Origin of the sequence: Pseudomonas morbosilactucae (assembly GCF_023241715.1) — a bacterium.
In the GTDB taxonomy this organism is placed as follows: domain Bacteria; phylum Pseudomonadota; class Gammaproteobacteria; order Pseudomonadales; family Pseudomonadaceae; genus Aquipseudomonas; species Aquipseudomonas morbosilactucae.
This window is the reverse complement of sequence record NZ_JALQCW010000079.1, coordinates 1-56,404: the sequence shown is the minus strand read 5'-3', so window position 1 is coordinate 56,404 and position 56,404 is coordinate 1. Positions and strand designations below refer to the sequence as shown.

Below are 56,404 nucleotides of genomic sequence, written 5' to 3'. Positions count from 1 at the left end.
GCAGGTCCTGGCCTATGGAAAAGTCGGCCATTCTAAACCTTCAACCGGCCAGTTGCTGCACCGGCGCCCGCTCCAGCAGCGCGTATTCGCCCTGGGCCTGGGCCGCGCAAACGTTGCTGAAGGTGTGAAAATCCAGGCTGTTGACCACCAGTTCCTGCACCAGCTCGGTAAAGACCGCCAAGGCCGGCGAGTTGAAGTAAGCCGTCATCGCCTGCTGGCTGCTCCAGAAACCCGAGACCAGCCACAACTCTGCGTCGCACTGGGAATGCTGCAGGGCAAAGTGCAGGCAGCCAGGGGTTTGCCGCGAAGGTTCGATCAGGCCGCTCAAGCGTGCGCCCAACTCCGCTGAACGCCCGGCGCGGGCACGAACGAAGGCCAGATGACTGACCGGAATAGGCATGGACATGTGTGACCCTCCCAGGGTGATGTCGAGGCAGCCATGGGACGGGCTGCGACAGGGTCAACGATAAGGGCCGGGAGGTCGCCGTCGTTAGTCGATTCCTGCCGGGGGTTTGCCCAATCCTGCGACGATGCAAGCGGTTAGGTGCTCGGAAGCAGGGATGGCGTCACACGCTCCACACAAGTGTTTCAAGCAAGTGACAGGCCCTGGCAAGGTTCCATGCTGTTCATCGCCCGCACGCGCGGCAGGATCAGGCAAGTTTTACGCAGGAATCGCCTACCCTCCTCCCTTGCACAAATTTAAGCTGTGCCGATCCCACAACCCCCGGAGGGTGCCCCATGCCGTCACTCGAAACCCCGTTAGCGCCCCTGGACGAGGAGATGGAAAAACAACGTGCGGAGCTGGCTGGGATCATTCGCCGCAATACCTCCGAGGACGGTAGCTACGCCACCGCCATCGATACCTTGATGGTCTCGCGCCACAGCAGCTCCCATCAGTTCGCCCCGGTACTGGCCCAGCCAGCGTTGTGCATCATGGCCCAGGGCCGCAAGGAAGTGCGCCTGGCCGACGAGACCTTCAATTACGACCCGCTGAATTACCTCGTGGTGTCGGTCTCGGTGCCCCTCAGTGGCAAGGTGGTGATTGTCTCTCCGGAGGAGCCCATCCTGGCCCTGCGCCTGGACATCGATCCCGCGGAAATCACCGCACTGATCGCTGACGCCGGCCCCCTCGGCGTACCGAGTCGGCCCACCGGACGCGGCCTGTATGTGGAGCGGCTGGACCCGCCGATGCTCGACGCGGTGCTGCGCCTGGCGCGCTTGCTGGACACGCCCAAGGACATCGCCATGCTCGCTCCGCTGGTGCGACGCGAGATTCTGTATCGGCTGTTGCGCAGCCGCCAGGGCCATCGGTTGTATGAAATTGCCATCGCCAATAGCCAGAGCCACCGGGTCAGCCAGGCGATCAAATGGCTCAACGGCCATTTTGAACAACCGTTGCGCATCGACGACCTGGCCCGGGAAGTGAACCTCAGTGTCTCGACCCTGCATCACCGCTTCAAGGCGATGACCGCCATGAGCCCCCTGCAGTACCAGAAACAGCTGCGCCTGCAGGAAGCCCGGCGCCTGATGCTGGCCGAAGGGCTGGAGGCCTCGGCGGCAGGTTACCGGGTGGGCTATGAAAGCCCGTCGCAGTTCAGCCGTGAATACAGCCGGCTGTTCGGCGCGCCGCCGTTGCGGGACATGGCGCGCCTGCGGATCAGTGTGTGAGCGGCCCATTGGGCCGCCCCGTACCTAGACCGCGCGGATCACGTGCTTGATCTCTTGAAACGCCTGTAAACCCCAGGGGCCCAGCTCGCGACCGATGCTGCTCTGTTTGTAGCCGCCCCAGGCGGTTTGCGGAAAGATCACCTGGGGCGCGTTGATCCACACCAAACCGGCCTGCAAGGCATTGGCGACCCGCTCGGCCCGCTCGCTGTCGCGGCTGACCACACTGGCCACCAGGCCGAACTCACTGTCATTGGCCAGGGCAATGGCTTCGGCTTCGCTGGCAAAACTGCGCACGCAGAGCACCGGCCCAAAGATTTCCTCGCGCCACAGGGCGCTGTCCAACGGGACTTCGGTGAACACCGTCGGCCGTATAAAGAAGCCACGGGGCAATTCCCGTGGGCGCTCGCCACCACAGACCAGTTTGGCCCCGGCACTCAGGCCGCGATCGATGTGCCCCAGTACGCGTTGGTACTGCGCCTGATTGACCAGGGCGCCCATCTCCACCGCCGGGTCAAAAGGGTCGGCCACGCGAATGGCCTCGGCCTGCTCTTTGAGGCGCGACAGAAACTCATCGGCCACTTCGTCGGCCACCAGTACCCGGCTAGTGGCCGAGCACATTTGCCCGGCATTGAAAAACCCGCCGCCACAGGCCAGTTCCACGGCCAGCTCAAGGTCGGCATCGGCCAACACCAGCAGCGAGGACTTGCCCCCCAGCTCCAGGCTCACGCCCTTGACGCTTTCCGCCGCACGCTGCATGACCTGCACCCCCACCGCGTTGCTGCCGGTAAAGGATATTTTCGCCACCCGCGGGTCTGCCGCCAGGGGTGCGCCCACCGCCAGGCCGGTGCCACAGACCAGGTTGAACACGCCGTTGGGCAGACCGCTGTCGGCAATGATCGCGGCCAGTTCCAACTCAGGCAGCGGCGTCACTTCCGAAGGCTTGAGCACCACGCTGCATCCGGCCGCCAGCGCCGGGGCGAGTTTCCAGGCCGTGGTGACCATGGGGAAGTTCCAGGGCACGATCAAACCGACCACGCCGCAGGGCTCGCGGCGCAGGCGTGCCTTGAAGTCTTCGCTGGGCAATGCCACGTCGCGGTCTTGCTGGACCTCCAGGCCTTCGGCCAGGCCCGCGTAGTACTCAAATGTGGCAATCACATCGTCGACGTCGATGGCCGCCTCGAACTGGGGTTTGCCGTTATTGCTCGACTGTAAGTACATCAAGCGCTCACGGCGCGCGGCCACCCCGGCGGCAATCTTGCGCAGCACCGCGCCACGCTCGGCAGCCGGGGTCTTGGACCAGCCAACGAAGCCCACCTGTGCCGCTTCGATGGCCTGCTCCAGCGCCTGCCGGTCACCCCCGCTGACAGTCGCCAAGGCTTCCTCGGCGGCCGGGTTGATCACCGCCAACAGCTCGCCACCGGCGCGCCACTGACCGTCGATGTACACCCCCTTCACGGTTGCTTCAGCGCTCATGCCTGCACCCCCTGCATCCAGTTGTTCTGGTCGATTTCAATCAGAGTCGGGCCAGTGCGCTCCGCTGCTGCGAACAAGGCATTGCGCAGTTGAGCAACCGTGCCGACCGCCTCGGCCTCGCAGCCCAGGGCCTTGGCCAAGGCAATGAAGTCCGGGGTGTAGATGTCCACGCCCACCGGTTCAATGGCGCGGTTGACCATGTACTTCTTGATCTCTTCATAGCCCTGGTTATTCCACAGCAGGACGATGATCGGCGTGCGCGCCTCGACCGCGCAGGCCAGCTCCGCCAGGGTGAATTGCAGGCCGCCATCACCGATCAGGCACGCCACCGGCCGGCGGTTGCCGCGCTCGGAGCCACCGCCAAGCCAGGCACCGATCGCTGCCGGCAAGGCATAACCCAGGGTTCCGTAGCCGGTGGACGAGTTGAACCAGCGTCGCGGCTGCTGGGGGTTGAAGGTCAGGTTGCCGGTGTAAACCGGCTGCGTGGAGTCGCCGACCAGTACCACTTCCGGCAAGGCCTGCACCACGGTGTCGAGAAACAGGGTCTGGGCCCGGGTCGGGGCGTCCCAGCCAAGCGCCAAGGCGTCGCGCAAAGCGGCGGCGCGGGCCTCGCCCCAGTCACTGCGGCGCTCGGCCAGCGGTTGTCGCTGCACCTGCGTCAACAGCGCCTGGGCAGCCACCTGGGCGTCGGCCACCAAGGCCACATGGGGCGGGTAGTTGCGCACCGTCTGGTCCGGGTCGATGTCGATGCGCAGCAAGGTCCCGGGGATTTCAAAACCGCCGGCAAAGGTCACGTCGTAGTCGGTTTCCGCCAACTCCGTGCCGATGGCCAACACCACATCGGCCTCCGCCACCAGGGCCCGGGTCGCCACCAGGGATTGGGTAGAGCCGATCAACAAGGGGTGCTCGCCGGGCAACATGCCCTTGGCATTGATGGTCAGGGCCACCGGCGCTTGCAGGTACTCGGCCAGTTGCGTCAGTTCGGCCGCCGCATCAATGGCGCCGCCACCGGCCAGGATCAACGGCCGCTGGGCCTGGCTCAGCCACTGGCTCATTTGCTCGATGGCTGCCGGCGCGGCACCGGCCCGGGCAATGTTCACTGGGCGACTGTCGAGCAAGTGATCAGCAGGCTGCACCAGCACGTCGAGGGGAATCTCGATGTGCACCGGGCGCGGCCGACCGGCCTGGAACAGGGCAAAGGCCCGGGCCAGCACGACGGGCAACTCGTCAGCGCACATCAGCGTATGGGAGAACGCCGCCACGCCACTGACCAGTGCGCTCTGGTTCGGCAGCTCATGCAGCTTGCCACGCCCCCCTCCCAACTGGCTGCGGGACTGCACGCTGGAAATCACCAGCATCGGGATCGAATCGGCATAGGCCTGGCCCATGGCGGTGGTGATGTTGGTCATCCCTGGGCCGGTGATGATGAAGCACACCCCCGGTTTGCCGCGGGTACGGGCGTAACCGTCGGCCATGAAACCCGCCCCCTGTTCGTGGCGGGGAGTGACATGCTTGATGCTCGAACCGGCCAGCCCACGGTACAGCTCGACGGTGTGCACCCCGGGAATGCCGAACACCTGCTCGACCCCGTAGCCTTCAAGTAACTTGACCAATACTTCGCCGCACGTCGCCATGTCATCGCCCTTCTTGTTCATTGGAATCAGGCCCCCGGACAGCGCGCAGCAGGCGCGTCAGAGGCACAGAGAGGGGCTTATTGGACGCCGGCCGGTAGCGGGAACAATGGATAAAAAGTCATACTAGCCATGTCATTTCGTCATGCCTTGGCGGCCCCATGAAACGCCTTCCTCCCCTGCCCGCGCTGCACACATTTCTGATCACCGCCCAGTGCTGCAACTTCACCCGGGCCGCCGAGCAGTTGCACATCACCCAGGGCGCGGTGAGCCGACAGATCGCCGGCTTGGAGCAGCACCTGGGGTATGCCCTGTTCCAGCGCCAGGCCCGGGGCTTGAGCCTGACCGCGCAAGGTCGGGCCTGGTTGCCGCAGATCGAGAAAGTCTTCGCCTTGATCCACGAGACGGTGGAGACGGTCGGCGCGGGCCACGAAACCCTGCAACTCAAGGCCCCGACCTGCGTCATGCGCTGGCTGCTACCGCGCCTGTTGCAGTGGCAGAAGGAGCGCCCCGACGTACCGGTGCAACTGACCACCACGGTGCAGCACGGCGTTGATTTCGCCCGGGAGCCGTTCGACGCCGCGGTGATGTACGGCGCACCGCCACCCGCGCAGTGGGCCTCGCGTCATCTGTTCGACGAGCAATTGACCCCGGTCTGTTCCCAGCCTCTGCTGGACGGCCCCATCGCCCTCAAGACCCCGGCCGACCTGCAACACCACCTGCTGCTGCACCCGACCCGGGACGAAGGGGACTGGAGCCGCTGGCTGCAAGCGGCGGGCACGCACGTGAACAACCTGGGCAAAGGGCAGCATTTCGAGACCTTGGACCTGGCCATGTCCATGGCTTCCCAAGGCACCGGGGTGGCGATCGGTGATTGGGCGTTGATTGGTGAAGACCTCAAGGCCGGGCGCCTGGTGATGCCGTTCGACCTGAAGGTGCCCACCGGCCAGGGTTATTACCTGGTGTACCCACGGCGGGGGGAGCCGGCGCCACGCCTGCAGGCACTGCTCGACTGGCTGGTGGAACAGGTACAGCAGCGCTGATCGCCGCCCTGCGCCATGTAAAAACGCCGACGTACCCGCGACAACGGCATCAAGGCCGTGGTCGCCGGTACGCCGGCGTTGGTAGCGCTCGACTCAGTAGCCGACAGTGAAACGCTGGCGAACGTGTTTCGGGCTTTCCACTTCATCGATCAGGGCGATGGCGTAGTCGGCGAAGCTGATCCAGCTCTTGCCTTCGGTGCTGACCAACAGATCGTCCTGGCCCAGACGGAAGGTCCCGGTCCGCTCACCCTCGACAAACTCTGCGGAGGGCGAAAGAAAGGTCCAGTCCAACACCGGCTCCTGGCGCAAGGTCTCAAGGTAAACACCGCCGGCGCTGGCTTCAGCCCGGTAGGCGTCCGGGAAGCCCGGGCTGTCGATGACTTTGCCCCCGCCCGGCAACAGCAGCGAACCGGCACCGCCCACCACCAGCAGACGCTTGACCCCGGCCTGTTTCACCGGATCGATAATGGCACGGGCGGGAATGGTGGAGAAATGCGCAGCGCTGATCACCACGTCGTGACCGGCCACCGCCGCTTGCAGCGCGGCGCTGTCGGTAACGTCAACATCCTTGGTCACCACCCCGGCACGCGCGCCGATCTTGGCGCTGTTACGGGCAATCGCGGTGACGCTGTGACCACGACGCAGGGCTTCTTCCAGCAGTTGGCTACCGGCACGGCCGGTGGCACCAATGATTGCAATCTTGCTCATGAATAACGCTCCCAAGGGGCTAGGTAAGGTGGCGGCTCAAGCGGTTTTCACCACTGCATTTCGCCTTTGGCAACCTTGGCGCTGAGCTCCAGGGAGCTTTCTTCGCCCAGGTCCGGGTAACGCTTTTTCATCGCGGCGATCAGCTCGGCGGAGTTCTTGGCCTTGGCGGTTTCCTCATCAAAGGCCTTGATGTAATCGGCGGTGAACTGCACAGCGGCCAGGGAGCGTTTGCTCTCTCCCAGGTAGTGGCCTGGAATCAGGGTTTTGGGTTTCAGGCCCTCGAGGGTGCTCAGGGTCGCCAACCAATCCTGATGGGATTGAGCGGTCTGGGTATCGGCCATCCACACGTGAATGTTCTCTGCGACCACCACACCGCCCACCACGGCCTTGATCGACGGGATCCAGACAAAGGTGCGATCCGGCTGCTTGCCGTCCAGGCCGATGATTTCCAGCTTCTGTCCTTCCAGGGTCAGGTTGTGGCCTTCCAGCACGCTGGGCACCAGGGTCTTGGCCGGGGCATCAGCTTCCATCTTCGGTCCCCAGAACGCGACTTTGCCGGCCACGGTGGCCTTGATGTGGTCGACGGTGGGCTGGGTGGCCACGACCTTGGCCTTGGGGAACGCCTGGGTCAGGGTGTCCAGGCCAAAGTAGTAGTCCGGGTCACCGTGGCTGATGTAGATGGTGGTCAGCTGCTTGCCACTGGCGCGGATTTTCTGCACCAGTTGCTCGGCCTGGGATTTGCCGAATTGAGCATCCACCAGAATGGCTTCTTTCTTGCCGCTGACCAGCACCGAGCTCACCGGAAAAATCGCTGCTGCTCCCGGGTTGTAGACATCCAGGGTCAGCGCCGGCTCCGCGGCGGCGGCATGGGCGACAAACCCCAGGGTAGCGGTGGCCAGTAACAGGCGTTTGAGGGAAGTGAGTCCGATCATGGGGCGCTCCAAATCTGTGGTCTTGGGTTGAGGTGCAAGGAGCTTAGTGGCCGCACAGGTTCCAAAAAATGCGATGCTTGAACATAGTTTGTTTCTGAAAGCGGGCAAATCATGGATCGTCTTCAAGCAATGCAGGTGTTTGTCAGCGTAGTGGAACTGGGCAGCCAATCGGCCGCAGCCGACCACCTGGATCTGTCACGCCCGGTGGTCTCGCGTTATCTGGCCGAGTTGGAAAATTGGGTCGGTGCGCGGTTGCTGCATCGCACCACGCGCAAACTCAGCCTGACGGCCGCGGGCACGGAAATCCTCCCGCGCTGCCGGCAGATGCTGGAGCTGTCGGGCGACCTGCAGGCGGCGGTCAGCGAACCGGACGAGGCGCCACGCGGGCTACTGCGCATCAGCGTCAGCACCTCATTCGGCCAATCCCAACTGGCGGATGCCATGGCCGCCTACGTCAAGCGCTTCCCCGGGGTCAGCGTTGACCTGCAAATGCTCGATCGCACGGTCAACCTGGTGGATGAACGCATCGACCTGGCGATCCGCACCAGCAATGACCTGGACCCGAACCTGATCGCCCGGCGCCTGACCGTGTGCCGCTCGGTGATCTGTGCCGCCCCGGCCTACCTCAAGGAACACCCGACACCGCAGCGGGTGGAAGACCTGAGCCAGCACAACTGCCTGACCCACTCCTACTTCGGCAAGAGCCTGTGGCACTTCGAACAGGACGGCGAACAGGTGTCGGTGCCGGTCCAGGGCAACATCAGCGCCAACGAAGCCAGCACCCTGCTGCGGGCGACCATGGCCGGCGCCGGCATCGCCATGCTGCCCAGCTACCAGGCCGGCGTGCACATTCACCAGGGTGAGTTGATCCGCCTGCTGCCTGGAGCCGAGCCCCGGCAAATGAACATGTACGCGGTGTATGCCTCGCGCAAGCACATGCCGACCGCCCTGCGCAGCATGCTGGACTTCCTGGTGCTGCGGTTTCCCGAGGAACCCGAGTGGGACAAGGGGTTGTAGGGCCTGAATCGACGTTTTTGCCTGGCGGCCATCAACCCGGTGAATGCCCGTTCAAACAGCGGACTTGGGGGCCTGGCAAGCCCTGAATGCTGACCTATGCTGATAACAGTGCCCCCCAAAACCACCGCGAGGGCATTCGTTCAGAGGTCCTGCCATGAACATCAAAACAAGAAGGTACCTGGCCATATTCGTGACCTGCGGCATCACCCTGGCGCTGTACGGCACCGCCGCCTACCGGGTCGAGCAGGCACGCCAACTGCCCAGGAGCTACGCCAGTTGCAACCTGGAGCAATGCCTCCCTCACAGCGCCACGCTAAACACCTTGAGATAAGCCGGCAAGCTACTCGGCGGCGTCCTGGTCGTTCTTCAAGCGATCACGGAAGGCCTTGGGCGAGACCCCGACACGACGCCGGAACAGACGGGTGAAGTTGGTGGGGTCGGAAAACCCCAGCGCGTCGGAAATTTCATAGATGGTCATGCCGGTGTAGGTCAGCAGGCGCTTGGCCTCCAGCAACTGCCGTTCGTGCATGATCTGCAACGCCGGCTGCCCCGCCAGCTCGCGGCACGTGCCGTTGAGGTGGGAGACCGAGATCCCCAGTTTGTGGGCCAGGTCCTCGACTTTCACATGCTCGCGATAATGGGCTTCGACCAGTTGGATAAAGCCATTGAAATACTCCCGGGCCCGCTGCGGACGCTGGTTGGCACTGCGCCGCTGCAACGCCTGGCGGCTGACCCAGACCACGATCGTGCTGACCAGGGCATGCATCAGCATTTCTCGCGCGGGCTGATGCCCTTGGTACTCGTTCTGCAAATCTGAAAACAGCCGATTGAGGTAGGCGCTGTCACCCCGGGCGGGGTAACTCTCGGACACCGCCAGGGCATTCACCGAGTGTCCCAGTTGACCTTGCAAATGGGCCACCAGCGGTGCCGCCAGGGTCACCACGAAGCCTTCGATGTCCTCGGAAAAACGAAAGCCATGCACCGACAGCGGCGGCAGGACCTGGATCGCCGACTCGCCCAGCACCGTGCGCTGGCTTTCCACTTGCAGCTCCGCCTGGCCCCGGTACACAAACAGCAACTGACACAAATCGGCATGGCGGTGGGGCTTGATTTCCCAGTGGTGCTCGCGGCTGCGCTTGGAAATGGTCTCGCAATGCAGCAGATCGGGCGTCGACCAGTCCAGGCTTTCGCCATAGAGCTTGAACACCGGAATGCTCGGAAGGGCAGGCTTGTTCATCACTGCAGTCCAGGCCTCTGAATGACGGGCGATAATCGCACCGATTGGCGAAATGAACAGGTATCGGCTCAGTTTTCCCCTTCAATTGACAGGGTCGCCCGTGAAAAATGCAAGCACTCGAAACATAAAAATAACCTTTCACCGAATCCATTCGCGTGAAGCTTGCGAGTCATAAAAACAATGAAAACCTTGAAAACTCAAGTCGCCATCATTGGCGCCGGCCCCTCGGGCCTGCTTCTCGGCCAACTCTTGGAGAAGGCCGGTATCGATACCCTGATCGTCGAACGCCAGAGCCCGGACTACGTCCTGAGCCGGATCCGTGCCGGGGTGTTGGAGCAGGGCATGGTCGATCTGTTGCGCCAGGCCGGAGTCAGCCAGCGCATGGACGCCGAAGGCCTGGTACACGACGGCTTCGAGCTGGCCTTGAACGGCCGCCAGGTAAAAATCGACCTGCATGCCCTGACCGGCCAGAACGTGATGATCTACGGCCAGACCGAAGTCACCCGGGACCTGATGCACGCCCGTGAAGCCATGGGCGCCACCACGCTCTACGAAGCCCGGGACGTGCGTCCCCATGACATGAAAACCTCCCAGCCTTACCTGACCTTTGAACATCAGGGCCAGCCCGTGCGTGTGGAGTGCGACTACATCGCCGGCTGCGACGGCTTCCACGGCATTGCCCGGCAGTCGATCCCTGCCGAGACCCTGAAGGTTTTCGAACGGGTGTACCCCTTTGGCTGGCTGGGCATTCTGGCCGACACGCCGCCGGTTCACGAGGAACTGGTGTACGCCCGCCACGAGCGCGGTTTCGCCCTGTGCAGCATGCGGTCCACCACCCGCACCCGGTATTACCTGCAGGTGCCGGCCGAGGAAAAGGTCGAGAACTGGTCCGATCAACGCTTCTGGGACGAGCTCAAGACCCGTCTGCCCCAGGCATTGGCCGAGCAATTGGTGACCGGCCCGTCGATCGAAAAAAGCATCGCGCCGCTGCGCAGTTTTGTGGTCGAACCCATGCAATACGGACGCATGTTCCTGGTCGGCGACGCTGCCCACATCGTTCCGCCCACCGGGGCCAAAGGTTTGAACCTGGCGGCCAGCGATGTCAGCACGCTGTTCAATATCCTGGTCAAGGTTTACCGCGAAGAGCGCACCGATCTGTTGGAGAAATACTCGGAAATCTGCCTGCGCCGAGTGTGGAAGGCCGAGCGCTTTTCCTGGTGGATGACTTCGATGCTGCATCAGTTTCCCGATGCCGACGCCTTCAGCCAGCGCATCAGCGAAGCGGAACTCGAGTACTTCGTCGGCTCTGAAGCCGGGCGCAAGACCATCGCAGAAAATTACGTCGGACTTCCTTACGAGGCTATCGAGTAGGAGCCTATCGAGTAAACTGGCGAGTATTCCCGCTCGCCTTGCCTCCTGCAGGTTCCTTTCGTGACCCATCTCCACACCCCTGGTCCTACCAAACCGGCCATTCGCAGCGTACTGATCGCACTGATGCTGGCGATTTTTCTCGGTGCCCTGGACCAGACCATCGTCGCCGTCTCCATGCCGGCCATTTCCGCCCAGTTCAAGGATGTCAGCCTGCTGGCCTGGGTCATCTCCGGCTACATGGTGGCCATGACCGTGGCGGTACCGATCTACGGCAAGCTGGGCGACCTCTATGGCCGGCGCAAACTGATGCTGTTCGGCATGGGCCTGTTCACCCTGGCCTCGTTGTTTTGCGGCCTGGCACAGAGCATGGAGCAACTGGTGCTGGCGCGGATCATCCAGGGCATCGGTGCCGGCGGGATGATTTCGGTCAGCCAGGCGATCATCGGCGACATCGTGGCGCCCCGGGAACGCGGGCGCTACCAGGGCTATTTCAGCAGCATGTACGCCGTGGCCAGCGTCGCCGGCCCGGTGCTGGGTGGCTACATGACCGAGTACCTGTCCTGGCGCTGGGTATTTTTGATCAACCTGCCCCTGGGCCTGGGCGCCTGGTGGGTGGCCCACCGTACCCTGGTGGGCCTGCCCGTGCCGCAGCGCGTGCCGATCATCGATTACCTGGGCACCGTGTTGCTGATCATCGGCCTGAGCGCGCTGCTGCTGGGGATCACCCAGTTCGGCCAGGGCCACGCCTGGCACAGCCAGGAAGTCCTCGGCCTGCTGGCCTGCGCGGTGGCCGCATTGGCCGTGTTTGTCTGGCACGAACGGCGTGCCCGGGAGCCCCTGCTGCCCATGCACCTGTTCGCCAACCGCAATGCACTGCTGTGCTGGTGCACGATATTTTTCACCAGTTTCCAGGCCATCTCGTTAATCGTGCTGATGCCCCTGCGCTTCCAGAGCGTCACCGGGGCCGGGGCCGACAGCGCCGCGCTGCACCTGCTGCCGCTGGCCATGGGCCTGCCCATCGGCGCCTACTGCGCCGGGCGCCTGACCTCGGTCACCGGGCGCTACAAACCGATGATCCTCGGCGGCGCCTTGCTGATGCCGGTGTCGATCCTCGGCATGGCCTTCGTACCGCCACAAGCCTTACTGCTCAGCAGCGCCTTCATGCTGCTGAGCGGGATCGCCGCCGGCATGCAGTTTCCGACCTCGTTGGTGGGCACCCAGAATTCGGTCGAACAGCGCGATATCGGCGTGGCCACCAGCACCACCAACCTGTTCCGTTCCCTGGGCGGCGCGGTGGGGGTGGCGCTGATGTCAGCGCTGTTGCTGGCGTTGCTGCAGGACTCAAGCCTGGCCCATCTGGGTGGGGCCTCGCTACTGGTCGAAGGCGGTTCGGGCAATGCCCTGCTGGACGGGCTGAATGCGGCCCCGGGCCCGGCCCAGGATGCCTTGCGGGCAGAGCTGTTGCTGACCTTCCGGCATTTGCTGATGGTCAGTGCGGCGGTGTCGTTGCTGGGCCTGGCGGCGGCCATCGCCATGCCCAACCGCGTGCTGCGTGGGCGGGAAGACAAGGCCGGTTGAGCGGGCAAGCCGGCAGCCGCTGAAACCTCAGCGGCTGCCGCACCGGACTTACGGGCTGTAGTAACCCACCGCCACCAGGAAATGCCCGACCTTGCGCAGGTAGGCATGCTTGTCTTCGACCTTGCCGGTCACCGGGTTCTTCCAGCGGTACTCATATTCCCCCTGGGGCTGCTGGGTAATCAGCGCCAGGATCGGCTCGCCCACCGGCTTGCCTTCAGGGTCCTTGACCTTGCCGAAGTCCGTGTTGATCAGCCGCAGATTGGTGCCGTGGGCGACGTAGCGCTGGGTATCGAGATCAACCACGAACACATACAGGTCATCCTGCAAGAAACCGCCCTTGAGGCTGTTGATCGCGGTGAGGGTGCCCTTCTCGTCACTGGCCAATTGGGTCGCCGCCTTGTCCAGCAACGCCTTGGCCTGATCCGCCGAGGCCCGGGGCAGGTAATAACCCACCGCCAGGATCCGCTCGCCAACGCGCTGAAAGTACACGTGCTTGCGTTCGATCTTGCCGTCGCTCCAGTTCTGCCAACGGTACTCGGCCTGCTGGATGCCATTGCCCTCGGGAATTTTCAGTGCGTCCTTGAAGGCCTTCTGCAGGTCTGGCCCCAGCACTTCGGACACATCACGGCCAATCAACGCTGAAGACGGCCCACCGCTGGCCAGCATCACGCCCCGGGTATCGACCACGAAGACATAGCGGTCCTTATCGACAAACTCGCCCTGGCGGCTGAACACCGCAAAGGCCTTGTCGCCCTGGTCGTGGTAGTACGCCAGGGCCTTTTCCAGCAGCGCCCTGGCGGCCGTGCCCTCGTCCGCCGGCGCGGCGGCGTGGGCCTGGCCCAGGCACAGCAGCAGCCAACCCAACCACGTGATTTTCAGCAAAAGCCTCATTGCCCGCCCCTCATTTTTATAGGTGTCTGAAGAGCGTAGACGGCTGCGCAAGATGAGCGAACATTCAGCAAACACAGGGGCATAGAGCCTTCCCACGGAGCTCGCGGGAAGGCTGGAGGGGCTCAGGGACGAGCGTCGAGTTGTTGTTGCAGGTTCTGGATCTGGCTTTGCAGGGTGTTGATGTTGCGGGTGACCTGGCCACGGAACGCATCGAACTCAGCAGTGCTGGCGCCATTCTGCGCAGCGGCGGCCGGACGATTGTCTTGCTCGCTCTTGAGCACAATCATGTCCTGCTCCAGGCGCTCGATGGCAGCGCTGGGGTTGCCCTGCTTCTTCAGGGTCGCCAGGTCGGCGCTCAGGCTCTTGAGCTGGGCATCGACTTTACTGCCATCGGTCTGGGCCCCTTTGAGTGCAGCCAGTTCCGTACCCAGGGCTTTGACCTGGGCCTGCAACTGAGCGTTGGCCGTCTGTTGCTCGGTGGTTTGCGCGCTCATTTGTGCCAGGCGCTTGTCCAAGTCCGTCGCCTGCCCGGCCACGCCCTGCTGTTGCTTGCTCTGGTCCTGCAGTTTGCTTTCCAGCTGTTTGATCTGCAGCTTGAGCGCCTCGCTGTCACTGGTGACGTTGCTCTGGCTGGCCACCACCTTGCCGGAAATGTCCTGCAGGCGCCCGGCGGCCTCTTCACTGATACGGGCAAAGCTTTCCTGGGTCGCCACCAGTTGCTGCTCCATCAGCGAGATCTGCTGGAAGCTCCACCAGGCCAAGCCGGCAAAGGCAAACACCAGCGCCCCGACCAGCGCCCACAGTGGGCCGGTGCTCGGGCCTTTTACCTTGACCACCGGCGTGCTGCGCGAATGCACCGTGGTGCGCTCACGGGCCGCGGGGGTGGTGGGAAAATCGTCATCATCATGGGGGTCGGCGCGCAGGCTGGGTACATCATCGAAGTCGTCGTGGGCATCATTACGCATGGGGCAACCTTTCTGAACCGCGTGGTGACTGAATGCGGCGAGTATAAACCGCTATTTCGCCGCACTCATCGACACTGCCGGGCAAACCCGGTTCAGTGTTTATTTTCAAAGCATGTCCTGGGCATTCCACCAGGCACAAAATTCATCGAGGGCCGTCCACAGGCTGACCTTGGGCTCATAGTCCAGGTAGTGCCGGGCACGGCTGATGTCCAGGGTGAAATTCTTGTTCATCACCTGCATGCCCAGGCGCGACAGGGTCGGCTCCGGGCGCCCGGGCCAAAGTTTGCAGAAGCCTTCGTTGAGCGCCGCAACACTGTAGGCCAGGCCATACGAGCGGTAGCGGGTGACTTGCGGCACCTGCATCTGGCGCATCACGTAATTGATCACGTCCCACACCGGCACCGGCGCCCCGTTGCTGATGTTGTAGGCCTTGCCCAGGGCCGAGCCGGTGGCCAGCAGGCTGCTGAGCAGCGCCTCGTTGAGGTTCTGCACGCTGGTGAAGTCCACCTTGTTCAGGCCATTGCCGACAATCGCCAGGCGTCCCTTGCGCTGCATCTTCAACAGCCGCGGAAAAATGCTCATGTCCCCCGCGCCGGTAACAAAGCGCGGGCGCAGGGCCAGGGTTTCCAGGCCGAACTCCTGGGCACCGAAAACCTTCTGCTCAGCCAGGTACTTGGTGGCTGCATAGGGGTGTTTGAAGCGCTTGGGCACCTGCTCTTCGGTCAGGTCCAGGTGGTCACGGCCGTCAAAGTAGATCGACGGCGAAGACAGGTGCACCAGGCGCCGAACCCGTTGCTTCAGGCAGGCTTCCACCACGTTTTCAGTGACCAGCACATTGCCTTGGTGAAAATCCTGATAACGCCCCCACAGACCCACGGCACCGGCGCAATGCACCACCGCCTCGACGTCGCGGCACAGTTCGCGTACCAGATCGGCGTCGCCCAAATCCCCCTGGATAAACTCGGCGCCACGCCGCACCAGGTGCTCTACACCTTCGGCACGGCGACCGTTGACCCGGACTTGCAGGCCTTGCTCAAGGGCAAAGCGAGCAAAACGCCCGCCTATAAAGCCGCTTGCGCCGGTGACCAGAATTTTCATGAGTTCTCCTAGAAATGCAGTGACTCGCGCCAGGCTGAAGGCGCCAGGTCAAAACGACCCGCAGACTCTTCATCGGCTGCATGCTGCTTGACGCTTATGGCTGCCCCCAGGGCACCAACCATTGCGCCGAGCAACGGGCCAGGTGCTCGGTCAACAACCCCAGCAGTTGACCGCCATTGCGCCAATGATGCCAGTACAGCGGCACATCGATCGGTTTATCCGGCAACAACTCCACCAGCCAGCCCCGTTCGAGTTGCTCGCGCACCTGCAATTCAGGCACCAGCCCCCAACCCAAGCCGGCTTCGGTCAAGCGAATAAAACCCTCGGACGACGGGCACAGGTGGTGCTCAAAACCACCTTCGACTCCCAGCGAGGCCAGGTAACGGTGTTGCAGGAAATCGTCAGGACCGAATACCAGCGCCGGGGTGCGGGCCAGTTCTTCGGCGCGAACGCCATGGGGAAAATGCCGGGCGATAAATGCCGGGCTGGCCAGGGCCCGATAACGCATGGCCCCCAGCAACTGGCTGCGACCGCCCGCCACCGGCCGCTCGCTGGCACAGACACAGGCCGCCACCTCGCCGGCACGCATGCGCTTGAGGCCCACGGTCTGGTCCTCCACCACCAGGTCCAGCAGCAGGTGATGCTCGGCACAGAAATCTCCCACCGCCGCCGCCCACCAGGTGGCCAGGCTGTCGGCGTTGAGGGCGATCCGCAGACGCTCCGGCAAGCCCTCTTCATCCAGGGCCGGCACCAGGCTTTGCAGGTCGCGCTCCAGCAGACGCACCTGCTGCACGTGGTTGAGCAAGCGTCGACCGATTTCCGTTGGTGCTGGTGGCGTCGCACGTATCAACACCGGCTGGCCGATGCGGGCCTCAAGCAATTTGATCCGCTGGGAAATCGCCGACTGAGACAGGCCCAGCACCTGCGCGGCACGTTCAAAGCCAGCCTGTTCGACGACGGCGGCCAAGGCGGAGAGCAATTTATAGTCGAACATCAGTTTTCCTAATGAGCGATCAGCAATATTGGTTTTTCTTATACAGGCTGCGCCCGGAAAATAGCCAGCATGCCTCTTCGCTCAAGGACCTTTTTCATGACCGGTGAAACCTCCCTCGCCACCCTGTTGCGCAGCATGAGCCCGCACCTCAACGACGGCGACTACGTATTCTGCTCGATTGCCCAACGCAGCCAGCTTGGGGACTGCGAACCCCTGGGCAGCTTTCGCGAACAGGAAGGGCTGACGGTGATCCTTGAACGCCAGCAGGCTGAACGCCTGGGGCTGGGCTTCGATTACGTGGCGGCGTGGATCACCCTCACGGTGCATTCGGCCCTGGACGCGGTCGGCCTCACCGCCGCCTTCGCCAGTGCCCTGGGAGACGCTGGAATCAGCTGCAACGTGGTCGCGGGCTATTACCACGATCACCTGTTTGTCGGCCGGGCCGACGCCCAGCGCGCCATGGGCGTGCTGCACAAACTGGCAACCCAAGGGGAATAGGCGCATGTGGCAAAGCTATGTAAACGGACTCTTGGTGGCGGCCGGCCTGATCATGGCCATCGGCACCCAAAACGCCTTTGTCCTGGCGCAAAGCCTGCGCCGGGAGCATCACCTGCCGGTGGCGGCGCTGTGCGTCACCTGCGACGCCTTGCTGGTGGCTGCCGGGGTATTCGGCCTGGCCACCTTGCTGGCGCAGAACCCGACCCTGCTGGCTGTGGCTCGCTGGGGCGGCTCGGCCTTCCTGATCTGGTACGGCACCCAGGCCCTGCGGCGCGCCTGCGCCCGGCAAAGCCTGGAGCAAGGGGCCCAGCAGAAGGTGCGTTCATTGCGCGCGGTATTGCTCAGTGCCTTGGCGGTGACGCTGCTCAACCCTCACGTGTACCTGGACACGGTATTGCTGATCGGCTCCCTGGGCGCCCAACAGACTGAACCCGGTGCTTATGTGATGGGCGCCGCCAGCGCTTCCCTGCTGTGGTTTTTCACCCTGGCCCTCGGCGCGGCGTGGTTGGCACCCTGGTTGGCTCGGCCTGGCACTTGGCGGGTTCTCGACCTGTTGGTGGCGGTCATGATGTTCAGCGTCGCCTACCAACTCATCAGCGCTCCATGAGTTATTCCAAAAGGCTCTGGAACCTCTATCCCACACAGTTGTTGCGTGGTTAAGCCGCACCCCCGGTGCTATGATCCGGTCCCTGCGCCGCAAAGAGTACAAACTCCCCGGCGCTTGTTTGGCCGCCCGTGATCGGCCTTGCGCTCACCGCAACTGACCTGATTAGGAGAATCATCATGGCTTTCGAATTGCCGCCGCTGCCTTATGCACACGATGCCCTGCAGCCGCACATCTCCAAGGAAACCTTGGAATTCCACCACGACAAACACCACAACACCTACGTCGTGAACCTGAACAACCTGGTGCCAGGCACCGAGTTCGAAGGCAAGACCCTGGAAGAGATCGTCAAGTCTTCTTCGGGCGGCATCTTCAACAACGCCGCTCAGGTCTGGAACCACACCTTCTACTGGAACTGCCTGGCGCCAAACGCCGGCGGTCAACCAACCGGCGCGCTCGCTGAAGCAATCAACGCAGCCTTCGGTTCGTTCGACAAGTTCAAGGAAGAGTTCACCAAGACTTCCGTCGGCACCTTCGGTTCCGGTTGGGGCTGGCTGGTGAAAAAGGCTGACGGTTCCCTGGCCCTGGCCAGCACCATCGGCGCCGGCAACCCGCTGACCAGCGGCGACACCCCGCTGCTGACCTGCGACGTCTGGGAACACGCTTACTACATCGACTACCGCAACGTTCGTCCTAAATACGTCGAAGCGTTCTGGAACCTGGTCAACTGGAAATTCGTGGCTGAGCAGTTCGAAGGCAAGACCTTCGTCGCCTAAGCCCGTTTGCAGTGTAAAAAACCCGGCCTGTCCGGGTTTTTTTTCGCCTGTGGCCCAGCCGATTTCTTGCTCCGCCGCACTGGCGCGCTAACATCATTTTCGGGTAAAAGTTAAGCCCCAGCCCTCAAGTTACAGGGCTTGTTTACCGACACACTACCAGCAGGCGTAATTGTTCTTGATCGGAACACCCCAGCCAAGCCTGCCGGCGATAGACCCCGGCCATGATTGTCTCTTTACGGCCAAGACGGGAATGCCAATACTGATGGCACTTTGACGCTACGCGCACGGAACAAGGAATAGCCCTTTGAAGCTGGAACTCAAAAACAGCTTGTCGGTGAAGTTGCTCCGGGTTGTGCTGCTGTCGGCACTGATCGTGGGCGTGGTCCTGAGCTGCGCACAGATCGTTTTCGATGCCTATAAGACTCGGCAGGCAGTGGCCAACGATGCCCAGCGCATCCTCGATATGTTTCGCGACCCCTCGACACAAGCCGTCTACAGCCTGGACCGCGAGATGGGCATGCAAGTCATTGAAGGCCTGTTCCAGGACGACGCCGTGCGCATGGCGTCCATCGGTCATCCCAACGAAACCATGCTTGCGGAGAAAAGCCGCGACCTGCAGAACTCCCCCAGCCGCTGGCTGACCGACCTGATTCTTGGCCAGGAACGCACCTTCACCACCCAGTTGGTCGGCCGTGGCCCCTACAGCGAGTACTACGGCGACCTGAGCATCACCCTCGACACCGCCACTTACGGCCAGGGTTTTATCGTCAACTCGGTGATCATTTTCATCTCGGGTGTGCTGCGCGCCCTGGCCATGGGCCTGGTGCTGTACCTGGTCTATCACTGGTTGCTGACCAAACCGCTGTCGCGAATCATCGAGCACCTGACCGACATCAACCCCGACCGTCCCAGCGAACACCAGATTCCTTTGCTCAAGGGCCATGAAAAAAACGAACTGGGGCTCTGGATCAACACCGCCAACCAGTTGCTGGCCTCCATCGAGCGCAACACCCACCTGCGCCACGAAGCGGAAAACAGCCTGCTGCGCATGGCCCAGTACGACTTCCTCACTGGCTTGCCAAACCGCCAGCAATTGCAGCAACAGCTGGACAAGATCCTGGTGGACGCCGGCCGCCTGCAACGCCGAGTAGCGGTGCTCTGTGTCGGCCTGGACGACTTCAAGGGCATCAACGAACAGTTCAGTTACCAGACCGGTGACCAACTGCTGCTGGCCCTGGCCGACCGCCTGCGTGCCCACAGCGGCCGCCTGGGTGCACTGGCCCGCCTGGGGGGCGACCAGTTCGCCCTGGTCCAGGCCGACATTGAACAACCCTACGAAGCAGCGGAACTGGCGCAGAGCATTCTCGACGACCTGGAGGCGGCGTTCGCCCTCGATCACCAACAGATCCGCCTGCGCGCCACCATCGGCATCACCTTGTTCCCGGAAGACGGCGACAGCACCGAAAAGCTGCTGCAGAAAGCCGAACAGACCATGACCCTGGCCAAGACCCGTTCGCGCAATCGCTATCAGTTCTACATCGCCAGCGTGGACAGCGAAATGCGCCGCCGCCGCGAGCTGGAGAAGGACCTGCGCGACGCCCTGGCCAAGGAGCAGTTCTACCTGGTCTATCAGCCGCAGATCAGCTACCGCGATCACCGGGTGGTGGGCGTCGAAGCGCTGATCCGCTGGCAGCACCCGGAACACGGTCTGGTGCCACCGGACCTGTTCATTCCCCTGGCCGAACAGAACGGCACCATCATCGCCATCGGCGAGTGGGTGCTGGACCAGGCCTGCCGCCAGCTGCGCGAATGGCATGACCTGGGCTTCAGCGACCTGCGCATGGCGGTCAACCTGTCCACCGTGCAACTGCACCACGCCGAGCTGCCGCGAGTGGTCAACAACCTGATGCAGATGTACCGCCTGCCGCCCCGCAGCCTGGAGCTGGAAGTCACCGAAACCGGCCTGATGGACGACATCAGCACGGCCGCCCAGCATCTGCTCAGTCTGCGTCGCTCCGGGGCGCTGATTGCCATCGATGACTTCGGCACCGGCTATTCATCCCTGAGTTACCTCAAGAGCCTGCCCCTGGACAAAATCAAGATCGACAAGAGTTTCGTCCAGGACCTGCTGGACGATGATGACGATGCGACCATCGTCCGGGCCATCATCCAACTGGGCAAAAGCCTGGGCATGCAGGTCATCGCCGAAGGCGTGGAAACCGCCGAGCAAGAGGCCTACATCATCTCCGAGGGCTGCCACGAGGGTCAGGGCTACCACTACAGCAAACCCCTGCCGGCACGTGAGTTGAGCGCCTACCTGAAACACGCCCAGCGCAGCAACGCGGCGATCCTCTGAAGCGGCCTCGGCACCGGCCCCACTGACCCAGCGCAATCAACCTGTGAATAAGAAATATTTACAGGTACAACCCTTTACACCTAATGCAAATCTTTCGCATTATGTTGCAGTTTTGCGCGCCCCCGCGCCCGTCTACCCCTCTCGAAGCAGGATGTTCGCCATGATTCGTATGCCTCTGGCTACCGCCAGTCTGTTGGCCATCGCTATTTCCCTCGCCGGTTGCGGCGAAGGCAAAGACAAGGCTGCCGCACCGCAAGCGCCAACCCCAGCTGCCAGCACGGCTGCTCCTGCGGCGGCTGCCAATGCCGGCAAAGTCGACGAAGCCGCCGCCAAGGCCGTGGTCGCGCATTACGCCGACATGGTCTTCGCCGTCTACAGCGATGCCGAATCCACTGCGAAAACCCTGCAAACCGCAGTCGACGCCTTCCTTGCCAAGCCCAATGACGAAACCCTGAAAGCCGCCAAGGCGCCTGGGTCGCTGCACGCGTGCCTTACCTGCAGAGCGAAGTGTTCCGTTTCGGCAACACCATCATTGATGACTGGGAAGGTCAGGTGAACGCCTGGCCGCTGGACGAAGGCCTGATCGACTACGTCGACAAGTCCTACGAACACGCCCTGGGCAACCCGGGTGCCACCGCCAACATCATCGCCAACACTGAAGTACAGGTCGGCGAAGACAAGGTCGACGTCAAAGACATCACCCCGGAAAAACTCGCCAGCCTCAATGAGCTGGGCGGTTCCGAGGCCAACGTCGCCACCGGCTACCACGCCATCGAATTCCTGCTCTGGGGCCAAGACCTCAACGGCACCGGCCCAGGCGCCGGCGCTCGTCCTGCGTCCGACTACCTGGAAGGCGCCGGCGCTACCGGTGGCCACAACGAACGTCGTCGTGCCTACCTGAAAGCCGTGACCCAACTGCTGGTCACCGACCTGGAAGAAATGGTCGGCAACTGGAAGCCCAACGTGGCTGACAACTACCGCGCCACCCTGGAAGCCGAACCGGCTGAAACCGGCCTGCGCAAAATGCTCTTCGGCATGGGCAGCCTCTCCCTGGGCGAACTGGCGGGCGAGCGGATGAAAGTATCCCTGGAAGCCAACTCGCCGGAAGACGAGCAGGACTGCTTCAGCGACAACACCCACAACTCGCACTTCTACGACGCCAAGGGCGTGCGTAACGTCTACCTGGGCGAATACACCCGCGTCGACGGCACCAAGCTGACCGGCGCCAGCCTGTCGTCCCTGGTGGCCAAGGCCGACCCGGCCGCCGACGCGGCCCTCAAGGCCGATCTGGAAGCCACCGAAGCCAAGATCCAGGTCATGGTCGATCACGCCAACAAGGGTGAGCACTACGACCAGTTGATCGCCGCCGGCAACACCGCTGGCAACCAGATCGTGCGCGACGCCATCGCCTCCCTGGTGAAGCAGACCGGCTCGATCGAGCAGGCTGCCGGCAAGCTGGGCATCAGCGACCTGAACCCGGACAACGCCGATCACGAATTCTGATCGCTGCGTCTGTGTAAAAAGGCGGCCTGATGGCCGCCTTTTTTATTTGCCCTGCATCAAACCAAACGATAATTCCTCTTATTCAATCCCCCCTGCCCTGTTAGACTTTGCGCCCTTGTTTTGCTCGTCTTGCAGGATGTCCGATGCCCCCGCTGCTGCTTCGCTGCACCGCACTCTTCATGGCCCTGGGCCTGAGTGCCTGCGATGATGCCCCGCGCTTTACCCAGGCCGAACCGGGTGAAGCCCGCTCGGGCGGTGCAGCGACCGTGCGCAAGACCGACCAGAATGCTTATTCCCTGCCTTCCGCCAACCTGTCGCCGACCCGGCGCCTGGACTTCAGCGTGGGTAACAGCTTCTTCCGCAGCCCCTGGGTGATCGCCCCGTCCACCACCACCGCCCGCGATGGCCTGGGCCCGTTGTTCAACACCAATGCCTGCCAGAACTGCCATGTCAAAGACGGCCGCGGCCATCCACCGGCACCGGATGCGGAAAACGCCGTGTCGATGCTGGTGCGCCTGTCGATCCCCGATGCCCCGCCGTACGCCAAGGTCATCGAGCAGATGGGCGTAGTCCCGGAACCGGTCTACGGCGGGCAGCTGCAGGACATGGCCGTGCCCGGCGTGGCCCCGGAAGGCAAGGTGCGAGTCGACTATGAGCCGCTGCCCGTGCGCTTCAAGGATGGCACCCTGGTGGAGTTGCGCAAACCGCGGCTGCAGATCACCCAACTGGGCTACGGACCGATGCACCCCGAGACGCAATTCTCTGCCAGGGTGGCGCCGCCGATGATCGGCCTGGGGTTGCTGGAAGCCATTCCCGAGGCGGCGATCCTGGCCAATGCCGCCGAGCAGGGCAAAGACAAAAATGGCATTGCCGGCCGGCCGAACTGGGTCTGGGACGATGCCCAGGCCAAAACCGTACTCGGGCGTTTTGGCTGGAAAGCCGGGCAACCCAACCTCAATCAACAAAATGTTCACGCGTTCTCTGGTGATATGGGCCTGACCACCGGCCTGAGACCCTTTGATGATTGCACCGACACCCAGACCGCCTGTAAGCACGCCCCCAATGGCAACGGCCCGGACGGCGAACCGGAGGTCAGCGAGAACATCCTGCGCCTGGTGCTGTTCTACACCCGTAACCTGGCCGTTCCCGCACGCCGCGACGTGGGCGCCGAGCAGGTCCTGGCCGGCAAGAACCTGTTCTACCAGGCCGGTTGCCAATCCTGTCACACGCCACAATTCACCACCGCGGCCGATGCTGCGGAACCTGAACTGGCCAATCAAGTGATTCGCCCCTACAGCGACCTGCTGTTGCATGACATGGGCGAAGGACTGGCCGACCACCGCAGCGAATTCAAGGCCGGCGGCCGCGACTGGCGCACCCCGCCGTTGTGGGGCATCGGCCTGAGCGAAACGGTCAGTGGCCACAGCCAGTTCCTGCATGACGGCCGCGCCCGCAACCTGCTCGAAGCCGTGCTCTGGCACGGCGGCGAAGCCCAAGCGGCGCAGCAACAGGTATTAACCTTCAATGCCCAACAGCGCGCTGCGTTGCTGGCATTCCTGAATTCTCTATAAACACCTTCTCTAAAAGAAACGGGAGCCCGAACATGTTCCGCCCCAAACTGCTCTTCACCAGCCTTGCCGCCATCGCCCTGGGCGCCTGCTCGCCCCAGGACCCACAAGCCGTGACGTCTGCCGCCATCGCCAAACAAGTGATCCTGCCGACGTACAGCCGCTGGGTCGACGCCGACCGCCAACTGGCCATCAGCGCCCTGGCGTTCTGCGAAGGCAAAGAGAACCTGGACACCGCCCGTGCCGACTTCCTCCACGCGCAAAAAGCCTGGGCTGAGTTGCAGCCGCTGTTGATCGGCCCGCTGGCCGAGGGCAACCGCGCTTGGCAGGTGCAGTTCTGGCCGGACAAAAAGAACCTGGTGGGCCGTCAGGTCGAACAGCTGGTCACCGCCAGCCCGCAGATCGACGCCGCTGCCCTGGCCAAGTCCAGTGTTGTGGTGCAGGGCCTCTCGGCCTACGAATACATCCTGTTCGACGCCAAGGTCGACATGGCCAACAGCGAGCAGAAAGCCCGCTATTGCCCCCTGCTGACCGCCATTGGCGAACGTCAGAAGCAACTGGCCGAGGAAATCCTCTCCAGCTGGAACACCAACGACGGCATGCTGGCGCAGATGAGCAAGTTCCCCAACCAGCGCTACGCCGACTCCCACGAAGCGATTGCCGACCTGCTGCGGGTCCAGGTCACCGCCCTGGACACCCTGAAGAAAAAGCTCGGCACCCCGATGGGTCGCCAGAGCAAGGGCATTCCCCAGCCATTCCAGGCCGATGCCTGGCGTAGCCAGTCGTCCCTGCAAAGCCTGGAAGCCAGCCTCAGCGCGGCGCAAACCGTCTGGGCCGGGGTCGACAACAAAGGCCTGCGCGGCCTGTTGCCGGCTGAGCAAAAGCCGTTGGCCGAGAAGATCGACGCCGCCTATGCCGCGTCCCTCAAACTGTTCGCCAGCAGCCAGCGCTCCCTGAGTGAAATGCTCAACGACGACGCCGGGCGCCAGCAACTCAATGACCTCTACGACAGCCTCAACGTGGTCCACCGCCTGCATGAAGGCGAACTGGCCAAGGCGCTGGGCATTCAACTGGGCTTCAACGCCAACGACGGTGACTGATGATGCTGCGACGTCAGGCTTTGGCACTGGGCAGCCTGCTGCTCAGCGCCGTGACCTTGGGTGGCTGGACGCTGTTCAAGCAAAAGGACAAGCCGCCGGTACTGCTGTCGGCCAGGGATGATGGGGACGGCAAGCATTACGCCGTCGGTTATCAACTGGACGGCAAACAGCTGTTTGCCACCCAGGTCGGCCAACGTTGCCACGACATCATCAACCACCCGAGCTTGCCGATTGCCCTGTTCGTCGCCCGCCGCCCGGGCACCGAAAGCTACCTGATCGACCTGCGTGACGGCCGCTTGCTGCAAACCCTGGTGTCCCGGCCCAACCGGCACTTCTACGGGCATGCGGTGATCCACAAGAGCGGCGACTGGCTGTACGCCACCGAGAACGACACCCTGGATCCCGGCCGCGGCCTGCTCGGGGTGTACCGGTTCGAAGGCGAGCGCCTGGTGCATGATAGCGAGATCTCGACCCACGGCATCGGGCCCCACCAAGTGTCGTGGATGCCCGACGGCGAGACCCTGGTGGTGGCCAACGGCGGTATCCGTACCGAAGCCGAAAGCCGGGTAGAGATGAACCTCAACGCCATGGAGCCGAGCCTGGTGCTGATGCAGCGCGACGGCACCCTGCTGAGCAAGGAAACCCTGGCCCAGCAGATGAACAGCGTGCGCCACATGGGCATTGCCAGCGACGGCACCATCGTCACCGGCCAGCAGTTCATGGGCGCCGCCCATGAGCCCTCCGAGTTGCTGGCCATCAAACGCCCCGGCCAGCCTTTCGTGGCCTTTCCGGTGGCCGAGCATCAGCTACAAGCCATGGGGCACTACACCGCCAGTGTCGCGGTGCACAGCGAACTGCGCCTGGTGGCCCTGACGGCTCCCCGGGGCAACCGCTTTTTCATCTGGGACCTGGACAGCGGCGAGGTGCGCCTGGACGCCCCTCTGCCCGACTGTGCGGGCGTTGGCGCGGTGGCCGATGGCTTCGTGGTGACCTCCGGGCAAGGGCGTTGCCGCTTCTACGACTGCCGCCAGAAACAGCTTGTAGCAAAACCCCTGGACCTGCCCGCAGGCCTTTGGGACAACCATCTGCATTTGATCTAGAGTCGCGCCCTTCGCCGCGCCGGCGAAGGGCGTACGGATGGCCGGATAGCCATCTGGAACAGCCCTGCAAGTCGGAGTAATGTTCCCGGCTACCGCGCTTGTCTTTCCCGGCTTTTTCTCCAAGGAAACGGAATATGCTGCGTCGCCGCATGCTGATCATGTTGGGCATTGTCTTGTTGGTCGTGCTGTTGCTGGCCGGCTACAAGGCGTTCTCCATCTACCAGATGGTCCAGATGTTCTCGGTGCCCAAGCCGCCGATCAGCGTTGCCGTGGCGACGGCCAACGAGCAGCCCTGGCAGGAACGTCTGCCCAGTGTCGGCACCCTCAAGGCCCTGCAAGGGGTCAACCTCAGCCTGGAAGTGGCTGGCACGGTGAAGGACCTGCAGTTCCAGTCCGGGCAGAAGGTCAAGGCCGGGCAACCTTTGCTGCAACTGGACAACGCCGTGGAAAGCGCCCTGCTGGAAACGGCCCAGGCCGACCTCGGCCTGGCCCAGCTGGACTATGGGCGCGGCAGCCAACTGGTGGGTAGCCAGGCCATTTCCAAAGGCGAGTTCGACCGACTCTCGGCGCAACTGCAAAAGAACAAGGCCACGGTCAACCAACTCAAGGCGTCCTTGGCCAAGAAGCGCATCCTCGCGCCCTTCAGCGGCACCATCGGCATTCGCCAGGTGGACGTCGGCGACTACCTGGCCAGCGGCACGGTGGTCGCCACCCTGCAGGACCTGAGCAGCCTTTACCTGGACTTCTACGTACCGGAACAATCGGTGCCCGCCATCAGCCTCGGCCAAGCCGTACAGATCAGCGTCTCCGCCTACCCGGGCGAGCACTTCACCGGCAACATCAGCGCGATCAACCCCAAGGTCGAGAGCACCACCCGCAACGTGCTGGTTCGCGCCACCCTGGCCAACCCCGACAGCAAGCTGCTGCCAGGCATGTTCGCCGACCTGCAAGTGCTGCTGGCCAACCCCAAGAACCGTGTGGTGCTGCCGGAAAGCACCATCACCTACACCCTCTATGGCAACTCGGTGTATGTGGTGGCGCAGAAGAAGGCCGCTGACGGCAGCCTGGAGAAGGACGACAAGGGCCAGCCGATCCTGATCGCCGAACGGCGCTTCGTCGACACCGGCGAACGCCGCAGCGGCCTGGTGCTGATCAACAAGGGCGTGGCTCAGGGCGAGCAAGTGGTCAGCGCCGGCCAGATCAAACTGGACAATGGCGCACACATCGCCATCAGCCCGGACAAATTGCTGCCAGCCCCACAGAACAGCCCGCCTCGCGCTGACTGATCAAGGAACCCCCATGGCCTTTACCGATCCGTTCATTCGCCGCCCGGTGCTCGCTACCGTGGTCAGCCTGTTGATTGTCCTGCTGGGCTTCCAGGCCTGGAGCAAGCTGCCCCTGCGCCAGTACCCGCAAATGGAAAACGCCCTGATCACGGTGACCACCGCCTACCCCGGGGCCAACGCCGAGACCATCCAGGGCTACATCACCCAACCCATGCAGCAGAGCCTGGCCAGCGCCGAAGGCATCGACTACATGACCTCGGTCAGCCGGCAAAACTTCTCGGTGATTTCGATCTACGCGCGGATCGGCTCCAACAGCGACCGGCTGTTCACCGAATTGCTGGCCAAGGCCAACGAGGTCAAGAACCAGTTGCCCCAGCAAGCCGAAGACCCGGTGCTGAGCAAAGAAGCCGCAGACGCCTCGGCGCTGATGTACATCAGTTTCTACAGCCAGGAATTGAACAACCCGCAGATCACCGACTACCTGTCACGGGTCATCCAGCCCAAGCTGGCCACCCTGCCCGGTATGGCCGAGGCGGAGATCCTCGGCAACCAGGTGTTCGCCATGCGCCTCTGGCTGGACCCGGTCAAGCTCGCCGGCTTCGGTCTCAGTGCCAGCGACGTGACCAACGCGGTGCGCCAGTACAACTTCCTCTCGGCCGCCGGCGAGGTGAAGGGCGAATACGTGGTCACCAGCATCAACGCCAACACCGAACTCAAGTCGGCCGAAGCCTTTGCCGCCATTCCAGTGAAGGTCGAGGGTGACAGCAGGGTCCTGCTCAGTGACGTGGCGCGGGTGGAAATGGGCGCTGAAAGCTACAACGCCATCAGCTCCTTTGGCGGCATCCCCTCGGTGTACATCGGGATCAAGGCGACCCCGGGCGCCAACCCGCTGGACGTGATCAAGGAAGTACGCAAGATCATGCCGCAGCTGGAAGCCCAGTTGCCGCCCAACCTCAAATCGGAAATCGCCTACGACGCCACCCTGTTTATCCAGGCCTCCATCGACGAAGTGGTCAAGACCCTGTTCGAAGCGGTGTTGATCGTCATCGTCGTGGTTTTCCTGTTCCTCGGCGCCCTGCGCTCGGTGGTGATCCCGGTGATCACCATTCCGCTGTCGATGATTGGTGTGATGTTCTTCATGCAGTTGATGGGCTACTCGATCAACCTCCTGACCCTGCTGGCGATGGTGTTGGCCATCGGCCTGGTGGTGGACGATGCCATCGTGGTGGTGGAGAACATCCACCGGCACATCGAAGAGGGCAAGACGCCGTTCGATGCCGCCATCGAGGGCGCCCGGGAAATCGCCATGCCGGTGGTGTCCATGACCATCACCCTGGCAGCGGTCTACGCGCCCATTGGCTTTCTCCAAGGCCTGACCGGGGCACTGTTCAAGGAGTTTGCCCTGACCCTGGCCGGGGCCGTGGTGATCTCCGGGATCGTCGCCCTGACCCTGTCGCCGATGATGTGTGCGCTGTTACTGCGCCATGACGAAAACCCCAGCGGCCTGGCCTATCGCCTCGACCAGATTTTCGAAGGCCTCAAGCGACGCTACCAGCGCATGCTCCACGGCACCCTCAACACCCGCCCGGTGGTGCTGGTGTTTGCACTCATCGTGCTGTGCCTGATTCCGCTGCTGCTCAAGTTCACCAAGTCTGAGCTGGCCCCCGATGAAGACCAGGGCATCATTTTCATGATGGCCAGTGCGCCCCAGCCCACCAACCTGGACTACCTCAACGCCTACACCGATGAGTTCCTGACGATCTTCAAAGAGTTCCCCGAGTACTACTCGTCGTTCCAGATCAACGGCTTCAACGGCGTGCAATCGGGCATCGGCGGCTTCCTGCTCAAGCCCTGGAACGAGCGCAGCCAGACCCAGATGCAGATCCTGCCCAAGGTGCAAAGCAAACTCGACGGCATCGCCGGGCTGCAGGTCTTCGGCTTCAACCTGCCGTCCCTGCCCGGCACCGGCGAAGGCCTGCCGTTCGCCTTCGTGATCAACACCCCCGACGGGTACGAGGCGCTGCTGGAGGTGGCCAACCGAATCAAGGCGCGGGCCATGGAGTCCGGCAAGTTCGCCTTCGTCGACCTCGACCTGGCCTTCGACAAACCCGAAGTGGTGGTGGACATCGACCGGGCCAAAGCGGCGCAGATGGGCGTGTCGATGGAAGACCTGGGCGGCACCCTGGCGACCCTGCTGGGGGAGGCGGAGATCAACCGCTTCACCATCGACGGGCGCAGCTACAAGGTCATCGCCCAGGTCGAGCGCGCCTACCGCGACAACCCTGACTGGCTGAACAACTACTACGTGAAAAACAACCGGGGCGAAGCCTTGCCGCTGTCGACCCTGATCAAGGTCAGCGACCGCGCCCGGCCGCGACAGTTGAACCAGTTCCAGCAGCTCAACGCCGCCACCCTCTCCGGTGTGCCCCTGGTGAGCATGGGCGAGGCCATCGAGACCGTACGCCAGATCGCCCGGGAAGAAGCCCCGGCCGGCTATGCCTTCGACTACGCCAGCGCCAGTCGCCAATTCGTCCAGGAAGGCAGTGCCTTGTGGGTGACCTTCGGCCTGGCCCTGGCGATCATCTTCCTGGTGCTGGCTGCGCAGTTCGAGAGCTTCCGTGACCCGTTGGTGATCCTGGTGACGGTGCCGCTGTCGATCTGCGGGGCCTTGATCCCGCTGTTTCTCGGCTGGTCGAGCATGAACATCTACACCCAGGTGGGCCTGGTGACGCTGATCGGCCTGATCAGCAAACACGGGATCCTGATCGTCGAGTTCGCCAACCAGTTGCGCCAGAGCAAGGGCCTGAGCGCCCGAGAGGCCGTGGAAGAAGCGGCCGCCATCCGCCTGCGCCCGGTGTTGATGACCACCGCCGCCATGGTCTTTGGCATGGTGCCGTTGATCCTGGCCACCGGCGCCGGCGCCGTCAGTCGCTTTGACATCGGCATGGTGATCGCCACGGGGATGTCCATCGGCACCCTGTTCACCCTGTTCGTGCTGCCCTGCATTTACACCCTGCTGTCCAAGGCCGAACGCTGATCCCCGGGCAAAAGAAAAGGCCTCGCAATGCGAGGCCTTTCGGTCTGTGGGCTGTGCTTCAACTCTGTGGCCTCATGCCTTGGGCCATACCGAACATGAACAACAGGATGTCATGGTCGGGTTTGGCCGCCACGGATGTCTTGACCACCCGAGGCAAAGGACAATGTGCGTCTCCGACGCTGAGGATCTGAGTCCGCGGCTGCTCCCAGGCAACCACAGCCAACGAGGCAACTGCCAAGGCTCCTACTAAAAACAAACCTCGTGCAATTTCGAGTTTCATCAGGTTAAACCCTTGATAGCGCTGCCAAACGCCGTTCTATAAAAATAGTAGAGTTTCTGCCAGTCCGGGTCGCTCCACGACGAGTGGCGACGCAGTTGCTTCAGATCATGGGCCGCAGCCCGCTGGGCGCTCAAACGCTGGCGGCACTTTTCGAAATCCAGCAAGGCCACGTCAATCCGGGCCTGTTCGCCAGTCCCCGTGACCCTTACAAACACATGCTTGGCATACAGGCAGCCATGTTGCCAGCGGCCCTTGTGCATGCGCACCAGGGTCGCGGCCAGGGCCTGCAAGAGCCGATCATGGAGCGCCTCGCCATGACGCTCACGCTCACCCGCGGCGTACCAGGTATCGATCTCTACAAAGCCCTCCAGGGCCGCGGTCACCAGCAGCGCCTGCCAGCCTTGCTGAGAATCACGCCGGGCGCCGCAGAACACCAGCTCCGGCACGCCCACGCCTAATACGCCCAGGCCCTTGAGCGCGTCCTGCTCACGCAACACCGTGGGCCGGCCGAACGGATGCAGCCAACTGCGATAGATGTGCCCGACCTGACGCTTCACATACAGCAGGCGACCGTCACTGACGAGTCGCTGTACCCCGCTCTCTCCGCCACGCCGCTGATTGGGGGGTTCGACCCATTCACCCTGCTGGTTCCAGAAATGCTCGAAGCGTTCCGTAGCCGCACCTTCCATGTGCGAGACACATTCCACAGCCATCCTCTTACCTCTTGCGTAATACGTAGACTCGCCACATGGCGTAGAGCGGGAAAAAGTCAAAATGGTCCTGGATACGAAACCCGGCCTCTTCAAACTCCTGTTCAACCGTAACGACAGGTAACACGAAACGATTCTGGTAACCCGACGACTCCGTTTGCGCACGGCGTTTTTGCTCCATGCGCTTGCGTTTGAACGCCTTGAAATTGCCGTCGACCCACAACGAGACGATCACACTGTCGCGAGTAACCCGTTGAAATTCACGGAGTAATGCCAGTCGATGAGCCGACTCACCAATGTGGTGCAGCAAGCGCATGGAGAAAATGCTATCCACTGCGTTATCCGCCAGGTCGATAGCGAAAGCTGACGTCTGCAAGGGTTGTACCCGTTTCACCACATCGGCGGGTTGGGCCACTGTGGCCAGACTGAGCATAGCCGCAGAATTGTCAGCACCGATGATCACGCGATTGGGTTTTTCCGCCAGCAACGGCCAGAAACGTCCCGCGCCACAGGGCAGGTCCAGCACCAGGCCCGGCTCACCGGCCAGCGCCAGGGCTGCACGAGCCAGTTGCTCGTCACGGCGGTGGGACAATTTGCGCGCCAGGCCATCCTGGTGCTTGAACAAATATTCCTGGGCGTGTTGTTCGTCGTACTTGTTGGAAAATTCCAGCTTGATCGGGGTAGCCATCACCAAAGTCTCCTGCAACTGATGGCGCCACCTTAGGCAGCCGCATGTCAGCGTCAGGTCATGTCTTTGTGAAAACTTCGTCCCGTCCACGGCGGAAATATTTCAAGGTTTTACCGCTCAAGCACACTGGCCTGGGGCCACCTCAGAAGAATAAAGCCGCCCCGACCGGTCGGGGCCTTTCGCGATCAAGGCTGCGCAGGACTGAGTTCGACATGGAAGCGGCAGCCGTTGGGGGTCATGGTGCTGAGGCTGACGCTCCAGCCCTGGTTCTCGCAAATCCGCTGCACCAGGGACAAGCCTAGGCCCAGGCCCTCGCCGCGCTTTTCATCACCACGCACAAAGGGCTCGAACATGGCTTCACGCTTCTCTTCGGGGATGCCCACACCACTGTCTTCCACCACAAAGCCGCTGGGCTCCAGGGTCAGGCGGATAAACCCGCGTTCGGTGTAATGCAGGGCATTGCGCAGCAGGTTGCCCATCACCGCGTGCAGGAAGGTCACGTTGTAGCGGGTGTCCAGAGGCTGGCCGGGTTCGAAGATCAGTTCGATGCCCTTGTCGTTGATCGGCCCTTGCCACACCCCGAGCAAGTCTTCGGCCGCCTGGCGCAGGGTCACCTGGGCCGACATGCTGGCGTCTTCACGTTGAGCCCGGGCGAGCATCAGGAAGGTCTGCACCAACTCGCGCATCTCCTCGCTGGCCCGGGCAATGCGCTCGACCTGGGCACGCCCGCGCTGGTCGATACCGGGGTTTTCCAGGAGCAGTTCACAGGAGCTGGCCAGCACCATCAACGGCGTGCGCAATTCATGGCTGACATCACTGGTGAACAGCCGTTCGCGGCTCAGGGCTTGGCGCAGGCGGCCCAGGGTGGCGTCGAAGGCAATGGCCAACTCACCCACCTCATCGGCGGCATAGTCCGGGGCCAAGGGGGGCGCCAGGCCGAGCAATTGGTCGCGGTGCCGCACTTGACGGGCCAAACGAACCACCGGCGCCATGACTTTGCGCGCCAGGACCCAGCCCAGAAACACCGCCAAGGCCAAGCTCAGGACAAAACCCACCAGGACCACGGCGAACAACACCCGCTCGCGCTCTTCGAAATCGCTTTGATCCTGCAGCAACACGTAACGCCGCCCGTCCACCACCTCAACCATGGCGTGATAGGACAGTTGCTCACGAAACACTTCGTGAAAACCCGGTTCCAGATGACGCAGGTCCTTGGGCAGTTCGAAATCGCCAAGCCCGCCACTGAAGTAGAACAACTGATCCGGTTCGGGGCGGTGGCTCCAGTCGGCGACATTGTCCATCAGCAACAAGCGCTGCAAGTCGCCCCCCAGCCCTGCGGAGATCAACTTCTCTTCGACCAGGTGCACGGTGGCCACAATACCCATGGCGAAGGCCCCCGCCACCAAGGCGCTCATCAGGGCAAAAGCGATGATGATGCGCTGGGCGAGGCTCTGCTTAAACTCCATCACGACCCTCGGCCAAGCGGTAACCGACGCCGTGCACGGTATGCAGCAGCGGCTTGGCGAACGGTTTGTCGATCACCTGGCGCAACTGGTGAACGTGGCTGCGCAGGCTGTCGCTGTCCGGGCAGTCGTCGCCCCACAGGGCCTCTTCCAAGACTTCGCGACGCAGCACATGGGGGCTCTTCTGCATCAGCACCGCCAACAGTTTGAGGCCCACCGGGTTGAGCTTGAGCAAGCGGCCCTCGCGGGTGACCTCCAGGGTGTCGAGGTCGTAACTCAAATCACCGACCTGCAAGGCCCGACGGCCACCGCCCTGGGTGCGACGCATCACGGCTTCGATGCGCGCCGCCAACTCGGACAGGGCAAAGGGTTTGACCAGGTAGTCGTCGGCACCGGACTTGAAGCCCTGGAGACGGTCGTCCAACTGATCGCGGGCGGTGAGCATGATCACCGGGGTGTCACGCCGGGCGTCTTCACGCAGGCGCTTGCACAGGGTGTAGCCATCGATGCCGGGGAGCATGATGTCGAGCACGATCAAGTCGTAATGTTCGGTGGCGGCCAGGTGCAGGCCCGACAGGCCGTCCTGCGCGCAGTCCACGGTGTAGCCCTTGAGCCCCAGGTAATCCGCCAGGTTGGCCAGGATATCGCGGTTGTCTTCAACCAATAAAATTCGCATGGGCACTTTTCTCCCTACACAGTTGCCGCCGTCTTGGCTCGCGCAGCTTAAGGCCAAGCGTAGCTCTCCGCTAGCGCCGTAAAGCCGGCGTGGGCGTGGTGCGCGCCCGGGTGCCGGCTTGACGTTTTTTTCACTATCGGTTCACAGGCTGATGACAGCAGCGGCCGCAGACTGCGCGCGAATCCGCGACTTGATCGCCTCCCCTGCCCAAGGATCCCGCATGACCTCAGCCCTCATCCGCCCTGCTTCCAGGCCCCTCAACTTCTGGGTATGCCTGGGGGTTCCCGCTGTCACGGCGGCGACTCTGATCCTGCTTGAGCTGACGTCTTTGGACATGGACCTGGCCAAGCGTTTCTACGACCCGGTGGCCGGCGCGTTTATCGGTGGGCACAGCTACCTGCTGGAAACCATCCTCCACGATCGAGCCAAACAGGTGGTCATCGCCTTTTCGGTGCTCTCGATCATCGGTTTCGTGGCGTCCTTCATGACGGCTCGGCTCCAACCGTTCAAGCGGGAACTGGGCTGCCTGGTACTGTCCCTGGCCTTGGCCACGGGCTTTGTGACACCGGTCAAGGCCGTGACCGCCGTGCAATGCCCCTGGAGCCTGAGGGAGTTTGGTGGCAAGGAAACCTACAGCGAACTGCTGAGCCCCCGCCCGCCGACCGACAAGCCCGGCCGCTGCTGGCCCGGCGGCCACGCGGCGACCGGTTTCACTTTGTTTGCGCTGTTCTTTGTACTGCGTGATCGCCGGCCACGGCTGGCGCGCAAAGCCCTGGTCTTCGCCTTTGCCCTGGGCACCGTGTTCTCCATCGGCCGCATGATGCAGGGCGCGCACTTCTTCTCCCACAACGTCTGGACGGCGATTTTTTGCTGGCTGATCAGCCTGGGCACCTATTACTTCATTCTTTACCGTCCCTCGCCCGCCGCCGTGCCGGTACCTTCCGCCCAAGCGGTACAGGGATAACATCCGCGGCGTTGCAGCCCGACAGGCCGCGGGACAGCGCCGACTCTGAGCGACACATTTCACGGGCAATAAAAAACCCCGCCGGTGTTCACCGGCGGGGTTTTTCAGTACGGGGGTAAGGCTGGCTTACATCATGCCGCCCATGCCACCCATGCCGCCCATGTCTGGCATGCCGCCGCCAGCTGGTTTGTCTTCAGCGATTTCAGCAATCATCGCTTCGGTGGTGATCATCAGGCTGGCGATAGAGGCTGCGGCCTGCAGAGCAGAACGAGTCACTTTAGCCGGGTCCAGGATACCCATCGCGATCATGTCGCCGTATTCGCCGGTCGCTGCGTTGTAACCGTAGTTACCTTCGCCTTGCTTGACCTTGTCGACAACTACGCTTGGCTCGTCGCCGGAGTTGGCAACGATCTGGCGCAGTGGCGCTTCAACAGCGCGACGCAGCAGTTGGATGCCCACGTCTTGGTCAGCGTTGTCGCCTTTCAGCTCGCTGATGGCTTGCAGGGCACGAACCAGTGCCACGCCGCCGCCAGGTACCACGCCTTCTTCAACGGCTGCACGGGTAGCGTGCAGGGCGTCTTCAACGCGGGCTTTCTTCTCTTTCATTTCAACTTCGGAGCCAGCGCCAACCTTGATCACTGCAACGCCGCCGGACAGCTTGGCCAGACGCTCTTGCAGTTTTTCACGGTCGTAGTCGGACGAAGTGTCGGCGACTTGTTGACGGATCTGAGTCACACGAGCCTGGATGTCCGCTTCAACGCCAGCACCGTCGATGATGGTGGTGTTTTCTTTGGACAGGATCACGCGCTTGGCGTTACCCAGGTGCTCCAGGGTGGTGCTTTCCAGGCTCAGGCCGATCTCTTCGGAGATAACGGTACCGCCGGTCAGGACGGCGATGTCCTGCAGCATGGCCTTGCGACGGTCGCCGAAGCCTGGTGCCTTGACGGCAGCGACTTTAACGATGCCACGCATGTTGTTCACAACCAGAGTCGCCAGGGCTTCGCCTTCAACGTCTTCAGCCACGATCAGCAGTGGGCGACCGGCTTTGGCAACGGCTTCCAGCACTGGCAGCATTTCGCGGATGTTGGAGATCTTCTTGTCAACCAGCAGGATCAGCGGACCGTCGAGTTCGGCGACCATGGTGTCCGGCTTGTTGATGAAGTAAGGGGACAGGTAGCCACGGTCGAACTGCATGCCTTCTACAACCGACAGTTCGTTTTCCAGGCCCGAGCCTTCTTCAACGGTGATCACGCCTTCTTTACCGACTTTTTCCATGGCTTCGGCAATGATGTCGCCGATGGAGTTGTCGGAGTTGGCAGAGATGGTGCCAACCTGAGCGATGGCTTTGGAGTCAGCGCATGGCTTGGACAGACCTTTCAGCTCTTTGACGATGGCGATGGTCGCCTTGTCGATGCCGCGTTTCAGGTCCATCGGGTTCATGCCGGCAGCGACGGCTTTCAGGCCTTCGTTGACGATCGACTGAGCCAGAACGGTAGCGGTGGTAGTACCGTCGCCAGCGTCATCGTTAGCACGGGAAGCAACGTCTTTAACCAGCTGCGCGCCCATGTTTTCGAAGCGATCTTTCAGCTCGATTTCTTTGGCAACGGAAACGCCGTCCTTGGTGATGGTCGGAGCGCCGAAGCTCTTCTCGATGATCACGTTACGGCCTTTCGGGCCCAAGGTCGCTTTTACTGCGTCAGCCAGGACATTGACACCGGTGAGCATTTTCTTGCGGGCGGAATCGCCGAATTTAACTTCTTTAGCAGCCATGATCGATATTCCTTAAATACTTTGTAGTAACGGGAAGATGCGCGGGAATCAGCCTTCGATAACGGCGAGAATTTCGTTCTCAGCCATTACCAGCAGGTCTTCGCCGTCGACTTTCACAGTGTTGCTGCCGGAGTAAGGGCCAAACACAACCTTGTCACCCACTTTCACGGCCAGCGCACGTACTTCACCGTTGTCCAGCACACGGCCGGTACCCACAGCGACGATTTCGCCACGGTTAGGTTTTTCAGCGGCCGAACCTGGCAGAACGATACCGCCAGCAGTTTTCGATTCTTCTTCGCTGCGACGGATAACGACGCGGTCATGCAGAGGACGAAGCTTCATTGTCGATCTCTCCTAATTGTGGTTTTCAACGGCCGGTGTGGATACCGGCGGGTTAACAAATTCCGGCGTGGCCGGTTGCGGCTCGACGAGCGAGACGCGGAAGTCTGTCTGGTGCAACCACCAGAAACCTTGCGGTGACCGTTACATAAGGGCGCATAAGCTTATTACAAGGGCAGCGCGATGAAATTTTTTACATCGTCGTCGCCAGAAACACACACGGCACCCGAAGGTGCCGTGTGTGAGTCAGCCGAGGTTACGAGTCCCGGTGTTCGAACTCGCCTTCGATCACATTGGGCTCACGGCCCAAAGGTTGCTGGGGCGACGGGCCACCGCGGGCGGTGCGCATGTCATCGGCAAAGGCGCGTTGACGAATGGCCTGTTCCTCGGCCCGCTTGCGCATTTTGTTGGCCAGCAGGCGGCGAGTGATAGGCAGCAGCATGATCAGGCCGAAAATGTCGCTGATAAAGCCCGGGATAATCAACAGACCGCCACCCAGGGCCAGCATCAGCCCTTCCAGCATGGTCTGGGCCGGCAGTTCGCCGCGGTTCAGGCTTTCACGAGCCCGCAACGCGGTGGCCAGACCGGCCACCCGCAGGACCAGCACACCCAGCATCGAGCCGAGAATGATCAGCAGCAGGGCCGGGAAAAACCCGATCGCCGCGCTGACCTTGACGAAAACAAACAGCTCTAGCACCGGGAACAGCAGAAAGAGCAACAGAAAAGGGCGCATCAAATGGTTTCCTCTACGGAAGAATGCCTTCCAGTAGACCGTAGATGACGTCGCCAATTCGTGAATTCAAGCGTCGACACCTGCATTTTTCGGCCAATGGTCGGCGTGAGCCAGAAAAACCAGGGCTTCGCGCACTTGTGTCGGCGTATTACAAGGTGCCTGGAAGGGCAACCAGTGGAGGCCCTGGCCGATACGCAAGTGCATGCCTTCGGTGTCGATCCCGGCCAATTGCGCGGGCACGCTGCTCGGCAAACCCGCCAGCTCGACATAGTGGGCAATGGCCTTGGCGTGGTCACTGTTCATGTGTTCGACCATGCTGACCTCGGCCTTGCCGGCAAAGGGGTTGGCCAGGGTCAGTTGATCGACCCAGTGGATCGCGCCAAAACCGCCGATGTAACGATGGCGCACCGGCTTGAGTACCCAGAAATCGAAATCATGGGCTTGGTGGTAATTCTGCGAATCGGGAAAGTAACGGTAGTAACGCTCGGCTGCCGCCTCGATCTGCACGTCGTCGGTGAGTTTCTCGGCCTCGGCCAGGTACGTCAGGCGCCCAACGGCTTGCACATCCTCGGCTTCGCGCTCGCCCACCAGCAACGAACACTTGGGGTCCTTCTGCAGGTTGTGGGTGTGCTGGGCGATGCGGCTGATCAGAATCAGCGGCCGGCCCTGCTCGTCCAGGCAATAGGGAACCACTGAACCGAAGGGGAAACCGGGCATCGCCTTGGAGTGGGTGGACAGCACGCCACGGTATTCCTTGAGCAGTAATTCTCGTGCATTCTTGGCCGCTTCAACGCTCACTTTATGACTCCTTTAAACTAATCCGTCGGAAACGGACGGGCGCCTGGAGCTTCGTTCCAGCGACACCCTTGGGGGCAATTCTGATCTGTAACCGGGCCGTATCGGGCGTCGTGCGCAGGTTCCCCGCAATGGAACCCCCTTCCGACCGGCTAGCGAGACATGCGAATGCAACTCGACGACAAAGTAATCATTATCACTGGCGGTTGCCAAGGTCTGGGCCGTTCCATGGCCGAGTATTTCGCTGCCAAGGGCGCCCGCCTGGCGCTGGTGGACCTGAACCCGGAAAAACTCGACGCCGCCGTGGCCGCCTGCCAAGCCCTGGGCGCCGAGGCCCGGGCCTACCTGTGCAACGTGGCCAATGAAGAGCAGGTGGAGCACATGGTCGCCCGGGTGGCCGAGGATTTCGGGGCCATCCACGGCTTGATCAACAACGCCGGCATCCTGCGCGACGGTCTGCTGCTCAAGGTCAAGGACGGCGAAATCAGCAAGATGAGCCTGGCCCAGTGGCAGGCGGTGATCGACGTCAATCTGACCGGGGTCTTCCTCTGCACTCGAGAAGTGGCAGCGAAGATGGTCGAGCTGAATAACAGCGGCGCCATCATCAATATTTCTTCGATTTCCCGCGCCGGCAACATCGGCCAGACCAATTATTCCGCGGCCAAGGCCGGGGTGGTCGCCGCCACCGTGACCTGGGCCCGGGAACTGGCGCGCTACGGTATTCGCGTGGCGGGCATTGCGCCGGGCTTTATCGAAACCGAAATGACCCAGAGCATGAAACCCGAGGCCCTGGAAAGAATGACCTCCGCCATCCCCCTCAAACGCATGGGCAAGCCGGAAGAAATCGCCCACTCGGCGGCCTATATCTTCGAAAACGACTATTACACCGGGCGCATCCTGGAAATGGACGGCGGCCTGCGAATCTGACCCTGCCCTTGTAGGAGCCGGCTTGCCGGCGATGGCGATTTAACGGTCGCGATCGCTGGCAAACCAGCGCCTACAGCAAGGCTTTTCCGAGGTGTCAGTCGTCGCTGATGGTGATGTTCGGCATCGCCGGGGCAGCCGCTTCCTGCAACACGATGCGCGCACCGACGTGGCGAGCCAGCTCCTGGTAAACCATGGCGATCTGGCTGTCGGGCTCAGCAATCACGGTGGGCTTGCCACCATCGGCCTGTTCGCGGATCAGCATCGACAACGGCAACGAAGCCAGCAGCTCGACATCGTATTGGCTGGCCAGCTTCTCGCCGCCGCCTTCACCGAACAGGTGCTCGGCGTGGCCGCAATTGGAGCAGATGTGCACCGCCATGTTTTCCACCACGCCCAGCACCGGGATGTTGACCTTGCGGAACATCTCCACGCCCTTGCGCGCATCCAGCAGTGCCAGGTCTTGCGGGGTGGTGACGATCACAGCGCCGGCCACCGGCACTTTCTGCGCCAGGGTCAGTTGGATATCGCCGGTGCCTGGTGGCATGTCGATCACCAGGTAATCCAGGTTGCCCCAGTCGGTCTGGGTCACCAGTTGCAGCAAGGCCCCGGAGACCATCGGCCCGCGCCAGACCATCGGCGTGTTGTCATCGGTGAGGAAGGCCATGGACATGACTTCCACGCCATGGGACTCGATCGGCACGAACCACTTCTGGTCCTTGATCTTCGGGCGGGTGCCTTCGGCGATGCCGAACATGATGCCTTGGCTTGGGCCATAGATATCGGCGTCGAGAATGCCCACCTTGGCGCCTTCACGGGCCAGGGCCAGGGCCAGGTTGGCAGCGGTGGTGGATTTGCCCACACCGCCCTTGCCGGACGCCACGGCCACCACGTTCTTGACGTTGGCCAGGCCCGGGATCTGCGCCTGAGCCTTGTGCGCGGCAATCACGCTGGTGATCTCGACCTTGGCCGAACTGACACCGTCCAGGCCTTCGATGGCCAGTTGCAGCATCTGCGCCCAGCCGCTCTTGAACAGACCGGCGGCATAACCCAGTTCCATCTGGACCAGGACCTTATCGCCCTGGACGTCGATGGTCCGCACGCAGCCGGCGCTGACCGGGTCCTGGTTCAGATAGGGGTCGGTGTATTGGCGAAGAACGGCTTCCACCGCTGCGCGATTGACGGCGCTCATGGGCAACTCCGATAACAAGACAGAAAAATCAGGCAGCTATCCTACCTGTTCTGATCCGTCGGCGGGATGTTCAAACAACGATGGCGAACGCCTTACACGGGGTGAAAAATCCGCGCCGGCGCTTTATAGTGGCCGACCTCCGTTTCATCAAGTAGCCGAGCCCCATGTCCGAGCCACGCAAGATCCTCGTCACCAGCGCCCTGCCCTATGCCAATGGTTCTATCCACCTTGGCCATATGCTTGAGTACATCCAGACCGATATGTGGGTGCGCTTCCAGAAGCATCGCGGCAACCAATGCATCTATGTCTGCGCGGACGACGCACACGGCTCGGCCATCATGCTGCGCGCAGAAAAGGAAGGCATCACCCCGGAACAACTGATCGCCAACGTCCAGGCTGAACACAGCGCCGACTTTGCCGAGTTCCTGGTGGATTTCGACAACTTCCACTCCACTCACGCCGAAGAAAACCGTGAGCTGTCGAGCCAGATCTACCTGAAACTGCGTGACGCCGGGCACATTGCCCAGCGCTCGATCACCCAGTATTTCGACCCGGAAAAGAAAATGTTCCTGGCCGACCGCTTCATCAAGGGCACCTGCCCGAAATGCGGCACTGAAGATCAGTACGGCGACAACTGCGAAAAATGCGGCGCTACCTATGCGCCCACCGACCTGAAGGATCCGAAGTCGGCGATCTCGGGCGCCACGCCGGTGCTCAAGGACTCCCAGCACTTCTTCTTCAAGCTGCCGGACTTCCAGGCAATGCTGCAAACCTGGACCCGCAGCGGCACCCTGCAAGACGCTGTGGCCAACAAGATCGCCGAGTGGCTGGACGCGGGCCTGCAGCAGTGGGACATCTCTCGCGATGCGCCGTACTTCGGTTTCGAGATCCCCGGTGAGCCGGGCAAGTACTTCTACGTGTGGCTGGATGCGCCGATCGGCTACATGGCCAGCTTCAAGAACCTGTGCGCGCGCCGTCCGGAACTGGATTTCGACGCGTTCTGGAACAAAGACTCCAGCGCCGAGCTGTACCACTTCATCGGCAAGGACATCGTCAACTTCCACGCACTATTCTGGCCCGCCATGCTCGAAGGCGCCGGCTACCGCAAGCCGACCGGCATCAACGTGCACGGCTACCTGACCGTCAACGGCCAGAAAATGTCCAAGTCTCGCGGGACCTTCATCAAGGCCCGTACCTACCTTGAGCACCTGTCGCCGGAATACCTGCGCTACTACTACGCCTCCAAACTGGGCCGTGGCGTCGACGATCTGGACCTGAACCTCGAAGACTTCGTGCAGAAGGTCAACTCCGACCTGGTGGGCAAGGTGGTCAACATCGCCAGCCGTTGCGCCGGTTTCATCCACAAAGGCAATGCCGGCGTGCTGGTGGACAGCAACGCCGCACCCGAGCTGACCGAAGCCTTCCTGGCCGCCGCGCCAAGCATTGCCGATGCCTATGAAGCCCGTGACTTCGCCCGTGCCATGCGCGAAATCATGGCCCTGGCCGACCGTGCCAACGCCTGGATCGCCGACAAGGCCCCATGGTCGCTGAACAAGCAGGAAGGCAAGCAGGATGAGGTCCAGGCCATCTGCGCCACGGGCATCAACCTGTTCCGCCAACTGGTGATCTTCCTCAAGCCGGTGCTGCCATTGCTGGCCGCCGATGCTGAGGCGTTCCTGAATGTCGCCCCGCTGACCTGGAACGATCACCTGACGCTGCTGAGCAACCATCAGTTGAACGAATTCAAGCCACTGATGACCCGGATCGATCCGGTCAAGGTCCAGGCCATGTCCGATGCGTCGAAAGAAGACCTGACCGCCAGCCAGACCGACACCGGCGACGTTGCGCCACAAGGTAACGGCGAACTGGCCAAGGACCCGCTGTCGCCGGAAATCGACTTCGATGCCTTTGCCGCCGTGGACCTGCGCGTGGCCCTGATCGTCAAGGCCGAACACGTGGAAGGTGCGGACAAGCTGCTGCGCTTGACCCTGGACATCGGTGGCGAGCAACGCAACGTGTTCTCCGGGATCAAGAGCGCCTACCCGGACCCGTCCAAGCTCGATGGTCGCCTGACCATGATGATCGCCAACCTCAAGCCGCGGAAAATGAAGTTCGGCATCTCCGAAGGCATGGTGATGGCCGCCGGCCCTGGCGGTGAAGAGATCTACCTGCTGAGCCCCGACAGCGGCGCCAAGCCGGGCCAGCGCATCAAGTAAAAAGCCTGGCTGGCCCCTATCCCCCCGTGGCGCGTTTGCGTGACGGGGGGATTTTCATATCCGCCTGGCCCCTGTGCCTCGTCGGATCATGCCTACTCTTTATAGGCCACCGACCGTTCTCACCGGCCACCGACATGAACGACCTCCTTCTCACGCTTGTCAGCACTGCCCTGATCAACAACTTCGTGTTGCAGTGGCCCCTGGGCGTCGATCCGCTGCTGCAGGCGAGCGAGCAACCCGCCGCCGAGCGCAGCAAAATCCACGCCCTGGGCATCGCCACCACCACCCTGATGTTGCTGTGCAGCCTCGCGGCGTACCCGCTGTACCACGGGGTGCTGGTGTCACTGGGGCTGACGACGTTGCAACTGTTTATCTTCCTGCCCTTGAGTGTGCTGCTGATTCGCCCACTGTTGAGGCTGCTGCCCCGGGCACTGCCCAAGCTGCCGTTCGAGGGACTCTGGCCCTTGCTGCTGGGCAATGCCTGCGTACTCGGCCTGTTACTGATGAATAACCAACAGGACCTGGGGCACTCTATCGCCCTGAGCCTGGGCGCCGGCCTGGGTTTCTGGCTGGTGCTGGGCCTGTTCGACGACCTGCGCCAGCGCGTTTCCCACCCTGATGTGCCCCTGCCCTTTCGCGGCTTGCCGATCGGCCTGATCAGCGCCGGCTTGCTGGCGGTGGCCTTTCTCGGTTTCAACGGACTGACCACCCCATGAGCCTGATTCAACGCATTGACGCCCTCTTGCCCCAGACCCAGTGCGGCAAATGCGGCCACCCCGGATGCCTGCCCTACGCGGAAGGCATTGCCGCCGGCGAGGCCATCAACAAATGCCCGCCCGGGGGGCGCGAGACCCTGGCCAACCTGGCGCAGCTGCTCAAGGTGCCGGTGCTGGAACTGGACACCAGCCGGGGCTCGGCACCTGCGCAAGTGGCCTTTATCCGTGAAGCGGAATGCATCGGCTGCACTAAATGCATCCAGGCCTGCCCGGTGGACGCCATCGTCGGTGCGGCGAAGTTCATGCACACGGTGATCATCGACGAATGCACCGGTTGCGACCTGTGCGTGGCGCCGTGCCCGGTGGACTGCATCGACATGCACCCGCTGCCCTTGGACACCGTGGTGCCCATCGTCGGCGGCCTGGCCATCAACGTCGAACAACTGCAGGCACGCGCCGCCAAACGCAACCACGCCCGCCAACGCTTTGAACAACGCAACGCCCGACTGCATCGTGAAGAACAGCAAAGGCACGCCGAACGCCTGGCGCGCAGTCAGCGCTCGGCCCAGCCCAATGCAGCCGCCGGCAATCCGGTGCAGGAAGCCATTGAGCGGGTACGTGCGCAAAAAGCCGCTGCAGCCGACGCGGCGCTGAAAAAAGCCAAGATTGACCTGGCGATGAGCCGGGCACAGTTGAATAAATCCCTCAAAGCCTTCGGTCATCCGCCGACCTTTGAGCAGCAGTCACAACTGATTGTGCTGCAACGCCAGTTCGAGGCCGCCGAACAGGCCCTGGCCGAACTTGAGCGCAACGCCGAACCGCCAGCAGCCCCTGCCGCACCCAAGGATGCCGAGCTCAAGCGAGCCAAGATCCAGTTGGCCATGCGCCGCGCAGAACTGAAAAAGGCCCAGGGTGGTGATGCGTCCAGCGCAGAGTTGGCCACCTTGGCCGCGGCCCTGGCAGCCGCCGAACAGGCTCTGCATGCCGCCGAAGAGGCTAGTGGGCAACCGGCACCGGACTTGGTACGGATCGAAAAACGGCCCATCGATGCACCGTTGCGGCAGCTGAAAACCGAGCTGGCCTATGCCCGGGCCGAGGTCAGCAAACTGGAGCGCCGGCCGGACACAGACCCCGCCGATCTGGCCAAGGCCCGGGAACGGCTGGCCGCCGCCGAGCGCCAGGTGCAAGCCCATGCTGCGCCCTGAAGCCCCCACAGACCTGCGCCTACGCCAGGCCATGCAGCGTGTGCTGCTGGCGACGGTGCCGGGCCTGCTGGTGCTGTTGTGGCTCTACGGCTGGGGCGTGCTGATCAACCTGCTGCTGGCCCTGGGCACAGCCCTGGCGCTGGAGGCCGCCGTGTTGCGCCTGCGCCAGCGGCCATTACGCCCGAGCCTGGGGGATGGCAGTGCCTTGATCAGCGCCACCTTGCTGGCCATGGCCCTGCCGCCCTACTGCCCCTGGTGGCTGACCGTCAGTGCCGTGGCCAGTGCGCTGCTGCTCGGCAAGCACCTGTACGGCGGCCTCGGCAAAAACCCTTTTAACCCGGCAATGCTCGGTTACGCCCTGGCGCTGGTGTCGTTTCCACAGCCAATGACCCATTGGCCAGCCACCCAGGGCCTGGACCTGGTCGCAGCGCTGCAGTCGATATTCGGCTGGCATTTCGGGGCCGCGCCGCCTGACGCCTGGGCCCAGGCGACGGCCCTGGACAGCCTGCGGATCAATCACAGCCTGACCGTCGACGAACTGTTTGCCGGCCACCCAGCCTTTGGTCACGTTGGCGGCAAAGGTGTGGAATGGGTCAACCTGGCGTTCCTCGCGGGCGGCCTCTGGCTGTTGCAACAGAAGGTGTTCAGTTGGCACGCGCCGGTGGGCATGCTCGCCAGCCTGTTCGTCATCAGCTTGTTGTGCTGGAACGGCTCTGGCTCCGACTCCCACGGTTCCCCGCTGTTCCACCTGCTCACGGGCGCCAGCATGCTGGGTGCGTTTTTTATCGTCACCGAACCGGTCTCGGGGCCCAAAAGCGCCAAGGCTTGCCTGCTGTTCGGCGTCGGGGTCGGCCTGTTGACCTACCTGATCCGCACCTGGGGCGTCTACCCCGATGGCCTGGCCTTTGCCGTGCTGCTGATGAACCTTGGCGTGCCGGCCCTGGAACGCTGGGTGGCTGCCACTTCAAGGGCGGATCGAGGATGAATCGCCAGCCTGTGACGGTGCTGCTGGTGGCGGTGGTCGGCCTCACGGTGGGATTTCTTGTGCACCAGGCCACAGCGCCGCGGATCGCCGCCGAACAACGGGCGCTGGAGGCTCGGCACCTGCTGGACGTGCTGCCGGCCGGCAGTTACGACAATCAACCGCTGGACCAACCCCTGCCCTTCACAGCGCAGACGCTGAAACACAGCAACCTGATCGGCGGTTACCGGGCGACGCGCAATGGCCAGCCCAGCGCAGTGCTGCTGCTCAGCCGGGTGACGGGCTACGGCGGCCCTATCGAACTGCTGATCGCCATTGATGCCCAGGGCCGGCTGTTGGGCAGCAAAGCCCTCAAGCAAAGCGAAACCCCCGGCCTCGGCGGTCGCCTCACTGAACAGCCCAATCCCTGGCTGCAAGGTTTTGTCGGCCGCTCCCGTGCGGAACCGGGGGACAACGGCTGGGCCCTGAAAAAAGACAGTGGCCAGTTCGACCAGATCGCCGGGGCAACCATCACCTCCCGGGCGGTGATCAATGCCCTGCATGACGCCTTGGGCTATTTCGACGGGCATCGCCCCCAACTGCTGGGAGGCCCCGACCATGAATAAAGCCTCGCCACTTTTGGGCACCCTGATGTTGACGCCGTTGGTCGGCGCCAGCGATTCCCTGGTCAACGCCCTCGGCCTGGCGCTGGCTTTCGCCTGGGTGATGAGCCTTTTCGGCCTGTGCATGGTCCCTTTGCGGGCCAGGCTCAACCCCACCCAGCGCCTGCTGGCCAGTGTGCTGCTCAGCGCCAGCCTCGTTAGTTGCGTGCTAATGGGCCTGCAAGCCTGGGCCTTTGAACTGCATCAACACTTGGCCCTTTATCTCGGGCTGCTCGCCCTGCAATGCGTGGTGCTGGAACAGACGCACTTTTTCCAGACACCCGGCATGCTGCGCCGGGCCGCGCAGTTCTGCTGTCTGCTCGTTGGCCTCGGCGCCCTGCGCGAAGCGCTCGGTGGCGGCGTGCTGGGCCAGCACCTGCAATGGCTGGCCGGCATCAACGACACGGACTGGCCAGGCTGGCGCTGGAGCCAGGGCGGTCCGCACTTGCTCCTCCTCGCCCCCGGTGGTTTTATCCTCCTGGGCCTGCTCCTGGCGGCGAAAAACGCCTGGACTCAACTGCGCAATCCCCATTGAACGCCTGCAAGGAACTGCCTCACCCATGAACGCCGCAAAACGTCTGGAAATATTCCGCCGACTGCACGAAGACAACCCGGAGCCGAAAACCGAGCTGGCTTACAACTCTGCGTTCGAGTTGCTGATCGCAGTGATTCTGTCGGCGCAGTCCACTGACGTCGGGGTCAACAAGGCGACGGCCAAGCTGTTCCCCGTGGCCAATACGCCAGCCGCCATCTATGCCTTGGGGGTCGAGGGGCTGTCCGAATACATCAAGACCATCGGTTTGTACAACAGCAAGGCCAAGAACGTCATCGAAACCTGCCGCCTGCTGGTGGAACGTCATGACAGTGAAGTCCCGCAAACCCGGGAAGCGCTGGAAGCCCTGCCCGGGGTGGGCCGCAAGACGGCCAACGTGGTGCTCAACACGGCGTTCCGGCAACTGACCATGGCGGTGGACACCCATATCTTCCGGGTCAGCAACCGCACCGGGCTGGCGCCGGGAAAAAACGTCGTGGAGGTGGAAAACAAGCTGATGAAGTTTGTGCCCAAACAGTTCCTCCTCGACTCCCACCACTGGTTGATCCTGCATGGCCGTTACGTGTGCCTGGCCCGCAAGCCACGTTGTGGCAGCTGCCGGATCGAAGACTTATGCGAATACAAGCAAAAGACTTCAGACGATTGAGTGACTATTGATATTATTGATCAGGCGATTGAAAAAATCTTTTTTACCCGACCGGTGATTATCGTTATAAGGAGCGCCAATGGCAGTCTTAGCCTGGAGTTGACCTTATGAGCGCTGGCAAAGAACAACTGGACGTAGAAGACGACTTCACCGCTGTTGAAACAGAAGAGGCCGAACCTGTGGTCGAGGTGGCCAAGACCAATCTGAGCAAGCGCCGGACCATCGACAATCTCTTGGAAGAGCGTCGCCTGCAGAAGCAATTGGCCGATTATGATTTTGATCTTTAACCCCTAAAACCTCCCCCAGATGGAGGTTTTTTTGTGCCTGCACAAGTGCTGCCGGCGTGACCGGCAGCCTCTTCACGGGACACTCCCGTCCGCCAGGGCTCGCTGGGGAGCGGCGGGTCAGACCACTTTTTGACGCTGGGCAAACTCGATCAAATCAACCAATGAACGAGCATTGAGCTTGGAAAGCAGGCGTCTTTTGTAGGTGCTCACGGTTTTATTGCTCAAACGCAGATCATCGGCAATGTCCTTGTTGCTCTGGCCCACGGCAAGTTGCTTGAGGACCATCAATTCCCTGCGCGATAGCAGGTCCATCATCTCCCCTTCACTGGTGATTCCCTGGTTTGCGCGAAACGACTGCAACGCTTCGCTGGGGAAATAGCTGTAGCCCGCCAAGACCGCCCGCACCGCGTTGATCAATTCAGTGATGTCCTGCTGCTTGCACACATACCCCGCGGCACCGGCCTGCATGCAGCGCATCGAAAAAGGGCCGGGCACTTGCAGGGTCAAGACCAGAATCTTGATCGGCGCGGCCTGGGCCATCAGGCGCGTGATCACTTCCAACCCGTCCAGCCTTGGAATGCCGATGTCCAGGATCAAAACGTCGGGCATATGCTCAAGAGCCAACTTCAATCCATCCATGCCGTTGTCTGTTTCCGCTACCACCTCGAAACCGTGCCGTTCCAGCAACATACGCACAGCCAGGCGAATGACAGGATGATCATCCACGATCAGTACTCTATTCATAGTTACATCCAAGTCTTGAATGTTATTAAAGCCAGCACGATACCCCAGACATTTGGCTCTTCGCATCGGACTTTGATTAACTTCCACGCGTCAAAGAAGATCCTTACAAACAATAACGAATTGCCCTACAAGCCATGAAGACAAAGGGCCTTCGCCCCCTGACGGCTTTGAGGGGCATCGTCAACACGGCTACTTTTCGTACTGAAACCGGGTATCTAACAACGGCTTATTCAGGTTTTTCTTACTTGCTAAAACAACAACCTGAGTGGCCGTACTTTATTTAATGGCCCGTCACACGTTAGATATTCCCCCCAGTCCTTATTCTTGGAAAAAAGCCGATCACTCTGGGTAATAAACAACCCGCCGGACGGAAATACAGGCATAAAAAAAACGCCGCGTCCTCGAACCGAGAAAGCAGCGTTTTATTGGACACTCAACCCGCAGCCTGAAGGCAAAAACCCTCAGGTCTGCGGCTCAAGCGAACGGCATCACACCAACGTACGGCCCTTGTTCGCAGCAATACGCATGCGCAGGGCGTTGAGCTTGATGAAACCAGCCGCGTCGGCCTGGTTGTAAGCACCGCCGTCTTCTTCAAAGGTGGCGATGTTGGCATCGAACAGCGACTCATCGGATTTGCGGCCGGTGACAATCACGTTGCCTTTGTACAGTTTCAGGCGAACCACACCGTTTACGTGGGCCTGGGAGGCATCGATCATCTGTTGCAGCATCAGACGCTCAGGGCTCCACCAGTAGCCGGTGTAGATCAGGCTGGCGTACTTGGGCATCAACTCGTCTTTGAGGTGAGCCACTTCACGGTCCAGGGTGATGGACTCGATGGCGCGGTGAGCGCGCAGCATGATGGTGCCGCCCGGGGTTTCGTAGCAGCCACGGGACTTCATGCCCACGTAACGGTTTTCCACGATGTCCAGACGACCGATGCCGTGTTCGCCACCGATACGGTTCAGGGTCGCCAATACGGTAGCCGGGGTCATTTCGACGCCGTCCAGCGCGACGATGTCGCCGTTGCGGTAGGTCAGTTCCAGGTACTGCGGGGCATCAGGCGCTTTCTCTGGGGAGACGGTCCAGCGCCACATGTCTTCTTCGTGCTCGGTCCAGGTGTCTTCCAGCACGCCGCCTTCATAGGAGATGTGCAGCAAGTTGGCGTCCATCGAGTACGGGGACTTCTTCTTGCCGTGGCGCTCGATCGGGATGTTGTGCTTCTCGGCATAATCCATGAGTTTTTCACGGGACAGCAGGTCCCACTCACGCCAAGGGGCAATCACTTTTACGCCGGGCTTCAGGGCGTAGGCGCCCAGTTCGAAACGCACCTGGTCGTTGCCCTTGCCGGTGGCGCCATGGGAAATGGCGTCAGCGCCGGTTTCGTTGGCGATTTCGATCAAGCGCTTGGCGATCAACGGACGTGCGATGGAAGTACCCAGCAGGTACTCGCCTTCGTAGACGGTGTTGGCGCGGAACATCGGGAAAACGAAATCGCGCACGAACTCTTCACGCAGATCGTCGATGTAGATCTCTTTAACGCCCATGGCTTGCGCCTTGGCGCGGGCCGGTTCGACCTCTTCGCCCTGGCCCAGGTCAGCGGTGAAGGTCACCACTTCACAGTTATAAGTGTCCTGCAGCCACTTGAGGATCACCGAAGTGTCCAGGCCGCCGGAATACGCCAGAACGACCTTGTTTACGTCCGCCATGCCATCACTCCACGGGGTTCTACGGAAAGCCGCCAAGTCTACCGATCAACGCGGGTAATTTACAGAGGCGCGACAGCTTATGACGACAAAGCGACAGATTATGTCGAGCGCGCGACGGCTACGGCCGTATCAGGACGTCGCCGCGGCGTTGGGCGTGGAAGTGGCTTGCGGTGCGGCCTTTTCAGCCGGCGCCACCCGATCCAGGTGGATATTCACCCGGCGGTTCTTGGCCCGGTTGGCCGGGTTGGTGTTGGGCGCCAACGGGTAACGTTCGCCGTGGAAGCGCAGGGTAATCTGCGACTCGGGAATGCCATTGGCCTTGAAAAAGTCCTGCACCGCCAGGGCCCGACGCCGTGACAGGTCGCGGTTGGTCAAGCGATTGCCACTGTTGTCCGAGTGGCCGTCGATGTCGATGTGATTCACCGTCGGGTCGGCCTTGAGGTATTCAAGCATCACCTGCAGCTTGGCCTTGGCCTGGGGATCCAGGTCGATACCGCCACCGGGAAAACCGATCTGCGCGTCCTTGACCTGTTCATAGTTCATCGGCAACAGCTTGGCGACACAGCTTTGATAGTCGCTGTAGGCCTTGCTGAACTTCACCGGCAACAGACGGACTTCAGAAACGCCGTTGTCGCGGGAGAACTGTCGCACCACCGGGCTGCGCCCATCCATCAGGCCATTGATCAGGCGCCCGGCCTGGACTTGCGAACTGTTGAAGAGCACGCCGTCGCTGCCGGCCTTGACCGCACCGAGGTTGATATCGCCGCGCCCCGGCTGCCAGGGCGCAGCCGCCGCCAGCAGGGTCGCCCCGCCTGCGCCCTGCATCGGGTTGAAACTCTTGAGGCGGAAAATCGCCTGCTCACCGGCACGACGAACGAACTCGCCGGAACCAAAGTCGGTGATGGGCTGAGTCAGGCGGCACTCGAATTTGTCACCTTCGACCGTCCACTCAATGCTCTCCAGACGAGTCTGGAAAGTGAGAGCCATCGCAGGCAGGCTGGCAAACACACTGAGCAAGGCTAGATAACGCTGGCGCACGGGAGGCTCCACTGACGTGTACAACAGAAAAAGTCGACAGGCGTAAATTACGCCGTACCTTCGGGGTATCGGTTGCTCGTTGTAAAACTTGATAGCGAGTGCCTGGATGAGTCTTTTCCGGTAGCATTCCCCCGAGTTTGACCCGCCTGGAATCCCCAATGTCCGACCGCCTGACCCTGCTGCGTCCCGACGACTGGCATATTCATCTTCGCGATGGTGCCGTGTTGACCAATACAGTCGCGGATGTCGCGCGCACCTTTGGCCGCGCCATCATCATGCCTAACCTGGTACCTCCGGTGCGCAACGCCGTGGAAGCCGACGCCTATCGCCAGCGCATCCTCGCTGCGCGGCCGGCCGGCAGCCGCTTCGAGCCACTGATGGTGCTCTACCTCACTGATCGCACCCAGCCAGAAGATGTCCGCGCGGCCAAGGCCAGTGGTTTCGTGTACGCGGCCAAGCTCTACCCGGCCGGCGCGACCACCAACTCGGACTCGGGCGTTACCAGCATCGACAAGATCCTCCCGGCGCTGGAAGCCATGGCTGAAGTCGGCTTGCCGCTGTTGATCCACGGTGAAGTCACCCGTGGCGACGTGGACGTCTTCGACCGCGAGAAGCTGTTTATCGACGAACATATGCGCCGCGTCGTCGAACGCTTCCCAACGCTCAAGGTGGTGTTCGAACACATCACCACCCGTGAAGCCGTGCAGTTCGTCAACGAGGCCTCGGCCAACGTTGGTGCAACCATCACCGCTCACCACCTGCTGTACAACCGCAACCACATGCTGGTCGGCGGTATTCGGCCGCATTTCTACTGCCTGCCGATCCTCAAGCGCAACACCCACCAGGACGCCCTGCTCGATGCCGCCACCGGTGGCAGCGAGAAGTTCTTCCTCGGCACCGACTCGGCTCCCCATGCCCAGCACGCCAAGGAAGCCGCTTGCGGTTGCGCCGGTTGCTACACCGCTTATGCCGCGATCGAGTTGTATGCCGAAGCGTTCGAACAGCGCAACGCGCTGGACAAGCTAGAAGCTTTCGCCAGCCTCAACGGCCCACGTTTCTATGGCCTGCCGGCCAACACCGATCGCATCACCCTGGTTCGTGAAGAATGGACCGCCCCTGCCAGCCTGCCGTTCGGCGAGTTGACCGTTATCCCGCTGCGCGCCGGAGAAAAACTGCGCTGGCGCCTGCTGGAGGAACACTCGTGAGTGAAGACCATTTCGATGACGAACAAGACGGCCATGGCGGCGGTGGCGGTTCACGCCACCCGATGGCGGCGCGTTTTCGTGGCTACCTGCCCGTCGTCGTCGATGTAGAAACCGGCGGCTTCAACTCGGCCACCGATGCGCTGCTGGAAATTGCCGCGACCATCATTGGCATGGACGACAAAGGTTTTGTGTTCCCGGAACACACCTATTTCTTCCGCGTCGAGCCTTTCGAAGGCGCCAACATCGAAGCAGCGGCCCTGGAGTTCACCGGCATCAAGCTGGACCACCCCCTACGCATGGCCGTGAGCGAAGAGACGGCACTGACCGACATTTTCCGCAGCGTGCGCAAGGCGTTGAAAGCCAATGGCTGCAAGCGCGCGATTCTGGTGGGGCACAACAGCAGCTTCGACCTGGGTTTTCTCAACGCTGCGGTCGCGCGCCTGGACATGAAGCGTAACCCGTTCCACCCATTCTCCAGCTTTGACACCGCAACGCTGGCAGGCCTGGCTTACGGCCAGACCGTGCTGGCCAAGGCGTGCCAGGCAGCAGACATCGACTTTGACGGTCGTGAAGCGCACTCCGCGCGCTACGACACTGAAAAGACCGCTGATCTGTTCTGTGGCATCGTCAACCGCTGGAAAGAAATGGGCGGCTGGGAAGACTTCAACGACTGATCCCGTTCCATCGCGACATAAAAAAACCGGCCCTGAGGCCGGTTTTTTGTGCGTGACGCGGCTTACAGCTTGCCGGCGTTCTCGCTCAGGTAAGCAGCTACGCCTTCTGGCGAAGCGGTCATGCCTTTGTCGCCTTTTTTCCAGTTGGCTGGGCAGACTTCGCCGTGCTCTTCGTGGAATTGCAGGGCGTCAACCAGACGGATCAGCTCTTCCATGTTACGACCCAGTGGCAGGTCGTTGATGATCTGCGAACGGACAACACCTTTGTCGTCGATCAGGAACGCGCCACGGAAAGCAACGCCGCCTTCGGACTCAACGTCGTAGGCCTTGGCGATTTCGTGCTTCATGTCAGCAGCCATGGTGTATTGAACCTGACCGATGCCGCCGGCATTGATCGGGGTGTTACGCCAGGCGTTGTGGGTGAAGTGGGAGTCGATCGACACCGCGATCACTTCAACGTTGCGCGCCTTGAAGTCAGCCATGCGGTGGTCCAGAGCGATCAGCTCGGACGGGCAGACGAAAGTGAAGTCCAGCGGGTAGAAGAACACCAGGCCGTATTTGCCTTTGATGGCCGACGACAGGGTGAAGCTGTCGACGATTTCGCCATTGCCGAGAACAGCGGGAACGGTGAAGTCAGGGGCTTGTTTGCCTACGAGTACGCTCATTGGATATCTCCTGGTGTGGTCGAATGAAGAATGAGATACGGCCCAGGTTGCCAGAATGATGCGACAGCCCTGTGACCTGATCTCGCTTCGTAAGGACCGACCATCATACACCGCGTTTTTGAGCTGTCCTTAGCGGTTTTTCAACGCTTTGCGCCCTGGCGCACTTAATCGGCGCATTTTGCGCTGGCGAAAAACCAAGCCGGGGAAACCGTTCGTCACTCGATCAGGAAACTGACACAAAGCTTTCTCAAACCACTTTGACAATCATTCTCGTTAACATTAAGATCCATCGCACTTGGGCCTCAACCAGCGACGGTTCTCTCCTTATGTATGTCTGCCTCTGCACCGGTGTCACCGACGGACAAATCCGCGAAGCAATCTATGAAGGTTGCTGCAGCTACCGCGAAGTGCGCCAAGCCACCGGCGTTGCCAGCCAATGCGGCAAATGCGCTTGCCTGGCCAAGCAGGTCGTACGCGAAACCCTGACCGAATTGCAGAGCAGCCAAGCCACCATTCCCTACCCTGTGGAATTTAATGCGGCCTGAAACATCACCTAAATAACGAATTTTTAAAGAACCGGACTTAGCGTCCGGTTTTTTTATGCCTTTAATTCAAGCGCTTAGCTTCAAGATGCGGATTGCAAACATTCTTATTCCGATTAATTTTCATATATTATTCAATAACTTAGGTTTGACAGTAATCTTTATGCGGCTCAGACTTGCCCAATATTCCACGAATTACAGGGCAGGACCCCATCATGAAAGGCGACATTACAGTCATCCAGCATCTCAACAAAATCCTTGCCAATGAACTGGTCGCGATCAATCAGTACTTCCTGCATGCACGCATGTATGAAGATTGGGGCCTGAACAAGCTGGGCAAGCACGAGTACCACGAGTCCATCGACGAGATGAAACACGCGGACAAGCTGATCAAGCGCATCCTCTTCCTTGAAGGCCTGCCGAACGTCCAGGACCTGGGCAAGCTGCACATCGGCGAGCACACCAAGGAAATGCTGGAGTGCGACCTGCGCATCGAGCGCACCGGCCACGCCGACCTGAAAGCCGCCATCGCTCACTGCGAAACCGTTGGCGACTTCGGTAGCCGCGAACTGCTGGAAGATATCCTGGAGTCCGAAGAGGAACATATCGACTGGCTGGAAACCCAACTTGGTCTGATCGACAAAGTGGGTCTTGAGAACTATCTGCAATCGCAAATGGGCGACGAGTAACTTCATCGGTTAACTCAACGCCAATAAAAAGCCCCGCTCTCTTAAAGAGAAGCGGGGCTTTTTAATGCCTGGATATATCCAGGCAACGCAACGGGGGCGAGCGGCCTCGCCCCGTTAGGTCGATCAGGCTTCGGTCTTGTTTGCAGCTGCTTTTTCAGCAGCGGCCTTGACCAGAGTCTGCAGTTCACCGTTGGCGAACATTTCGGCCATGATGTCGCTGCCGCCTACCAGCTCACCACCGACCCACAGTTGCGGGAAGGTTGGCCAGTTGGCGTATTTAGGCAGGTTGGCGCGGATTTCCGGGTTCTGCAGGATGTCCACGTATGCGAACTTCTCACCACAGCCCATAACGGCCTGAGCGGCTTTCGCGGAGAAGCCACACTGCGGGGCATTCGGCGAGCCTTTCATGTAAAGCAGAATGGTGTTGTTGGCAATCTGCTCTTTAATAGTTTCGATGATATCCATGGAACACCTCGGCTGAACTTTCCGACTCTGTTGTCGGCACGGTGGCGCATTGTAACGGAAAGCCGAGTTGCATGCTCGGTCTCCCCGACAGACACCTCAAGCCGCCTCCACCCGAACCGGCACACCATTGAGTGCGGCATTGCCCGACAACTCATCCACCTGGCATTCATCGGTCAGGTCATTGGCGCTGGAACCCGGCTGCTCGCTGGCGATGCCCATCTGCACCCCGGGCCGCGCGTGCCCCCAGCCATGGGGCAGGCTGACCACCCCCGGCATCATCTCGTGGCTGGCCAAGACTTCGACTTCAATCATCCCTACCCGGGAACTCACCCTGACTCGCTGCCCATCCGCCAGGCCGCGCCGGGCCAAGTCATCAGGGTGCATCAACAGTTGATGACGCGGCTTGCCCTTCACCAGACGGTGATAGTTGTGCATCCAGGAATTGTTACTGCGCACATGCCG

The 56,404-nt window shown here is 61.8% G+C and carries 54 protein-coding genes and 3 pseudogenes (1 of these 57 cut by a window edge); 30 read left to right on the top strand and 27 right to left on the bottom strand.

Going from position 1 to position 56,404, the window contains the following annotated elements; genetic code table 11:
* Together M1B34_RS26910 and M1B34_RS26905 are read right to left on the bottom strand one after the other, a co-directional pair.
* Positions 1-31, bottom strand: a pseudogene (locus tag M1B34_RS26910) (hypothetical protein) (it extends 243 nt beyond the left edge of the window).
* Between the two features lie 9 nt (positions 32-40).
* Complete coding sequence (locus M1B34_RS26905; RefSeq protein ID WP_268266710.1) at positions 41-406, bottom strand: putative quinol monooxygenase; 366 nt, start codon at positions 404-406, stop codon at positions 41-43.
* Positions 407-738: 332 nt separating this feature from the next.
* Between M1B34_RS26905 and M1B34_RS26900 the strand changes: the two genes are divergently transcribed.
* A complete protein-coding gene (locus M1B34_RS26900) occupies positions 739-1,668 on the top strand; it encodes an AraC family transcriptional regulator (RefSeq protein ID WP_123328630.1) in 930 nt (309 codons plus the stop codon).
* 24 nt (positions 1,669-1,692) lie between these two features.
* Here M1B34_RS26900 and M1B34_RS26895 read toward each other — a convergent pair whose 3' ends face one another.
* Together M1B34_RS26895 and M1B34_RS26890 are read right to left on the bottom strand one after the other, a co-directional pair.
* The gene (locus tag M1B34_RS26895) at positions 1,693-3,141 is read right to left on the bottom strand and encodes an aldehyde dehydrogenase family protein (protein WP_268266709.1); all 1,449 of its coding nucleotides are present in this window, start codon (positions 3,139-3,141) and stop codon (positions 1,693-1,695) included.
* Positions 3,138-4,775: a 5-guanidino-2-oxopentanoate decarboxylase gene (locus M1B34_RS26890; protein ID WP_268266712.1), complete on the bottom strand. Its 1,638-nt coding sequence runs from the start codon at positions 4,773-4,775 to the stop codon at positions 3,138-3,140. The genes M1B34_RS26895 and M1B34_RS26890 overlap by 4 nt, the downstream gene beginning before the upstream one ends.
* Before the next feature lie 158 nt (positions 4,776-4,933).
* Here M1B34_RS26890 and M1B34_RS26885 point away from each other — a divergent pair, with 158 nt between their 5' ends.
* On the top strand, positions 4,934-5,815 hold the full coding sequence (locus M1B34_RS26885; RefSeq protein ID WP_268262582.1) for a LysR substrate-binding domain-containing protein: 882 nt from the start codon (positions 4,934-4,936) through the stop codon (positions 5,813-5,815).
* Positions 5,816-5,908: 93 nt separating this feature from the next.
* Here M1B34_RS26885 and M1B34_RS26880 read toward each other — a convergent pair whose 3' ends face one another.
* On the bottom strand, positions 5,909-6,523 hold the full coding sequence (locus tag M1B34_RS26880) for an NAD(P)-dependent oxidoreductase (protein ID WP_123328634.1): 615 nt from the start codon (positions 6,521-6,523) through the stop codon (positions 5,909-5,911).
* Positions 6,524-6,570: 47 nt separating this feature from the next.
* A complete protein-coding gene (locus M1B34_RS26875) occupies positions 6,571-7,455 on the bottom strand; it encodes an MBL fold metallo-hydrolase (RefSeq protein WP_268266708.1) in 885 nt (294 codons plus the stop codon).
* A 111-nt stretch (positions 7,456-7,566) separates the two neighbouring features.
* Here M1B34_RS26875 and M1B34_RS26870 point away from each other — a divergent pair, with 111 nt between their 5' ends.
* Positions 7,567-8,472 carry a LysR family transcriptional regulator gene (locus M1B34_RS26870; RefSeq protein ID WP_123328636.1) on the top strand — a complete coding sequence of 302 codons (906 nt, stop codon included), beginning with the start codon at positions 7,567-7,569 and terminating at the stop codon, positions 8,470-8,472.
* Between the two features lie 154 nt (positions 8,473-8,626).
* Positions 8,627-8,803 carry a hypothetical protein gene (locus M1B34_RS26865; protein WP_268266707.1) on the top strand — a complete coding sequence of 59 codons (177 nt, stop codon included), beginning with the start codon at positions 8,627-8,629 and terminating at the stop codon, positions 8,801-8,803.
* Positions 8,804-8,812: 9 nt separating this feature from the next.
* Here the strand turns inward: M1B34_RS26865 and M1B34_RS26860 are convergent, their stop codons facing one another.
* Entirely contained in the window at positions 8,813-9,709 is an 897-nt protein-coding gene (locus M1B34_RS26860; RefSeq protein WP_268266706.1) for a helix-turn-helix domain-containing protein, read from the bottom strand.
* Positions 9,710-9,898: 189 nt separating this feature from the next.
* On the opposite strand from M1B34_RS26860, the gene pobA reads away from it, so the two are divergent.
* Positions 9,899-11,080 (top strand): 4-hydroxybenzoate 3-monooxygenase, encoded by a 1,182-nt coding sequence (gene pobA / locus M1B34_RS26855; RefSeq protein ID WP_185039101.1) that lies wholly within the window; start codon positions 9,899-9,901, stop codon positions 11,078-11,080.
* Between the two features lie 60 nt (positions 11,081-11,140).
* A complete protein-coding gene (locus M1B34_RS26850) occupies positions 11,141-12,658 on the top strand; it encodes an MDR family MFS transporter (RefSeq protein ID WP_268266705.1) in 1,518 nt (505 codons plus the stop codon).
* A gap of 48 nt (positions 12,659-12,706) precedes the next feature.
* Here the strand turns inward: M1B34_RS26850 and M1B34_RS26845 are convergent, their stop codons facing one another.
* From M1B34_RS26845 to M1B34_RS26830, 4 genes are all read right to left on the bottom strand, one after another.
* Entirely contained in the window at positions 12,707-13,549 is an 843-nt protein-coding gene (locus tag M1B34_RS26845) for a cache domain-containing protein (RefSeq protein WP_268266704.1), read from the bottom strand.
* A gap of 122 nt (positions 13,550-13,671) precedes the next feature.
* Positions 13,672-14,514: an ATPase gene (locus tag M1B34_RS26840; RefSeq protein WP_123328641.1), complete on the bottom strand. Its 843-nt coding sequence runs from the start codon at positions 14,512-14,514 to the stop codon at positions 13,672-13,674.
* 105 nt (positions 14,515-14,619) lie between these two features.
* Positions 14,620-15,612, bottom strand: a complete 993-nt coding sequence (locus M1B34_RS26835; protein WP_268266703.1) for an NAD-dependent epimerase/dehydratase family protein — start codon at positions 15,610-15,612, stop codon at positions 14,620-14,622.
* 94 nt (positions 15,613-15,706) lie between these two features.
* Entirely contained in the window at positions 15,707-16,606 is a 900-nt protein-coding gene (locus M1B34_RS26830; protein ID WP_123328643.1) for a LysR family transcriptional regulator ArgP, read from the bottom strand.
* Positions 16,607-16,702: 96 nt separating this feature from the next.
* On the opposite strand from M1B34_RS26830, the gene M1B34_RS26825 reads away from it, so the two are divergent.
* From M1B34_RS26825 to M1B34_RS26780, 10 genes and pseudogenes are all read left to right on the top strand, one after another.
* Positions 16,703-17,104 carry an ACT domain-containing protein gene (locus M1B34_RS26825; RefSeq protein ID WP_268266702.1) on the top strand — a complete coding sequence of 134 codons (402 nt, stop codon included), beginning with the start codon at positions 16,703-16,705 and terminating at the stop codon, positions 17,102-17,104.
* A 4-nt stretch (positions 17,105-17,108) separates the two neighbouring features.
* Positions 17,109-17,711, top strand: a complete 603-nt coding sequence (locus M1B34_RS26820) for a LysE/ArgO family amino acid transporter (RefSeq protein WP_123328645.1) — start codon at positions 17,109-17,111, stop codon at positions 17,709-17,711.
* 176 nt (positions 17,712-17,887) lie between these two features.
* The gene (locus tag M1B34_RS26815) at positions 17,888-18,484 is read left to right on the top strand and encodes a superoxide dismutase (protein ID WP_123328646.1); all 597 of its coding nucleotides are present in this window, start codon (positions 17,888-17,890) and stop codon (positions 18,482-18,484) included.
* A gap of 304 nt (positions 18,485-18,788) precedes the next feature.
* Positions 18,789-20,840, top strand: coding sequence for a putative bifunctional diguanylate cyclase/phosphodiesterase (locus M1B34_RS26810; RefSeq protein WP_123328647.1), 2,052 nt, complete (start codon positions 18,789-18,791; stop codon positions 20,838-20,840).
* Between the two features lie 160 nt (positions 20,841-21,000).
* Positions 21,001-22,343, top strand: a pseudogene (locus M1B34_RS26805) (imelysin family protein).
* 143 nt (positions 22,344-22,486) lie between these two features.
* Positions 22,487-23,914, top strand: coding sequence for a di-heme oxidoreductase family protein (locus tag M1B34_RS26800; RefSeq protein ID WP_268266701.1), 1,428 nt, complete (start codon positions 22,487-22,489; stop codon positions 23,912-23,914).
* Between the two features lie 32 nt (positions 23,915-23,946).
* The gene (locus tag M1B34_RS26795) at positions 23,947-25,011 is read left to right on the top strand and encodes an imelysin family protein (RefSeq protein ID WP_123328650.1); all 1,065 of its coding nucleotides are present in this window, start codon (positions 23,947-23,949) and stop codon (positions 25,009-25,011) included.
* A 2-nt stretch (positions 25,012-25,013) separates the two neighbouring features.
* A complete protein-coding gene (locus M1B34_RS26790; RefSeq protein ID WP_268266711.1) occupies positions 25,014-26,111 on the top strand; it encodes a DUF1513 domain-containing protein in 1,098 nt (365 codons plus the stop codon).
* A 134-nt stretch (positions 26,112-26,245) separates the two neighbouring features.
* On the top strand, positions 26,246-27,397 hold the full coding sequence (locus tag M1B34_RS26785; protein ID WP_123328651.1) for an efflux RND transporter periplasmic adaptor subunit: 1,152 nt from the start codon (positions 26,246-26,248) through the stop codon (positions 27,395-27,397).
* Between the two features lie 13 nt (positions 27,398-27,410).
* Positions 27,411-30,465: pseudogene (locus M1B34_RS26780) on the top strand (multidrug efflux RND transporter permease subunit); the annotation flags it as partial.
* A 27-nt stretch (positions 30,466-30,492) separates the two neighbouring features.
* Here the strand turns inward: M1B34_RS26780 and M1B34_RS26775 are convergent.
* The 5 genes from M1B34_RS26775 to colR form a co-directional block, all read right to left on the bottom strand.
* Positions 30,493-30,714 (bottom strand): hypothetical protein, encoded by a 222-nt coding sequence (locus M1B34_RS26775; protein WP_123328653.1) that lies wholly within the window; start codon positions 30,712-30,714, stop codon positions 30,493-30,495.
* Positions 30,714-31,427 (bottom strand): lipopolysaccharide kinase InaA family protein, encoded by a 714-nt coding sequence (locus M1B34_RS26770; protein WP_268266700.1) that lies wholly within the window; start codon positions 31,425-31,427, stop codon positions 30,714-30,716. The genes M1B34_RS26775 and M1B34_RS26770 overlap by 1 nt, the downstream gene beginning before the upstream one ends.
* A gap of 4 nt (positions 31,428-31,431) precedes the next feature.
* Positions 31,432-32,112 carry a class I SAM-dependent methyltransferase gene (locus M1B34_RS26765; protein ID WP_268266699.1) on the bottom strand — a complete coding sequence of 227 codons (681 nt, stop codon included), beginning with the start codon at positions 32,110-32,112 and terminating at the stop codon, positions 31,432-31,434.
* Positions 32,113-32,297: 185 nt separating this feature from the next.
* Complete coding sequence (locus M1B34_RS26760; RefSeq protein ID WP_268266698.1) at positions 32,298-33,578, bottom strand: sensor histidine kinase; 1,281 nt, start codon at positions 33,576-33,578, stop codon at positions 32,298-32,300.
* Positions 33,568-34,251, bottom strand: coding sequence for a two-component system response regulator ColR (gene colR, locus M1B34_RS26755; RefSeq protein ID WP_123328657.1), 684 nt, complete (start codon positions 34,249-34,251; stop codon positions 33,568-33,570). Before colR ends, M1B34_RS26760 begins: the two co-directional genes overlap by 11 nt.
* Before the next feature lie 220 nt (positions 34,252-34,471).
* Here colR and M1B34_RS26750 point away from each other — a divergent pair, with 220 nt between their 5' ends.
* Positions 34,472-35,215 carry a phosphatase PAP2 family protein gene (locus M1B34_RS26750; RefSeq protein ID WP_268266697.1) on the top strand — a complete coding sequence of 248 codons (744 nt, stop codon included), beginning with the start codon at positions 34,472-34,474 and terminating at the stop codon, positions 35,213-35,215.
* 126 nt (positions 35,216-35,341) lie between these two features.
* On the opposite strand, the gene groL is transcribed toward M1B34_RS26750, so the two are convergent.
* The 4 genes from groL to M1B34_RS26730 form a co-directional block, all read right to left on the bottom strand.
* On the bottom strand, positions 35,342-36,985 hold the full coding sequence (groL, locus tag M1B34_RS26745; protein WP_123328659.1) for a chaperonin GroEL: 1,644 nt from the start codon (positions 36,983-36,985) through the stop codon (positions 35,342-35,344).
* Positions 36,986-37,033: 48 nt separating this feature from the next.
* Positions 37,034-37,327, bottom strand: a complete 294-nt coding sequence (locus M1B34_RS26740) for a co-chaperone GroES (RefSeq protein WP_011063093.1) — start codon at positions 37,325-37,327, stop codon at positions 37,034-37,036.
* Between the two features lie 253 nt (positions 37,328-37,580).
* On the bottom strand, positions 37,581-38,057 hold the full coding sequence (locus M1B34_RS26735; protein WP_123328660.1) for an FxsA family protein: 477 nt from the start codon (positions 38,055-38,057) through the stop codon (positions 37,581-37,583).
* A 66-nt stretch (positions 38,058-38,123) separates the two neighbouring features.
* Complete coding sequence (locus tag M1B34_RS26730) at positions 38,124-38,855, bottom strand: HugZ family pyridoxamine 5'-phosphate oxidase (RefSeq protein ID WP_268262592.1); 732 nt, start codon at positions 38,853-38,855, stop codon at positions 38,124-38,126.
* A 165-nt stretch (positions 38,856-39,020) separates the two neighbouring features.
* On the opposite strand from M1B34_RS26730, the gene M1B34_RS26725 reads away from it, so the two are divergent.
* Positions 39,021-39,779, top strand: a complete 759-nt coding sequence (locus M1B34_RS26725; protein ID WP_268266696.1) for an SDR family oxidoreductase — start codon at positions 39,021-39,023, stop codon at positions 39,777-39,779.
* Between the two features lie 94 nt (positions 39,780-39,873).
* On the opposite strand, the gene apbC is transcribed toward M1B34_RS26725, so the two are convergent.
* A complete protein-coding gene (gene apbC / locus M1B34_RS26720) occupies positions 39,874-40,968 on the bottom strand; it encodes an iron-sulfur cluster carrier protein ApbC (protein ID WP_123328663.1) in 1,095 nt (364 codons plus the stop codon).
* A 164-nt stretch (positions 40,969-41,132) separates the two neighbouring features.
* Here apbC and metG point away from each other — a divergent pair, with 164 nt between their 5' ends.
* The 8 genes from metG (at position 41,133) to M1B34_RS26680 (ending at position 48,214) form a co-directional block, all read left to right on the top strand.
* On the top strand, positions 41,133-43,184 hold the full coding sequence (metG, locus tag M1B34_RS26715) for a methionine--tRNA ligase (protein ID WP_123328664.1): 2,052 nt from the start codon (positions 41,133-41,135) through the stop codon (positions 43,182-43,184).
* 134 nt (positions 43,185-43,318) lie between these two features.
* Positions 43,319-43,900, top strand: coding sequence for an Rnf-Nqr domain containing protein (locus M1B34_RS26710; RefSeq protein WP_268266695.1), 582 nt, complete (start codon positions 43,319-43,321; stop codon positions 43,898-43,900).
* Positions 43,897-45,105: an electron transport complex subunit RsxB gene (rsxB, locus tag M1B34_RS26705; protein WP_268266694.1), complete on the top strand. Its 1,209-nt coding sequence runs from the start codon at positions 43,897-43,899 to the stop codon at positions 45,103-45,105. The genes M1B34_RS26710 and rsxB overlap by 4 nt, the downstream gene beginning before the upstream one ends.
* Entirely contained in the window at positions 45,092-46,090 is a 999-nt protein-coding gene (locus M1B34_RS26700) for an RnfABCDGE type electron transport complex subunit D (protein ID WP_268266693.1), read from the top strand. The genes rsxB and M1B34_RS26700 overlap by 14 nt, the downstream gene beginning before the upstream one ends.
* On the top strand, positions 46,087-46,692 hold the full coding sequence (locus M1B34_RS26695) for an RnfABCDGE type electron transport complex subunit G (RefSeq protein WP_268266692.1): 606 nt from the start codon (positions 46,087-46,089) through the stop codon (positions 46,690-46,692). Before M1B34_RS26700 ends, M1B34_RS26695 begins: the two co-directional genes overlap by 4 nt.
* Entirely contained in the window at positions 46,685-47,263 is a 579-nt protein-coding gene (locus M1B34_RS26690; RefSeq protein WP_268266691.1) for an Rnf-Nqr domain containing protein, read from the top strand. The genes M1B34_RS26695 and M1B34_RS26690 overlap by 8 nt, the downstream gene beginning before the upstream one ends.
* A gap of 25 nt (positions 47,264-47,288) precedes the next feature.
* The gene (gene nth, locus M1B34_RS26685; RefSeq protein ID WP_268262600.1) at positions 47,289-47,927 is read left to right on the top strand and encodes an endonuclease III; all 639 of its coding nucleotides are present in this window, start codon (positions 47,289-47,291) and stop codon (positions 47,925-47,927) included.
* Positions 47,928-48,034: 107 nt separating this feature from the next.
* On the top strand, positions 48,035-48,214 hold the full coding sequence (locus M1B34_RS26680) for a PA3496 family putative envelope integrity protein (RefSeq protein WP_123328671.1): 180 nt from the start codon (positions 48,035-48,037) through the stop codon (positions 48,212-48,214).
* A 117-nt stretch (positions 48,215-48,331) separates the two neighbouring features.
* Here the strand turns inward: M1B34_RS26680 and M1B34_RS26675 are convergent, their stop codons facing one another.
* From M1B34_RS26675 to M1B34_RS26665, 3 genes are all read right to left on the bottom strand, one after another.
* Positions 48,332-48,958 carry a response regulator transcription factor gene (locus M1B34_RS26675; protein ID WP_123328672.1) on the bottom strand — a complete coding sequence of 209 codons (627 nt, stop codon included), beginning with the start codon at positions 48,956-48,958 and terminating at the stop codon, positions 48,332-48,334.
* A gap of 488 nt (positions 48,959-49,446) precedes the next feature.
* Positions 49,447-50,664: an argininosuccinate synthase gene (locus M1B34_RS26670; RefSeq protein ID WP_123328673.1), complete on the bottom strand. Its 1,218-nt coding sequence runs from the start codon at positions 50,662-50,664 to the stop codon at positions 49,447-49,449.
* Positions 50,665-50,793: 129 nt separating this feature from the next.
* The gene (locus M1B34_RS26665; RefSeq protein ID WP_123328674.1) at positions 50,794-51,702 is read right to left on the bottom strand and encodes a flagellar protein MotY; all 909 of its coding nucleotides are present in this window, start codon (positions 51,700-51,702) and stop codon (positions 50,794-50,796) included.
* A gap of 158 nt (positions 51,703-51,860) precedes the next feature.
* Here M1B34_RS26665 and pyrC point away from each other — a divergent pair, with 158 nt between their 5' ends.
* Entirely contained in the window at positions 51,861-52,907 is a 1,047-nt protein-coding gene (gene pyrC / locus M1B34_RS26660) for a dihydroorotase (RefSeq protein ID WP_268262601.1), read from the top strand.
* Entirely contained in the window at positions 52,904-53,581 is a 678-nt protein-coding gene (gene rnt / locus M1B34_RS26655; protein ID WP_123328676.1) for a ribonuclease T, read from the top strand. Before pyrC ends, rnt begins: the two co-directional genes overlap by 4 nt.
* Before the next feature lie 62 nt (positions 53,582-53,643).
* Here the strand turns inward: rnt and M1B34_RS26650 are convergent, their stop codons facing one another.
* A complete protein-coding gene (locus tag M1B34_RS26650; protein WP_268266690.1) occupies positions 53,644-54,246 on the bottom strand; it encodes a peroxiredoxin in 603 nt (200 codons plus the stop codon).
* Between the two features lie 326 nt (positions 54,247-54,572).
* Here M1B34_RS26650 and M1B34_RS26645 point away from each other — a divergent pair, with 326 nt between their 5' ends.
* Positions 54,573-54,791 carry a bacterioferritin-associated ferredoxin gene (locus tag M1B34_RS26645; RefSeq protein ID WP_123328678.1) on the top strand — a complete coding sequence of 73 codons (219 nt, stop codon included), beginning with the start codon at positions 54,573-54,575 and terminating at the stop codon, positions 54,789-54,791.
* Positions 54,792-55,003: 212 nt separating this feature from the next.
* Entirely contained in the window at positions 55,004-55,477 is a 474-nt protein-coding gene (bfr, locus tag M1B34_RS26640; RefSeq protein ID WP_123328679.1) for a bacterioferritin, read from the top strand.
* A gap of 123 nt (positions 55,478-55,600) precedes the next feature.
* Here the strand turns inward: bfr and grxD are convergent, their stop codons facing one another.
* Together grxD and M1B34_RS26630 are read right to left on the bottom strand one after the other, a co-directional pair.
* Positions 55,601-55,942, bottom strand: a complete 342-nt coding sequence (grxD, locus tag M1B34_RS26635; RefSeq protein ID WP_123328680.1) for a Grx4 family monothiol glutaredoxin — start codon at positions 55,940-55,942, stop codon at positions 55,601-55,603.
* A gap of 96 nt (positions 55,943-56,038) precedes the next feature.
* Positions 56,039-56,404, bottom strand: a 366-nt coding sequence (locus M1B34_RS26630; RefSeq protein WP_279653476.1) for a molybdopterin dinucleotide binding domain-containing protein, incomplete at its 5' end; no start/stop codon positions are given.

Coding starts and splice junctions, on each gene's coding strand:
- M1B34_RS26860 (WP_268266706.1), bottom strand. CDS start 9,709: ATGAACAAGCCTGCCCTTCCGAGCATTCCGGTGTTCAAGCTCTATGGC.
- M1B34_RS26795 (WP_123328650.1), top strand. CDS start 23,947: ATGTTCCGCCCCAAACTGCTCTTCACCAGCCTTGCCGCCATCGCCCTG.
- M1B34_RS26825 (WP_268266702.1), top strand. CDS start 16,703: ATGACCGGTGAAACCTCCCTCGCCACCCTGTTGCGCAGCATGAGCCCG.
- M1B34_RS26885 (WP_268262582.1), top strand. CDS start 4,934: ATGAAACGCCTTCCTCCCCTGCCCGCGCTGCACACATTTCTGATCACC.
- apbC (WP_123328663.1), bottom strand. CDS start 40,968: ATGAGCGCCGTCAATCGCGCAGCGGTGGAAGCCGTTCTTCGCCAATAC.
- M1B34_RS26905 (WP_268266710.1), bottom strand. CDS start 406: ATGTCCATGCCTATTCCGGTCAGTCATCTGGCCTTCGTTCGTGCCCGC.
- M1B34_RS26760 (WP_268266698.1), bottom strand. CDS start 33,578: ATGGAGTTTAAGCAGAGCCTCGCCCAGCGCATCATCATCGCTTTTGCC.
- M1B34_RS26675 (WP_123328672.1), bottom strand. CDS start 48,958: ATGAATAGAGTACTGATCGTGGATGATCATCCTGTCATTCGCCTGGCT.
- M1B34_RS26725 (WP_268266696.1), top strand. CDS start 39,021: ATGCAACTCGACGACAAAGTAATCATTATCACTGGCGGTTGCCAAGGT.
- M1B34_RS26690 (WP_268266691.1), top strand. CDS start 46,685: ATGAATAAAGCCTCGCCACTTTTGGGCACCCTGATGTTGACGCCGTTG.
- M1B34_RS26740 (WP_011063093.1), bottom strand. CDS start 37,327: ATGAAGCTTCGTCCTCTGCATGACCGCGTCGTTATCCGTCGCAGCGAA.
- M1B34_RS26785 (WP_123328651.1), top strand. CDS start 26,246: ATGCTGCGTCGCCGCATGCTGATCATGTTGGGCATTGTCTTGTTGGTC.
- M1B34_RS26870 (WP_123328636.1), top strand. CDS start 7,567: ATGGATCGTCTTCAAGCAATGCAGGTGTTTGTCAGCGTAGTGGAACTG.
- M1B34_RS26765 (WP_268266699.1), bottom strand. CDS start 32,112: ATGGCTACCCCGATCAAGCTGGAATTTTCCAACAAGTACGACGAACAA.
- M1B34_RS26830 (WP_123328643.1), bottom strand. CDS start 16,606: ATGTTCGACTATAAATTGCTCTCCGCCTTGGCCGCCGTCGTCGAACAG.
- metG (WP_123328664.1), top strand. CDS start 41,133: ATGTCCGAGCCACGCAAGATCCTCGTCACCAGCGCCCTGCCCTATGCC.
- M1B34_RS26790 (WP_268266711.1), top strand. CDS start 25,014: ATGCTGCGACGTCAGGCTTTGGCACTGGGCAGCCTGCTGCTCAGCGCC.
- M1B34_RS26865 (WP_268266707.1), top strand. CDS start 8,627: ATGAACATCAAAACAAGAAGGTACCTGGCCATATTCGTGACCTGCGGC.
- M1B34_RS26650 (WP_268266690.1), bottom strand. CDS start 54,246: ATGAGCGTACTCGTAGGCAAACAAGCCCCTGACTTCACCGTTCCCGCT.
- M1B34_RS26670 (WP_123328673.1), bottom strand. CDS start 50,664: ATGGCGGACGTAAACAAGGTCGTTCTGGCGTATTCCGGCGGCCTGGAC.
- M1B34_RS26770 (WP_268266700.1), bottom strand. CDS start 31,427: ATGGCTGTGGAATGTGTCTCGCACATGGAAGGTGCGGCTACGGAACGC.
- M1B34_RS26750 (WP_268266697.1), top strand. CDS start 34,472: ATGACCTCAGCCCTCATCCGCCCTGCTTCCAGGCCCCTCAACTTCTGG.
- colR (WP_123328657.1), bottom strand. CDS start 34,251: ATGCGAATTTTATTGGTTGAAGACAACCGCGATATCCTGGCCAACCTG.
- M1B34_RS26775 (WP_123328653.1), bottom strand. CDS start 30,714: ATGAAACTCGAAATTGCACGAGGTTTGTTTTTAGTAGGAGCCTTGGCA.
- M1B34_RS26695 (WP_268266692.1), top strand. CDS start 46,087: ATGAATCGCCAGCCTGTGACGGTGCTGCTGGTGGCGGTGGTCGGCCTC.
- bfr (WP_123328679.1), top strand. CDS start 55,004: ATGAAAGGCGACATTACAGTCATCCAGCATCTCAACAAAATCCTTGCC.
- M1B34_RS26645 (WP_123328678.1), top strand. CDS start 54,573: ATGTATGTCTGCCTCTGCACCGGTGTCACCGACGGACAAATCCGCGAA.
- M1B34_RS26820 (WP_123328645.1), top strand. CDS start 17,109: ATGTGGCAAAGCTATGTAAACGGACTCTTGGTGGCGGCCGGCCTGATC.
- M1B34_RS26735 (WP_123328660.1), bottom strand. CDS start 38,057: ATGCGCCCTTTTCTGTTGCTCTTTCTGCTGTTCCCGGTGCTAGAGCTG.
- M1B34_RS26845 (WP_268266704.1), bottom strand. CDS start 13,549: ATGAGGCTTTTGCTGAAAATCACGTGGTTGGGTTGGCTGCTGCTGTGC.
- grxD (WP_123328680.1), bottom strand. CDS start 55,942: ATGGATATCATCGAAACTATTAAAGAGCAGATTGCCAACAACACCATT.
- M1B34_RS26815 (WP_123328646.1), top strand. CDS start 17,888: ATGGCTTTCGAATTGCCGCCGCTGCCTTATGCACACGATGCCCTGCAG.
- M1B34_RS26895 (WP_268266709.1), bottom strand. CDS start 3,141: ATGAGCGCTGAAGCAACCGTGAAGGGGGTGTACATCGACGGTCAGTGG.
- M1B34_RS26835 (WP_268266703.1), bottom strand. CDS start 15,612: ATGAAAATTCTGGTCACCGGCGCAAGCGGCTTTATAGGCGGGCGTTTT.
- groL (WP_123328659.1), bottom strand. CDS start 36,985: ATGGCTGCTAAAGAAGTTAAATTCGGCGATTCCGCCCGCAAGAAAATG.
- M1B34_RS26900 (WP_123328630.1), top strand. CDS start 739: ATGCCGTCACTCGAAACCCCGTTAGCGCCCCTGGACGAGGAGATGGAA.
- rsxB (WP_268266694.1), top strand. CDS start 43,897: ATGAGCCTGATTCAACGCATTGACGCCCTCTTGCCCCAGACCCAGTGC.
- M1B34_RS26680 (WP_123328671.1), top strand. CDS start 48,035: ATGAGCGCTGGCAAAGAACAACTGGACGTAGAAGACGACTTCACCGCT.
- M1B34_RS26875 (WP_268266708.1), bottom strand. CDS start 7,455: ATGATCGGACTCACTTCCCTCAAACGCCTGTTACTGGCCACCGCTACC.
- M1B34_RS26840 (WP_123328641.1), bottom strand. CDS start 14,514: ATGCGTAATGATGCCCACGACGACTTCGATGATGTACCCAGCCTGCGC.
- M1B34_RS26700 (WP_268266693.1), top strand. CDS start 45,092: ATGCTGCGCCCTGAAGCCCCCACAGACCTGCGCCTACGCCAGGCCATG.
- M1B34_RS26890 (WP_268266712.1), bottom strand. CDS start 4,775: ATGGCGACGTGCGGCGAAGTATTGGTCAAGTTACTTGAAGGCTACGGG.
- M1B34_RS26710 (WP_268266695.1), top strand. CDS start 43,319: ATGAACGACCTCCTTCTCACGCTTGTCAGCACTGCCCTGATCAACAAC.
- pyrC (WP_268262601.1), top strand. CDS start 51,861: ATGTCCGACCGCCTGACCCTGCTGCGTCCCGACGACTGGCATATTCAT.
- nth (WP_268262600.1), top strand. CDS start 47,289: ATGAACGCCGCAAAACGTCTGGAAATATTCCGCCGACTGCACGAAGAC.
- M1B34_RS26800 (WP_268266701.1), top strand. CDS start 22,487: ATGCCCCCGCTGCTGCTTCGCTGCACCGCACTCTTCATGGCCCTGGGC.
- M1B34_RS26880 (WP_123328634.1), bottom strand. CDS start 6,523: ATGAGCAAGATTGCAATCATTGGTGCCACCGGCCGTGCCGGTAGCCAA.